General features: G+C 71.0%; 32 protein-coding genes, 1 tRNA gene, 1 rRNA gene and 2 pseudogenes. 26 read left to right on the top strand and 10 right to left on the bottom strand.

What is annotated here, in order from left to right:
• Window positions 1-159 (top strand): annotated as a pseudogene (locus tag EAO71_RS39735) (AAA family ATPase); the annotation flags it as partial.
• 924 nt (window positions 160-1,083) lie between these two features.
• On the opposite strand, the pseudogene EAO71_RS40110 reads toward EAO71_RS39735, so the two are convergent.
• The 3 genes and pseudogenes from EAO71_RS40110 to eccE all read right to left on the bottom strand — a co-directional run.
• Window positions 1,084-1,161: pseudogene (locus tag EAO71_RS40110) on the bottom strand (SCO5717 family growth-regulating ATPase); the annotation flags it as partial.
• A gap of 227 nt (window positions 1,162-1,388) precedes the next feature.
• The gene (locus EAO71_RS24555; RefSeq protein WP_261992321.1) at window positions 1,389-2,219 is read right to left on the bottom strand and encodes a hypothetical protein; all 831 of its coding nucleotides are present in this window, start codon (window positions 2,217-2,219) and stop codon (window positions 1,389-1,391) included.
• Window positions 2,219-3,544 (bottom strand): type VII secretion protein EccE, encoded by a 1,326-nt coding sequence (eccE, locus tag EAO71_RS24560; RefSeq protein WP_147980045.1) that lies wholly within the window; start codon window positions 3,542-3,544, stop codon window positions 2,219-2,221. The genes EAO71_RS24555 and eccE overlap by 1 nt, the downstream gene beginning before the upstream one ends.
• A gap of 191 nt (window positions 3,545-3,735) precedes the next feature.
• Here eccE and eccB point away from each other — a divergent pair, with 191 nt between their 5' ends.
• The 4 genes from eccB to EAO71_RS24580 all read left to right on the top strand — a co-directional run bounded on the left by eccB (window position 3,736) and on the right by EAO71_RS24580 (window position 7,465).
• Window positions 3,736-5,301 carry a type VII secretion protein EccB gene (gene eccB, locus EAO71_RS24565; protein ID WP_147979970.1) on the top strand — a complete coding sequence of 522 codons (1,566 nt, stop codon included), beginning with the start codon at window positions 3,736-3,738 and terminating at the stop codon, window positions 5,299-5,301.
• 73 nt (window positions 5,302-5,374) lie between these two features.
• A complete protein-coding gene (gene mycP / locus EAO71_RS24570) occupies window positions 5,375-6,580 on the top strand; it encodes a type VII secretion-associated serine protease mycosin (RefSeq protein ID WP_147980046.1) in 1,206 nt (401 codons plus the stop codon).
• A 193-nt stretch (window positions 6,581-6,773) separates the two neighbouring features.
• A complete protein-coding gene (locus EAO71_RS24575; protein WP_147979971.1) occupies window positions 6,774-7,112 on the top strand; it encodes a WXG100 family type VII secretion target in 339 nt (112 codons plus the stop codon).
• Window positions 7,113-7,168: 56 nt separating this feature from the next.
• Window positions 7,169-7,465, top strand: a complete 297-nt coding sequence (locus tag EAO71_RS24580; RefSeq protein ID WP_147979972.1) for a WXG100 family type VII secretion target — start codon at window positions 7,169-7,171, stop codon at window positions 7,463-7,465.
• Window positions 7,466-7,579: 114 nt separating this feature from the next.
• Here EAO71_RS24580 and EAO71_RS24585 read toward each other — a convergent pair whose 3' ends face one another.
• Window positions 7,580-7,825 (bottom strand): DUF397 domain-containing protein, encoded by a 246-nt coding sequence (locus EAO71_RS24585; protein WP_147979973.1) that lies wholly within the window; start codon window positions 7,823-7,825, stop codon window positions 7,580-7,582.
• Between the two features lie 321 nt (window positions 7,826-8,146).
• Window positions 8,147-12,103: a type VII secretion protein EccCa gene (gene eccCa / locus EAO71_RS24590; protein WP_147979974.1), complete on the bottom strand. Its 3,957-nt coding sequence runs from the start codon at window positions 12,101-12,103 to the stop codon at window positions 8,147-8,149.
• Between the two features lie 175 nt (window positions 12,104-12,278).
• On the opposite strand from eccCa, the gene eccD reads away from it, so the two are divergent.
• The 6 genes from eccD to EAO71_RS24620 all read left to right on the top strand — a co-directional run bounded on the left by eccD (window position 12,279) and on the right by EAO71_RS24620 (window position 19,364).
• Entirely contained in the window at window positions 12,279-13,757 is a 1,479-nt protein-coding gene (gene eccD / locus EAO71_RS24595) for a type VII secretion integral membrane protein EccD (RefSeq protein ID WP_147979975.1), read from the top strand.
• A 207-nt stretch (window positions 13,758-13,964) separates the two neighbouring features.
• Complete coding sequence (gene rpsO, locus EAO71_RS24600) at window positions 13,965-14,255, top strand: 30S ribosomal protein S15 (protein WP_147979976.1); 291 nt, start codon at window positions 13,965-13,967, stop codon at window positions 14,253-14,255.
• Between the two features lie 275 nt (window positions 14,256-14,530).
• The gene (locus EAO71_RS24605) at window positions 14,531-16,750 is read left to right on the top strand and encodes a polyribonucleotide nucleotidyltransferase (protein ID WP_147979977.1); all 2,220 of its coding nucleotides are present in this window, start codon (window positions 14,531-14,533) and stop codon (window positions 16,748-16,750) included.
• Window positions 16,747-18,126, top strand: coding sequence for a M16 family metallopeptidase (locus EAO71_RS24610; RefSeq protein ID WP_147979978.1), 1,380 nt, complete (start codon window positions 16,747-16,749; stop codon window positions 18,124-18,126). The genes EAO71_RS24605 and EAO71_RS24610 overlap by 4 nt, the downstream gene beginning before the upstream one ends.
• A 15-nt stretch (window positions 18,127-18,141) precedes the next feature.
• On the top strand, window positions 18,142-18,894 hold the full coding sequence (gene dapB, locus EAO71_RS24615) for a 4-hydroxy-tetrahydrodipicolinate reductase (protein WP_147979979.1): 753 nt from the start codon (window positions 18,142-18,144) through the stop codon (window positions 18,892-18,894).
• A 5-nt stretch (window positions 18,895-18,899) separates the two neighbouring features.
• Window positions 18,900-19,364, top strand: a complete 465-nt coding sequence (locus EAO71_RS24620) for a tetratricopeptide repeat protein (protein ID WP_147979980.1) — start codon at window positions 18,900-18,902, stop codon at window positions 19,362-19,364.
• Here EAO71_RS24620 and EAO71_RS24625 read toward each other — a convergent pair.
• Together EAO71_RS24625 and EAO71_RS24630 are read right to left on the bottom strand one after the other, a co-directional pair.
• The gene (locus tag EAO71_RS24625; RefSeq protein ID WP_147979981.1) at window positions 19,354-19,908 is read right to left on the bottom strand and encodes a hypothetical protein; all 555 of its coding nucleotides are present in this window, start codon (window positions 19,906-19,908) and stop codon (window positions 19,354-19,356) included. The two genes, EAO71_RS24620 and EAO71_RS24625, sit on opposite strands and share 11 nt — an antisense overlap.
• A gap of 95 nt (window positions 19,909-20,003) precedes the next feature.
• Window positions 20,004-20,243, bottom strand: a complete 240-nt coding sequence (locus EAO71_RS24630; protein ID WP_147979982.1) for a hypothetical protein — start codon at window positions 20,241-20,243, stop codon at window positions 20,004-20,006.
• Window positions 20,244-20,441: 198 nt separating this feature from the next.
• On the opposite strand from EAO71_RS24630, the gene thyX reads away from it, so the two are divergent.
• The 5 genes from thyX (at window position 20,442) to EAO71_RS24660 (ending at window position 25,436) form a co-directional block, all read left to right on the top strand.
• The gene (thyX, locus tag EAO71_RS24635; RefSeq protein ID WP_147979983.1) at window positions 20,442-21,182 is read left to right on the top strand and encodes an FAD-dependent thymidylate synthase; all 741 of its coding nucleotides are present in this window, start codon (window positions 20,442-20,444) and stop codon (window positions 21,180-21,182) included.
• Between the two features lie 177 nt (window positions 21,183-21,359).
• On the top strand, window positions 21,360-22,259 hold the full coding sequence (gene dapA / locus EAO71_RS24640; RefSeq protein WP_147979984.1) for a 4-hydroxy-tetrahydrodipicolinate synthase: 900 nt from the start codon (window positions 21,360-21,362) through the stop codon (window positions 22,257-22,259).
• Window positions 22,260-22,422: 163 nt separating this feature from the next.
• Window positions 22,423-24,108, top strand: a complete 1,686-nt coding sequence (locus EAO71_RS24645) for a ribonuclease J (protein WP_147979985.1) — start codon at window positions 22,423-22,425, stop codon at window positions 24,106-24,108.
• Window positions 24,109-24,790: 682 nt separating this feature from the next.
• Window positions 24,791-24,907, top strand: a 5S ribosomal RNA gene (gene rrf / locus EAO71_RS24655).
• 456 nt (window positions 24,908-25,363) lie between these two features.
• Window positions 25,364-25,436: transfer RNA gene (locus EAO71_RS24660), tRNA-Thr, on the top strand.
• Between the two features lie 49 nt (window positions 25,437-25,485).
• Here EAO71_RS24660 and EAO71_RS24665 read toward each other — a convergent pair.
• On the bottom strand, window positions 25,486-28,134 hold the full coding sequence (locus EAO71_RS24665) for a SpoIIE family protein phosphatase (protein ID WP_147979987.1): 2,649 nt from the start codon (window positions 28,132-28,134) through the stop codon (window positions 25,486-25,488).
• A gap of 285 nt (window positions 28,135-28,419) precedes the next feature.
• On the opposite strand from EAO71_RS24665, the gene EAO71_RS24675 reads away from it, so the two are divergent.
• The 10 genes from EAO71_RS24675 (at window position 28,420) to EAO71_RS39120 (ending at window position 43,219) form a co-directional block, all read left to right on the top strand.
• Window positions 28,420-33,924: a HAMP domain-containing protein gene (locus EAO71_RS24675; protein WP_187282805.1), complete on the top strand. Its 5,505-nt coding sequence runs from the start codon at window positions 28,420-28,422 to the stop codon at window positions 33,922-33,924.
• A gap of 250 nt (window positions 33,925-34,174) precedes the next feature.
• Entirely contained in the window at window positions 34,175-34,849 is a 675-nt protein-coding gene (locus EAO71_RS24680; protein WP_147979989.1) for a response regulator, read from the top strand.
• A gap of 127 nt (window positions 34,850-34,976) precedes the next feature.
• A complete protein-coding gene (locus EAO71_RS24685) occupies window positions 34,977-37,769 on the top strand; it encodes a DNA translocase FtsK (RefSeq protein WP_147979990.1) in 2,793 nt (930 codons plus the stop codon).
• A gap of 269 nt (window positions 37,770-38,038) precedes the next feature.
• Window positions 38,039-38,863: a helix-turn-helix domain-containing protein gene (locus EAO71_RS24690; RefSeq protein WP_147979991.1), complete on the top strand. Its 825-nt coding sequence runs from the start codon at window positions 38,039-38,041 to the stop codon at window positions 38,861-38,863.
• Between the two features lie 73 nt (window positions 38,864-38,936).
• Entirely contained in the window at window positions 38,937-40,436 is a 1,500-nt protein-coding gene (gene rimO / locus EAO71_RS24695) for a 30S ribosomal protein S12 methylthiotransferase RimO (protein WP_147979992.1), read from the top strand.
• On the top strand, window positions 40,433-41,131 hold the full coding sequence (gene pgsA / locus EAO71_RS24700; protein WP_147979993.1) for a CDP-diacylglycerol--glycerol-3-phosphate 3-phosphatidyltransferase: 699 nt from the start codon (window positions 40,433-40,435) through the stop codon (window positions 41,129-41,131). The genes rimO and pgsA overlap by 4 nt, the downstream gene beginning before the upstream one ends.
• Window positions 41,128-41,637 carry a CinA family protein gene (locus tag EAO71_RS24705; protein WP_147979994.1) on the top strand — a complete coding sequence of 170 codons (510 nt, stop codon included), beginning with the start codon at window positions 41,128-41,130 and terminating at the stop codon, window positions 41,635-41,637. Before pgsA ends, EAO71_RS24705 begins: the two co-directional genes overlap by 4 nt.
• Before the next feature lie 109 nt (window positions 41,638-41,746).
• Complete coding sequence (locus tag EAO71_RS24710; RefSeq protein ID WP_147979995.1) at window positions 41,747-42,130, top strand: helix-turn-helix domain-containing protein; 384 nt, start codon at window positions 41,747-41,749, stop codon at window positions 42,128-42,130.
• A gap of 164 nt (window positions 42,131-42,294) precedes the next feature.
• Complete coding sequence (locus EAO71_RS24715; protein ID WP_147979996.1) at window positions 42,295-42,765, top strand: Dps family protein; 471 nt, start codon at window positions 42,295-42,297, stop codon at window positions 42,763-42,765.
• Between the two features lie 169 nt (window positions 42,766-42,934).
• On the top strand, window positions 42,935-43,219 hold the full coding sequence (locus tag EAO71_RS39120) for a hypothetical protein (RefSeq protein WP_147979997.1): 285 nt from the start codon (window positions 42,935-42,937) through the stop codon (window positions 43,217-43,219).
• Here EAO71_RS39120 and EAO71_RS24725 read toward each other — a convergent pair.
• Both EAO71_RS24725 and EAO71_RS24730 read right to left on the bottom strand, forming a co-directional pair.
• Window positions 43,167-43,931, bottom strand: a complete 765-nt coding sequence (locus EAO71_RS24725) for an SDR family NAD(P)-dependent oxidoreductase (protein WP_147979998.1) — start codon at window positions 43,929-43,931, stop codon at window positions 43,167-43,169. The genes EAO71_RS39120 and EAO71_RS24725 overlap by 53 nt on opposite strands.
• 36 nt (window positions 43,932-43,967) lie before the next feature.
• A complete protein-coding gene (locus EAO71_RS24730; protein WP_147979999.1) occupies window positions 43,968-44,765 on the bottom strand; it encodes an Fpg/Nei family DNA glycosylase in 798 nt (265 codons plus the stop codon).
• Window positions 44,766-44,875 lie beyond the last annotated feature (110 nt).

Genomic DNA, 44,875 nt, shown 5'->3' on the forward strand with positions numbered 1-44,875 from the left:
CTGTCCTGCTACCGGATCGCGGTCATCTCCCTCAAGGGCGGTGTCGGCAAGACCACGACGACGACCGCGCTGGGCTCGACGCTGGCGACCGAGCGGCAGGACAAGATCCTGGCGATCGACGCCAACCCGGACGCCGGCACGCTCGGCCGCCGAGGTCGCGGTCTCGTCCGCGGCCGGCACGACCGGAGCCGCTCCGCCCTGCGGCTCCGCGTCGGTGACCTGGGCGTCCGTGACCTGGGCGTCGGCTACCTGGGCGTCCGCGGGCTCCTGGCCGGGCCCCGCCGGGTCGTCGCCCGCCGGGTCCGCCACGGGAACCTCGGCCGCGTCGTCCGTCGCGCCCACCGGCGTCGGCCGGGGCGCCTCGGGAGCATCCGCGGCCGGGGCGGCCCCGTCGGCGGCATCGGCCCGGGCCTCCGCGGGGGAGCCGGCGTCGTCGGAGGGGGCGGCCACGTCGCCGGAGACGGCCTGGACCGCCGCCGGTTCGGCGTCCGCCGCGCCGTCCGCACCGTCGGCCGGGCCTTCGCCGGAGCCGGTGGCGGCGGGTGCAGCACCGGCCTGCGCGTCGGCCGTGGGTGCGGCGGGAGGCGTCTCGGACCGGGCGTTCTCGGCGCGCTCGGAGATCTCCGCCATCTCGCGCCGGAGCGCGGCGGGGGAGAAGCGCATCGTGGCACCGCTCTCCAGGTCGCCGCCCCCGAGCGAACCGCCGTCGGCGGGCGCGCTCGCGGTGACGGGCTCCGGGGTCACCGGCGCCWGAGGGGCGGGTGCCTGCACGGGAGGAGCGGGGGGCACGGCCGCCGACGGGACGGGCGGCTGCGGCGCGGCAGGCAGCGGTGCCTGGGGTGCCGGTGCCTGGGGCGCGGGCTGCGCCGGCGGAACCGGAGCGGGAGGAACCGGAGCCGGAGCGGGAGCCTGGGGCGCGGGGGCCCAGTTGGGCTCGAAACCGCTGCCCGCGGGGAGCCCCGGCACGGCGACGGGGGCCCCGCTCGGCGGCGGGGCGGTGGCGCCCGCCGTGCCCGAACCTCCGGACGCGTTCTGCGTGTACCAGGCCGGAGGGGTGTAGTCGATGGTGAACTCACCCGTCATCTCGGCGGGATCCGCGTCGGACTGATCGTCGACGGGCGGATTCCAGCCCCCCCGGATCTCGTCCCGATCGCCGTTCACTTTGCCTCCTGGTGTGGTCGCGCACCCTTGTGCCGTCGTGGGCGGGCCCTTCCCACCCTAATCGCCATCCGTGTCGGTGGGGCAGGGCCGTCGGCCCGCCCACGCCCGTCCCCCGGGTCAGGTTCCGCCCCCAAGTGACCTACCCGCGCCGCAGAGTGAACACCCCGGCGATCCCATGGCGATCCAAAACGGTACATAAACGGACGGACTTGAAGGCATCCGCGTCTTCAGTCCATACGGCGCGCGCTGCCCAACAATCCGGTCTCGGCGTCGGTCGCCTGCGTCATCACGAACTGCCGGTCGCTGGGCGTGCACCACAGGGTCACTCCGTCGGCCAGCGTCGACAGCGCCTCCGACTCCCCGCGCGGCAGTCCCATGATCCGGCCGATCTGCGTCGCCTCGTCCGGGGACACCCGCTGGACGCCGACGAGCGAGGACTTCTCCAGGAGGCGGGGCGCCACCGGGCTCAGATACGGCAGCAGCGTCACCACCGACTGCCAGGGACCGGACACGACGCGGCCGCGCGGCGGACGCATGCCGCAGTCGCGCACCACGACCACCGGGCTGCCGGCCGACGCGCCCTGCGGCGGCACCCGGCCGACGTCGTGCAGCGTGATGCACGGCTGGCCGCCCCCGGCGGCCTGCGCGAGGGCGGTCCACGCCTGGGCGCGCCCCGTCTCCACCGCGATACGGGCGCCGGTCGCGGCGGCGCGCAGGGCGATGACCTGGGCCGTCCACAGGCCGCCGATCAGCGTGACCTCGTACGGAGTGGGCCGGTTGATGCCCAGGACCGCCGGCCGGCTCTCGGCGTCCACGCCGATGACCAGGCCGTCGTCGCCGACCGGCAGGGTCAGCGCGCCCAGTTGGTCGAGCGGTACGGCATGACGGTCGCGGCGCGGGCCCACGAGCCCGAAGCCGAGCCGCGGCCGTGCCGACCGCCCCGAACGCCGGCCGGAACCCGAACCCCCGCCCGTACCGCGCGAGGACGGCGCGGGCGCCGGCGGCGGGTAGGAGGAGGACGGATAGGAAGAAGAGGGAGAGGCAGAGGGGTAGGACATCAGCGCGCACCTCCGAGCGGCAGCGAGGCCAGCATTCCCGGGACCTGTTCGCGGTCGAGCCGCACCAGACCCGTCTTCACCCCGCGCGCAGCGCGCTCCAGTTCGTGGCGGGCCGCGACCAGTTCCTCGTCGCTCCGCCCGGTGATGCGTACGTGGCCGGTCACCGTCACCTCCTGGCGGTCGCCGCCGCTCAGGGTCAGGCTGAACGTCGTCGCCAGTGCCGGAAGCGAGGTCAGCAGCGCGATCAGCTGCGGCATCGAGGCGCCGGCACCGCCACCCGCCCCGCCCAACTGGGGCCAGCGCCCGACCCAGTACGTCGTGTGCCGCCGGTCGTCCACCCGCCAGGTCCGCGCGGTCTCCTGGGTGCGGCGCGCCTGCGCCTGCCCCCGGCCCGCCTGGGCGATGGCCATCGGGCTGGCACAGGTCGAGGTCGCGATCGCCGCCGTCAGCTCCTGCTCGGTCAGCACCGTCGCCCGGAAGCCCGCCCCGGCCAGCCGGCTGGCCAACTGGTCCGCCGCGCGCACCACGCACTTCTGCGCGCCCTCCATGCCGCCGCCGCGTGCGGCGACCGCCTCCGGACACAGCTCGGGGTCGAGCTTCAGCGCGATCCAGGTGATGCGCAGCGCCGGCGACCCCGTCTGGGCCTGCAGCGGCGCGTAGTTGCGGGCCGCCATCGACTGCGCGGGCAGGTGCGGAGCGGGCGCGGGCTGGGTGTGCTGGACGATCTGGGCGGACTCCAGCCGGATGCCGTCGACCTCCAGCATGTCCCGTACGAGCGCGACGGGCAGCGGCCGGGCCGAGCGGTCGGGGCGCAGTGCCGTGGCGTCGGACTCGACGCGCACGACCGCGGTGAGGAAGGTGCCGTCGCCGATCATCCCGACCGGACGGCGGTCCCGGTCGCTGTACGCGTAGGTGCGCAGGGCCGGATCGCACTCCACCACCGGTGCCAGGCCCGGCTCGGTGCCCTCCGGCACGACGAGCGAGGCGGCGCGGCGGCTGCGCGCGCGCAGCGCGAGGAAGGTGGTCAGCCACTCCGGCATCGAGCGGCGGTGCCGGCGGACGACGGCCAGCAGGACGAGCAGCGCCGCGACCACACCGGCGGGGACCAGCAGCAACGGCTCCACGACCCAGGCAACGAGCAGCAGCGCGGCCGCGACCTCAATCAGTACGAGTTGTTGCAATCGGAACGATCCGAAGTGTCCCGGCCGTGCCTGCAGTCGCGGAGAGACCGACGCCGGAGCACCGGGACCGTCGGTCGAAGGCCGCGTCCGAGGCGCGGAGGAGGGTGCCCCCGCAGCGGACCGTGTCCGCGTCGCGGATGCCATCATGGAGAATCCCCCCAATTCGTCCCGATCACCCCTGGCCCGCCAGGGCTTTGGCGGCTGGATCACCCTACCCGCCCCACAAGCACCACCGGACAGCAGGCATAGTAGGGGGCCGGTCCGACAGCCGGGGCCCGGGTGCCATGCTCCCCGGGTCCGTCGGTGAAGACTGCGCCTGACGAAAATGGGGACTCATGGCATCACGGCGGGACGAACTCAACGCGTACACCTTTGCGAAGAAGCGCACGGTGGCCGCATTTCTCCAACCCTCTCCCTCGGGTACGGAGGAGGGGGCGCCGAGGCCGCTGCGCGCGGTCGTGCCGGGCCTCGTCGTCGGGGCGCTGGTGCTCGCCGGCTTCGGCGCCTGGGGCATGTTCAGCCCCAAGGCGCCCAAGGGCTGGGACAAGCCCGGCACCAAGGTGATCGTGGGCAAGCAGTCGACGACCCGGTACGTCGTGCTCACCACCGGCAAGGGAAGCGGCAAGAAGACGCTGCTCCACCCCGTCCTCAACCTCGCGTCCGCCCGGCTCCTGCTCACCCCGCAGGAGTTCGCCGTCATCCAGGTCGACGACAAGGTGCTCGACGGGGGCAACCCGCCGCGCGGCCCGATCCTCGGCATCCCCTACGCGCCCGACCGCCTCCCCGGCGCCGACGAGGCCGGCAGGGCGAAGCGCTGGGCGGTGTGCGAACAGCCCGGCGGCGGCAAGGGATCCAGCGTCCAGAAGGCGACCTTCGTCTTCGCCGAACGGGACTTCACGCGCACCGAGGGCAAGGGCGAGAAGCTCGGCGACGGGCAGATCCTGTACGTCAAGGGGCAGAAGGACAACGCCCGCTACCTCGTCGACCACACCGGGACGAAGTACGCGGTGCCCGGCGACCCGGCCCAGTCGGCCGGTCTCACCACCGCGCTCGTCGGCCTCAACAAGGAACCGCAGCAGGTCACCGACGACTGGCTCGCCACCCTGCACACCGGCAGTCCCGTCGAGTTCCCGCAGATCCCCGGCCAGGTCGGCACCGCCGCCGGGATCGGCGGCGCGGGCGGCAGCGGCCTGAGCCAGACCGAGGACCGGGTCGGCATGGTCCTGCTCGCCCAGACCGGTTCCGGACCGCAGCACTACGTCGTCCTGCCGGGCAAGGTGCAGCCGGTGTCCGACTTCACCGCCTGGCTGCTCATCAACTCCCCGCAGACCGACACCCTGGACATGGACGGCAAGGCCACCACGGTCGACGCGGCCTCCTTCACGCCCGACTCCGGCACGTTCGGCGCCGAACGGCGCTGGCCCACGCGCAAGTCGGCCCAGGTCAACGCGGCGACGGGCGACGGCGCCCGCGACACCGTGTGCAGCGTGCTCAACAAGGTCGACGACAAGGGCCGCACCACGCTGACCACGTGGGCCGGCACGAAGTACCCGGCCGAGATCACCGCCGGCGGCACCAGCACCTACGTCACGCCCGGCAGCGGCCTGCTCTACACCCAGGTGCAGGGCAACCAGACCAAGCCGGACGGCTCGCTGTTCCTCGTGACCGACACCGGACTGCGCTACGCGGTCCAGGCGAACGGCGACAGCGACGCCGCGCACTCCGACATCGGCGCCGGAGAGAACAAGCAGACCGACGGCCGCCCGGAACCGAGCGAGGCGCAGAGTCGTCTCGGCTACGAGAAGGTGACGCCGGTCCTCGTCCCGATCACGTGGTCGGAGTTCCTGTCCAAGGGGCCGAGGCTGGACACCAACAGCGCGCGTCAGCCGCAGGGTTCCTGAGGGGGTGGCACGGGTGACGACGTACCGAGGCGCGGCCCTGCTCGCCGCCACGGCCCTGACGGGCCTCCTCGCGATGCCCCAGCCCGCGTACGCCGCCGGCGGCCCGGGTGCCGGCCCGGCCGTGGGCGGGCTCGACGGCAGCGGCGAGTGCACCTTCCCGATGAAGAAGCAGATCGAGGGCATCCCCTGGTCGCTCCAGCGGGTGCTGCTGGACGAGCTCTGGCAGGACACCAAGGGCAAGGGCGTCCGCGTCGCCGTCATCGACACCGGGGTCGACGACGTCAACCCGCAGCTGAAGACCGCGGTGGACGCGAAGGCGGGCAAGGACTACCTCAAGCCCGACAAGGACAACCCGGGGCCGGGTGACGAGAAGCGCGGCAAGACCGACGGCACGGTCGACGAGGTCGGCCACGGCACCAAGGTCGCGGGGATCATCGCCGCCCGCCCGCGGCCGGGCACCGGCTTCGTCGGGCTCGCGCCCGAGGCGACGATCATCCCGATCCGCCAGAACGACGAGAAGAACAGCGGCAAGTCCGACACGATGGCGCAGGCGATCGACCACGCGGTCGCCAAGGGCGCCCAGGTCATCAACATCTCCCAGGACACCACGCAGCCGCTGAGCGTTGACTCCTCGATGGCCAAGGCGGTGGCCCGCGCCCTCGCCAAGGAGGTCGTGGTCGTCGCCTCCGCGGGCAACGACGGCATGGACGGCAAACTCAAGAACACCTACCCCGCGGCCTTCCCCGGGGTGCTCGCCGTCGCGTCCTCCGACCGCAACAACGAACGCGCCGCGTTCTCCCAGTCCGGCACCTTCGTGGGCGTCGCGGCGCCCGGCGTCGACATGGTCTCCACCGTGCCCGGCGGCGGCCAGTGCGTCGACAACGGCACCAGCTTCTCGGCCCCGTACGTCTCCGGTGTCGCCGCCCTGCTGCGCGCCAAGTACAAGGACTGGACGGCCGCCGAGATCGTGGCCCGTATCGAGCAGACCGCGGTGCGGTCCGTCAACGGCCGTGACAACCACGTGGGTTGGGGCGTCGTCGATCCGGTCCGCGCGCTCGCCGACGGAGCCGAGCGGCAGTCGCAGCCCGTCCCCGACCCCGGTCCGCCCAAAGCGCCCGCGCCCGAACCGGCCCATCTGGCCCTGACGGAGACGCCGCAGGAGCGGACCGAACGACTCGCCACCTACGCCCTCGGCATCGGTGGTGTCCTGGTGGCGGTCGTCGCCACGACCGCCATCGTGATCCGCGACAGCAGGCGCCGTCACGGAGTCGCCCGATGAACCGCATCACCAAGTACCGGTTCGGTACTTTGCAGTTGGAACTGTCGTATCAACTGGCTAGAGTGACCGTCGGGTGGTGCACGACAGTGCAGTGACCCAGCACGGGGGCGGCATCAAGAGATTCCCGTCCGAATCAGCATCGGAAGGCCCGACGGCAGCGACCGTCGACGTCACCGAAGGAAGAAGGGGCAAGATGTCGAAAGACCTGAACGTAACCAGTGCCGAACAGACCAAGCTCGCCGGCCGGATCCAGGACTTCCACGACGAGCTGCAGTCTCGCATCACCTCGCTCAACGGCGTCGTGGACCGCATCCAGGCGGGCTGGCAGGGTGCGGCCAGCAAGGAGTACGACCGGGTCCAGAACGACCTCAACCTGCGCCTGAAGAACATGCGCGTCGAGCTCATCAAGCTCGAAGAGGTCATGCGCATGAGCGCCGACGGCTTCACGCGCGAGGAGGAGGACCGCATCCGCGGCTTCCGCAAGATGGACGACACCAGCCAGGGTCAGAGCGCCATCCTCGGCATGGCCTGAGGCTCCGGGCCCGGCCACTCTCCTTTCTCGTCTCTCTCACCTCAGGAGCCAAGAACATGACGACTGCCGTCAATTACGACACCGTGACGCAGGCGGCGGGCGACGTCCGCCTCACCTCCACCCAGCTCACCCAGAAGCTGGAGGACCTCATGACCGAGGTCAACCGCGTCGCCTCCAACTGGGACGGTGAGGCGAAGACCGCGTACCGCGAGAGCCAGGACCGCCTCACCCGTGACATGTCGGGCATGAACCAGGACCTCATGCGCATCGCGCAGCTGCTCGACGAGTCCGTCATCGGTTACCGGGACACCGACAAGGGCAACGCGGCCCGGTTCCGCATGAACATGGGATGAGATCACGCGTCCCCGCGTGAGGGGGTGGCCCGTTCCGGCGGACCACCCCCTCACGCATGTCCGCACCACGCGGGCGGGCCGGGAGCACTCCGCCGGCCGGGCCCGCGACAGCCCTCAGGTGAGGTCGAACTCCCCGTCCCGGGCACCCAGGACGAAGGCGTCCCACTCGGCCTTCGTGTACCGCAGCACGGTCTCCTTGTCGAGCGACGACCGCATGGCCACGGCCCCCTCCGGCAGGTGCGCGATCTCGACGCGCTCCTCGTCCGGACTCGTCCCGGGCGCGCCCAGCCACTCGACCCCGGAGATGTCGAGCGCGTAGAGCGCTTCCTTCTGACGTTCCTTCTCGCCGGCGTCGGCCATGGCGGGTCCCTTCGCGGTCGTACGGACGAGCTGCGTCCGCCAGCCTAGGGCAACGGTCCCACGCCGACAGATCACTCGAACGGGCCCTTCCGCTTATCGTCGGCGGCCGGGCCGGGCGAGCAGTCCGACCCGCCGGCGCCCCGCGGACCCGGGGCGCCAGGGGCCGGAGCCGCCAAGGCCACGGAGACACCGAGGCCCGACGACCCCAGGGCCCGACGCGCCGAGGGCCGGGGGACGGGCCGCCACCCACGGCGCCCCGTCCCCCGGCCCTCGTACGATCCGCCGGGCACCCCTCGGGGGTGCCCGCCCGGCGCGGCCTCGCTACGTCCGGTCCGGCAGCCAGCCCAGCTGCACCAGCGGCGTGCCCCGCTTGCGCGACACGAAGGTGCCACGGCCCGGAGGCATCGGCCGGGCGCGGACGTTGCCCAGGATGTCGCCCTCGCTCGGGTCGCCGGAGAGGAGCACGCCCTGTGCGCCCAGCTCCTTCGCGCGCTGCATGAAGGGCTCGTACATCGCCCGCGACGCGCCCGCCGCGCTGCGCGCCACGATGAAGCGGATGCCCACGTCACGCGCGAACGGCAGGTTCTCCACCAGCACCTGGAGCGGGTTCCCCGAGTTCGTCGCGACCAGCTCGAAGTCGTCGACCAGTACGAACAGCTGAGGGCCCGTCCACCAGCTGCGGMKCCGCAGCTGCTGCGGGGTGATGTCGGGCTTCGGAGCCCGCTTCGTCATCACCGTGTTGATCGCGTCCATGTGCATCTGCATGGCGGACGCCATCGGCGCGTACTCGAGCAGGTGCGAGGGCGCGACCGCCTCCAGCATCGTGCGCCGGTAGTCGCCGACCACGATCCGCGCCTGCTCCGGCGTGTACCGCTCGCACAGCTGCTTCGCGATCAGTCGGAGCAGCGCCGTCTTCCCGGACTCGCTCTCGCCGAAGATCAGGAAGAACGGATCCGTCTCGAAGTCGACGAACACCGGCTCCAGGTTCGTCTCGTCGATGCCGATCGCGACGCCGTGCTGCGGGTACTCGAAGCCCTTCGGCAGCTGCTCCGCCGGCAGCCGCCGCGGCAGCAGCCGCACGGCCGGGGCCGGGGCGCCCGCCCAGGAGCTCTTCGCCGCCTGCACGAACGCCGCCGTGCCGTCCGACAGGTCGCCCGCCGAACTCGACCCGTCGATCCGCGGCAGCGCGCCCATGAAGTGCAGCTTCTCCGGCACCTGGCCGCGACCCGGGACACCCGCCGGCACGTTGGCCGCCACCTTGCGGTCGAACTCGGAGTCCATGACGTCGCCGAGCCGCAGCTCCAGCCGGCCGAGCATCTGGTCCTTCAGCGCGGCCCGCACCTCCATGTACCGGGCCGCGGTGATCACCACGTGGATGCCGTAACCGAGACCCCGCGCCGCGATGTCCGAGACGACCGGCTCCAGCATGTCGTAGTCGTTGCGGAAGCCACCCCAGCCGTCGACGACCAGGAAGACGTCTCCCCAGGCCTCGCCCGGCAGCTCACCCGCGGCCCGCTTGCGCCGGTAGGTCGCGATCGAGTCGATGTTGTTCGACCGGAAGAACTCCTCGCGCCGGTTCAGCACGCCGAGCACCTCGGCGACCGTCCGCCGCACCCGCTCCGGGTCCAGCCGGGACGCGACCCCGCCGACGTGCGGCAGGTCGGCCAGCGACACCATGCCGCCGCCACCGAAGTCCAGCACGTAGAACTGCACCTCGGCCGGGGTGTGGGTCAGCGCGAACGACGAGATCAGCGTGCGCATCAGCGTCGACTTGCCCGACTGCGGACCGCCGACCACCATCATGTGGCCCGCCGCACCGGAGAAGTCCCGGTACAGCACCTCGCGCCGCTGCTCGAAGGGCTTGTCGATCAGGCCCAGCGGCACCGTCAGACCGCCCGGCCGCGTGTACTCCGTCGCCGTCAGACCCCGGTCCGCGGTCTGCGCGAGCCCCGGCAGCAGCTGGTCCAGCGAGGGCGCCTGGTCCAGCGGCGGCAGCCACACCTGGTGGGCCGGTACTCCCTGCCCCTCCAGCCGGCGCACGATCACGTCGAGGACGGTGTCCGCGAGCGCCTCGTCCTCCTCCTCGCGCTGAGCCGTCAGGTAGGCCGGGTCGGGCGCCGCGTACACCACCGGCACCGGCGAGGCCGTGAAGAGCGCCGGCCGCCGCTCGATCGGCAGCTGCCCGGCCGCGAGCCGCGGCCCGCCCGTCCGGTACGTGCCCGAGACGTACGCCGCCTTGAAGCGGGTCATCTCGTCCGTGCCGAACTTCAGATAGCCCGAACCCGGCACCGACGGCAGGTGGTAGGCGTCCGGGACGCCGATCGCCGTACGCGACTCGGCCGCGGAGAACGTCCGCAGACCGATCCGGTACGACAGGTACGTGTCGAGACCACGGAGCTTGCCCTCCTCCAGGCGCTGCGAGGCCAGCAGCAGATGGACACCCAGCGACCGGCCGATACGGCCGATCTGGATGAACATGTCGATGAAGTCGGGCTTGGCGGTGAGGAGTTCGGAGAACTCGTCGATGACCAGGACCAGCGAGGCCAGCGGCTCCAGCGGAGCGCCCGCCGCCCGCGCCTTCTCGTAGTCGTGGATGTTGGCGTAGTTGCCCGCCGAGCGCAGCAGCTCCTGACGGCGCTGCAGCTCACCGCGGATCGCGTCGCCCATGCGGTCGACCAGCGTCAGGTCGTCGGACAGGTTGGTGATGACCGCGGCGACGTGCGGCATCTGGGACATGCCCGCGAACGTCGCACCGCCCTTGAAGTCCGCGAGGACGAAGTTCAGCGTCTCCGAGGAGTGCGTCACCGCCAGGCCCAGGACCAGCGTGCGCAGCAGCTCCGACTTGCCGGAACCCGTCGCGCCCACGCACAGGCCGTGCGGGCCCATGCCCTCCTGCGCGGCCTCCTTGAGGTCCAGCATGACCGGCTGGCCGTCCTCGCCGACACCGATCGGCACCCGCAGCCGCTCGGCCACCGAGCGGGGCCGCCAGGTCCGGGCCACGTCCACCGAACCCGCGTCGCCGAGGTTCAGCAGGTCCGTGAAGTCCAGGTTGGCGAGCAGGGGTTCGTCGTCGTCCCCGCCGCCCATCCGCAGCGGCGCGAGCTGACGCGCGAGCGCCTCGGCGGCCGGCAGCGAGATCCCGTCCGGCACCCCCTCGTACGCGTAGCCGCCGCCCGACTCCAGGCGCAGCCGGCCCGGCCGCACCACGACGGACAGCCCGCCGCGCGGTTCGTCGAGCTCACCGGAGACCACCTCGACGATGGTCACGCCCTGCAGGCCCTCCGGGGCCGCCAGCAGCGAGTCCGGAGGCACCATCCCGCCGTCGAGGACGACGACGACATGCGGCTGGTCCAGCACCGGCTGGTTGTCGCGGCTGAACCGCGGACGCCCGTCCAGGCGCGAACGGACCATCTGCTCCAGCTCGCCGAGGTCGTCGCCGAACAGCCGCTTCGTGCCCGCCCCGTCGACGTGCGCGGCGACCTGCGTGTGCGGCAGCCACTTCGTCCAGTCCCAGCGCTCCTGCGCGTTCCGCGCGGCCACCACCGCGAGCATCAGGTCGTCGGGGGAGTGCAGGGTCACCAGCTGGGAGACCAGACCGCGCGCCGCGGCCTGCGCCGCCTCCGGGTCACCGGAGACCGTCACGTGGTAGAAGGCCCGCATGGAGACGGCCATCGGCAGTCCGTCCAACGAGCCGTGCACGGCCAGGAACTGCTGCATCGCGCCCGCGCACAGCGGCTCCAGCTCGTCCACCGGCGCGGTGTCCGGCGCCACCAGCGGCGTCGCCAGCTGCTGCGTGCCGAGGCCGATCCGCACCTGCCCGAAGTCGTTGTCGCCCACCCGGCGTTCCCACACCCGCGAGCCCTCGGCCACCACGGACCACAACTGCTCGGGGGAGGGGTGCAGATAGAGCTGGGCGTCCCGCTGCCGACGCGCCGTGCGCCGCACCGTGCGCCGCGTCTGGGCGAGGTATTTGAGGTAGTCGCGCCGGACATCGGCAATTTGCCCCTGCGTACCCTTCCGGAACCGCACGAGCTGGGCGATGACCATGCCGACCGTGGAGACCAGCATCAGGATGCCCATGATGCGCATGAACGGATGCGCCCCCGGCATGAAGAAGAACACCACCGAGGAGCCCATGCCGAGCATCGGAAGGAGCTGCATCAGCATGCCTTCCTGCTGCCCCCGCGGGAGTTCGGGCGGCGACTCCAGGACCAGTTCCTCACCGGGCACTTCCGGAGGAAGGGACCTCGGCGGTCGTTTGACGACGATCTGGCTCACCGGAGCATCAATCCCTCGTTGCGGGCGGACCTCTTGAGGGGAGCTTCCGCACCGGCGCCCCCATCAACGACGGCCTCCCCCGCGAGAGTGGCGATCCTACTTGCAGCGACCGGGGGTTGTGCCCGGTAGGGTGGCGCCGCAGTGTGCGCAACCGCGAATCAGGGGGTCCAGACACGTGAGTACGACCGCAGCGACCGGCTTCTGCCGCGTCACCGTCGTGGCGCCGGACAGCCGCATCGACGTCGCACTCCCCGAGGACATCGCGGTCGCCGACGTCTACCCGGAGATCCTGCGGCTCACGGGGCAGACCCAGGCCGCCGGCACCCCGACCGGCTACCACCTCGTCCGGCGCGACGGCTCGGTCCTCGACGGGGCCCGCACGCTCGCCGCCCAGCAGGTGCTCGACGGCGAGGTCCTCTCGCTGCGCCCCTTCTCCCAGTCGCTGCCGCCCGCGGTCTTCGACGACGTCTCCGACGCGGTCGCCTCCGCCGTCACCCGTGACCGGCACCTGTGGAGCGACGACCTGCTGCGCGGCGCCGGACTGGTCGCCGGAGTGCTGCTCCTCGTCCTGATGGGCTTCGTGCTCTGGTTCGCCGACCCGGTGCACCACGACATGCACAGCCTGCCCGGCGTCGTCGCCGGCGCCGTCGGCGCGCTGCTCACCGCCTTCGCCGGGGTCCGCGCCCGCGTCTACAAGGACCGCGGCACCGCCGTCGCCCTCGGGCTCGGCGCCCTCCCGCTGCTGCTGATCGCCGGCTCCGGGATCGTCGGACCCGACGCCGGCGACGGACCCGGCCGCCTGCAGTTCCTGCTCGGCTGCGTGACCGTCCTGGTCGCCGCCGTCACCCTGGTCGCGCTCACCCCCAGCGGTGACGCCCCCTTCGTGGCCGCGACCTTCCTGGCCACCGTCGGCACCCTCGCCACCTTCCTCGCGATCCTGTCCGAGTCGTCCGCCACCGAGACCGRCGCCGTCTGCGCTCCCGTCGCCATCGGACTGGTCGCCTTCCTGCCCGGCCTGTCGGCCCGCTTCGCCCGCCTCCCCATCGGCTACGCCTCCCCGCGCAGCGCCACCGACGAGGAGTTCCACGCCGAACCCGGCCAGTCCCTCCCCGACGAGGTCCAGCCGGTCGACGGCGAGCGCATCGCGCTCCAGGCCCGCCGCGGCCACGAGATGCTCCTCGGCCTCGTCGGCGGCTGCGCGGCCGTCGTCGTCGGCTCCGCCGCCGTCCTCGGCTTCGCCGGCAACGTCTGGGGCCAGCTGCTGGCCTTCGCCGCCGGCCTCGCGATGCTGCTGCGCGCCCGCCTCTTCCGCTACACCTCCCAGGTCGCCTGCGTCCTGGTGGCCGGCATCGCCGCGATCGCGCTGCTGATCCTCGGCCTCTCCCTGAACCCGCCGGCCGACCTGGTCAAGGACCTCCTGATGTACGGGGACCGCGGCGGCCTGGACATCCGCACGATCTGGCTCACCGCGGCCGTCGCCGCCGGTGCCGCCCTGGTCACCGCGATCGGCCTGATCATCCCGCGGAAGGGCCTCTCGCCCTTCTGGGGCCGGCTCCTCGACCTCGCCGAGGGCTTCGTGCTGCTCGCCCTCGTGCCGCTCTGCCTGGCGGTCCTGGACGTCTTCATGGCGGCCCGCTCGCTCACCGGCAAGTAACCGCGCTCCGGCGAGCTGGTACGCTGTGTGACGGCCGTTTGTGTACGCGCTCCCGGAACCCACCGGAATCCACCCGATCCTCGGATCCCAGGATCCCGGATCCTCTGGAAGCTGCGCTCATCGGACCTTCGCCTCCGAGTCACGGAAGCTCCCCTGAGACCAAGACCAGGGGCACTCGTGGGCGCACGAACACCAGAGGAGTACCGAGTGTCTCTCGACGCCGCTACGAAGAAGCAGATTTTCGCCGAGTTCGGCCAGAAGGAGGGCGACACCGGCTCCCCCGAGGTCCAGGTCGCGATGCTCTCCCGCCGTATCTCGGACCTCACCGAGCACCTCAAGCAGCACAAGCACGACCACCACTCCCGTCGTGGTCTGCTGATCCTGGTCGGCCAGCGTCGCCGCCTGCTGCAGTACCTGGCCAAGAAGGACATCCAGCGCTTCCGTGCGCTGGTCGACCGCCTGGGCATCCGCCGCGGTGCGGCCGGCGGTGCCAAGTAAGACGCCGTGAAGGGAGCGGTTCCCACGAATAGGGGGCCGCTCCCTTTGCTGTACGTGCGCAATGTGCCGACCGGCACTTAGTCTGGTCGCACAACGCCACATTCACGAGCGAGAAGCCGCCGGCCCGCCGCCGGTCCTCGGTAGTGGCTCCCGGACCCCTCATTCCCGGGTGCTTCGATCGAAGACCGGCCCGCACCCGAGGCGGGCTTCTCCTCACACCGTCCCCGGCCACACGGGCCCCGGACGCAAAGACGAACACGTAGGAGAAACCGCTAGTGGAGAACGAGACCCACTACGCCGAGGCCGTCATCGACAACGGCACCTTCGGCACCCGCACCATCCGCTTCGAGACGGGCCGCCTGGCCAAGCAGGCCGCCGGTTCCGCCGTGGCCTACCTGGACGACGACACGATGGTCCTCTCGGCCACCACCGCGTCCAAGCGCCCCAAGGACCAGCTCGACTTCTTCCCCCTGACGGTGGACGTCGAAGAGCGGATGTACGCGGCCGGCAAGATCCCCGGCTCCTTCTTCCGCCGGGAAGGCCGCCCCTCCGAGGACGCGATCCTCACCTGTCGCCTGATCGACCGGCCGCTGCGCCCGTCCTTCGCCAAGGGCCTGCGCAACGAGATCCAGATCGTCGAGACGATCATGGCGCTCAACCCCGATCACCTCTACGACGTGATCGCGATCAACGCCGCCTCCTGCTCCACGCAGCTGGCCGGCCTGCCCTTCTCCGGCCCGATCGGCGGCACCCGTGTCGCGCTGATCAAGGGCCAGTGGGTCGCCTTCCCGACGCACACCGAGCTCGAGGACGCCGTCTTCGACATGGTCGTCGCCGGTCGCGTCCTGGAGGACGGCGACGTCGCGATCATGATGGTCGAGGCCGAGGCCACCGAGAAGACGATCGAGCTCGTCAAGGGCGGCGCCGAGGCGCCGACCGAGGAGGTCGTCGCCGCCGGTCTCGAGGCCGCGAAGCCGTTCATCAAGGTCCTGTGCAAGGCCCAGTCGGACCTCGCCGCCAAGGCCGCCAAGCCGACCGGCGAGTTCCCGGTCTTCCTCGACTACCAGGACGACGTCCTGGAGGCGCTCTCCGCCGCGGTCAAGAGCGAGCTCGCCCAGGCGCTCACCATCGCCGGCAAGCAGGAGCGCGAGACCGAGCTCGACCGCATCAAGGAGCTCGCCGCCGAGAAGCTCCTCCCGGCCTTCGAAGGCCGCGAGAAGGAGATCTCGGGCGCCTACCGCGCGCTGACCAAGAAGCTGGTCCGCGAGCGGATCATCAAGGACAAGGTCCGCATCGACGGCCGCGGCATCACGGACATCCGTACGCTCGCCGCCGAGGTCGAGGCCATCCCGCGCGTGCACGGCTCGGCGCTGTTCGAGCGTGGCGAGACCCAGATCCTGGGCGTCACCACCCTCAACATGCTCCGCATGGAGCAGCAGCTGGACACCCTCTCCCCGGTGACCCGCAAGCGCTACATGCACAACTACAACTTCCCGCCGTACTCCGTCGGTGAGACCGGCCGCGTGGGCTCGCCCAAGCGCCGCGAGATCGGCCACGGCGCGCTCGCCGAGCGCGCCATCGTGCCGGTGCTGCCGACGCGCGAGGAGTTCCCCTACGCGATCCGCCAGGTGTCCGAGGCCCTCGGCTCCAACGGCTCGACGTCCATGGGCTCGGTCTGCGCCTCCACCATGTCGCTGCTGAACGCCGGTGTGCCGCTCAAGGCCCCCGTCGCCGGTATCGCCATGGGCCTGATCTCCGAGGAGATCGACGGCAAGACGCACTACGTCGCCCTCACCGACATCCTCGGCGCCGAGGACGCGTTCGGCGACATGGACTTCAAGGTCGCCGGCACGAAGACCTTCGTCACCGCGCTCCAGCTCGACACCAAGCTCGACGGCATCCCCGCCTCGGTCCTGGCCGCCGCGCTGAAGCAGGCCCGTGACGCGCGTCTGCACATCCTCGACGTGATGAACGAGGCGATCGACGTTCCGGACGAGATGTCCCCGAACGCGCCGCGCATCATCACCGTCAAGATCCCGGTGGACAAGATCGGTGAGGTCATCGGCCCCAAGGGCAAGATGATCAACCAGATCCAGGAGGACACCGGCGCCGACATCACGATCGAGGACGACGGCACCATCTACATCGGTGCCGCCCAGGGCTCGCAGGCCGAGGCCGCCCGCGCCACGATCAACGGCATCGCCAACCCGACCATGCCGGAGGTCGGCGAGCGCTACCTGGGTACGGTCGTCAAGACCACCACCTTCGGTGCCTTCGTCTCCCTGATGCCCGGCAAGGACGGCCTGCTGCACATCTCGCAGATCCGCAAGCTCGCCGGTGGCAAGCGCGTGGAGAACGTCGAGGACGTGCTCGCGGTGGGCGCCAAGGTCCAGGTCGAGATCGCCGAGATCGACCAGCGCGGCAAGCTCTCCCTCGTGCCCGTCATGGCGGACGAGGACGCTGCTGAGGACAAGAAGGACGACGCCGACCAGTGACGTCCCGTAGTTCCGTGACGACGGCCCGCACCTCTTCGGAGGGGCGGGCCGTCGCCCGTACCCAAACGCTTCTCCCGGGCAAGGACGGCATCGGCACGGTCCGGCGCACGACCCTCCCCGGCGGCCTGCGGATCGTCACCGAGACCCTGCCCTCCGTGCGCTCCGCCACCTTCGGCATCTGGGCGCACGTCGGCTCGCGTGACGAGACCCCCGCCCTCAACGGCGCCACGCACTACCTGGAGCACCTCCTCTTCAAGGGCACCGGCCGGCGCAGCGCACTCGACATCTCCGCCGCGCTCGACGCCGTCGGCGGCGAGATGAACGCCTTCACCGCGAAGGAGTTCACCTGCTACTACGCGCGGGTCCTCGACACGGACCTGCCGCTGGCGATCGACGTCGTCTGCGACATGCTCACCGGCTCACTGATCCTGGAGAGCGACGTCGACGCGGAACGCGGCGTCATCCTCGAAGAGATCGCCATGACCGAGGACGACCCGGGCGACGTCGTGCACGACCTGTTCGCGCACACGATGTTCGGCGACACCCCGCTGGGCCGCCCGGTCCTCGGCACCGTCGACACGATCAACGCCCTGGACCGCGGTCGGATCGCCCGCTTCTACAAGAAGCACTACGACCCGACCCACCTGGTCGTCGCCGCCGCGGGCAACATCGACCACGCCACGGTCGTACGCCAGGTCCGCGGCGCCTTCGAGAAGGCCGGCGCCCTCGGCCGCACCGACGCCCGCCCGGTCGCCCCCCGCGACGGCCTGCGCACCATCCGCACCGCGGGCCGGGTCGAGGTCCTCGGCCGCAAGAGCGAGCAGGCCCACGTGGTCCTCGGCATGCCGGGACTGGCCCGCACGGACGAGCGCCGCTGGGCGCTGGGCGTCCTGAACACCGCGCTCGGCGGCGGCATGTCCTCCCGCCTGTTCCAGGAGGTGCGCGAGAAGCGCGGCCTGGCGTACAGCGTGTACTCGTACACGTCCGGCTTCGCCGACTGCGGCCTCTTCGGCGTGTACGCGGGCTGCCGCCCCAACCAGATCCACGACGTGCTCGGGATCTGCCGGGACGAGCTGGACAAGGTGGCCGCCGACGGACTGTCCGACGACGAGATCGCCCGCGCCATCGGGCAGCTCTCCGGCTCGACCGTCCTCGGCCTGGAGGACACCGGCGCCCTGATGAACCGCATCGGCAAGAGCGAGCTGTGCTGGGGCACGCAGATGTCGGTCGACGACATGCTCGCCCGGATCGCCGCGGTCACCCCGGACGAGGTCCGGGAGGTCGCCCGCGACGTGCTCGGACAGCGCCCCTCGCTGTCGGTCATCGGGCCGCTGAAGGACAAGCAGGCGGCACGCCTGCACGAATCCGTCTCCTAGAGAGAGTTCAGAGCAATGAGCAAGCTGCGTGTGGCGGTCCTCGGAGCCCAGGGCCGCATCGGATCCGAGGCGGTACGCGCCGTCGAGGCCGCCGAGGACATGGAACTGGTCGCGGCGCTGGGCCGCGGCGACAAGCTGGAGACGCTCGCCGAGACGGGCGCCCAGGTCGCGGTCGAGCTGACCACCCCCGCCTCGGTGATGGGCAACCTCGACTTCTGCGTGCGCCACGGCATCCACGCGGTCGTCGGCACCACCGGCTGGACCGAGGACCGCCTCGCGCAGCTGCGGACGTGGCTCGACGGCTCGCCGCGGACCGGCGTCCTGATCGCCCCGAACTTCTCCATCGGCGCGGTCCTGACCATGAGGTTCGCCCAGCTCGCGGCTCCGTACTTCGAGTCCGTCGAGGTCGTGGAACTGCACCACCCGAACAAGGTCGACGCCCCCAGCGGCACGGCGACCCGCACCGCGCAGCTGATCGCGGCGGCACGCGCCGAGGCCGGCCTCGGCGCCCAGCCGGACGCGACCCAGACCGCGCTGGACGGCGCGCGCGGAGCGGACGTGGACGGCGTCCCCGTGCACGCCGTACGGCTCCGCGGCCTGCTGGCCCACCAGGAGGTGCTGCTCGGCGGCGAGGGCGAGACGCTCACCGTCCGCCACGACTCCCTGCACCACTCCAGCTTCATGCCGGGCATCCTGCTGGGCGCCCGCCGTGTCGTCGACGTTCCCGGCCTCACCTTCGGCCTGGAACACTTCCTGGACCTGGGCTGACGGCCATGGGCGGAAAGATCACGTACTTCTTCCTCGCCACCGTGCTGGTGCTCGTCTTCGGCGTGGTGGCGATGGAGGGGGTCCTGCTCCTGCTCACCGGCGAGCCGCTCGCCATGGGCATGGGCGCCATAGCGTTCCTGCTGCCCTGCGTCGGCGGCTGGTTCCTCTGGAAGAACACCCGCTTCGCCCGCCGGGCCCAGCACCTCGCCCGGGAACTGGAGGCCGAGGGCGGCCTGCCGGTGGACGAGCTCAGGCGCACCGCCGGCGGCCGGATCGACCGGGACTCCGCCGACGAGGTGTTCGCGCGGCGGCGCGCGGAGACCGAGGACTCGCCCGACGACTGGCGCTGCTGGTTCCGGCTCGCGGTCGCGTACCACGACGCCCGCGACACCCCTCGCGCACGCAAGGCGATGCAGCGGGCGATCGCGCTCCACGAGGGCCGCCCGGCGGCCCCCTCGGTCAGCGCGTAGCGGGGACGCCGTACTCGGCGTTCCACGCCTCGACGGTGTCGGCGGCGCGGTCGAAGGCCTCGATACGGGACAGGAAGTCCGCGTTGTGGTCGGTGAGCAGGGCGACCTGCTCACCGCCACGCCAGTCGAGCAGCAGGGCCTGGCCCTGCACGGTGCGGGGGAGGCCCAGCCAGCGCACCGGCTGCTGCGCCGTGCGCACGGCCGTCACCTGCGGCCAGGCGACCGTCGTCGTGGAGAAGAACCCCACGCGGCGCACGCCGTGCCGGCTGACCCAGGCGCCCACGCGCAGCATCCGCAGCGAGGCGGCGATGATCAGCGCGGCCAGCCCGAAGGTGACGATCGAGCCGGACATCGCCCCCGCGGCGGCGATGATGACCGCGGCGAAGAGCACGAAGGACGCGAGCAGCAGGGCCAGCGCCGCGGCGCCGACCCGCCACGGGCCCGGTCGGTAGGGACGTCGCCACTGGTCGTGGTCGTCGAAGGGCAGCGCGACATCGTCTGTCGCGTCGAAAGCGCGGTCTGCCGTCAGGAAGGGCAGGGGCACGACTGATCCTCACTCACAAGCACGCTCGAAGGGGCTGTGCCCGGTGAGGCTACCCAGACGGTCCCGACCGGGCCACCCCAGGGTGGCCGTACAGATCAACGGCCGTCGGACGCCTCGGACTGCTGCCGATGCCCCTCCGCCGCGCCCGACTGGAGGGACGGCATGCCGAAGAGCAGCGACCCGACGAGCCCGGCCACGACGGTCAGCCCGACCAGCGTACGGCCCACGACCTCGGAGGCCGCGAGGCGCTCCCTGGGCGGGGGAGTGACGTTACTGCGGAAACGGTCGGCCTCGGCGACGAAGGAGAACGGGACGGGCTCTCGCCGGCGGAACATCGGAAACACTCCTCAGGGCTGTGCGTGGTGTGCGGTGTCACGGAGACAGACGAACAAAGTCGCCGTTCGGTGCCGTTTTCCCTGACTTTTCCCCGAAACGGCCAAGGAAACGTCGTCCGGGCGGGTGCGTCCCGGCGCTGTCGGTGGGTCCCCGTAGAGTGGGCGCCGCCCGTGCGATGCCATCGGAAGGACCCGTCGGTGACCGACACCCCCACCGCAGACCTCAAGCCCGCTTTCCGCAGCGATGTGACCGTCGAGCTGGTGAAGCACAGCGCGGCCGACTCCGACGTGCTGTGGGCGGCCCGCGTCTCCACCGCGGGTGAGCAGTCGCTCGAAGAGCTGCAGAAGGACCCCGAGCGGTCCAAGGGGCTCATCAACTACCTGATGCGGGACCGGCACGGCAGCCCCTTCGAGCACAACTCGATGACCTTCTTCATCAGCGCCCCGATCTTCGTCTTCCGCGAGTTCATGCGCCACCGCGTGGGCTGGTCGTACAACGAGGAGTCGGGCCGCTACAGGGAGCTGGAGCCGGTCTTCTACGTGCCGGACGCCTCCCGCAAGCTGGTCCAGGAGGGCCGCCCGGGCAAGTACGTCTTCGTCGAGGGCAGCCAGGCCCAGCAGGAGCTGGTCGGCCGCACGATGGAGGACTCATACGTCCGGGCGTACGAGTCGTACCAGGAGATGCTGGCCGCCGGCGTCGCCCGCGAGGTGGCCCGCGCGGTCCTGCCCGTCGGTCTCTTCTCCTCGATGTACGCCACCTGCAACGCCCGCTCGCTCATGCACTTCCTCGGCCTGCGCACCCAGCACGAGCTGGCCAAGGTGCCGTCGTTCCCGCAGCGGGAGATCGAGATGGTCGGCGAGAAGATGGAGCGGCACTGGGCCGAGCTCATGCCGCTGACCTACGCGGCCTTCAACCAGAACGGCCGCGTGGCCCCGTAAGGCACACCAGTACGAACCCTCACACGAAGTGTCCGTATTGCGGCGTTTCACGAAGTTCATCTAGGCTGATCAAACGGACCCGGCACTGCTTGAACCCCCGAGCAGGCAGTGCCGGGCTCCTCTTCACACGTCCCCCGAGGGGGGACCGGGCGCTGAGCAGCGAGTAGCGTGTTACCCATGGCTCCGATCTCCACTCCGCAGACCCCCTTCGGGCGGGTCCTCACCGCCATGGTCACGCCCTTCACGGCGGACGGCGCACTCGACCTCGACGGCGCGCAGCGACTGGCGGCCCATCTGGTGGACGCAGGCAACGACGGTCTCGTCGTCAACGGCACCACCGGCGAGTCCCCGACCACCACCGACGCGGAGAAATCTGAGCTCGTACGGGCCGTACTGGAGGCGGTGGGCGACCGCGCCCACGTCGTCGCCGGCATCGGCACCAACGACACCCACCACTCCCTCGAGCTCGCCCGCACCGCCGAACGCGACGGCGCGCACGGCCTGCTCGCGGTCACGCCGTACTACAACAAGCCCCCGCAGGAGGGCCTGTACCGGCACTTCTCGGCCATCGCCGACTCCACCGGCCTCCCGGTGATGCTGTACGACATCCCGGGCCGCAGCGGCGTCCCGATCGCCACCGAGACGATCGTCCGGCTGGCCGAGCACCCCCGGATCGTCGCGAACAAGGACGCCAAGGGCGACCTGGGCCGCGCGAGCTGGGCCATCGCCCGGTCCGGCCTGGCCTGGTACTCCGGCGACGACATGCTCAACCTGCCGCTGCTCTCCGTGGGCGCCTGCGGCTTCGTCTCCGTCGTCGGCCACGTCGTGAGCCCCGAGCTCCGCGCCCTGCTCGACGCCCACCTCAACGGCGACGTGCAGAAGGCCACCGAGATCCACCAGAAGCTGCTCCCGGTGTTCACCGGGATGTTCCGCACCCAGGGCGTCATCACCACCAAGGCCGCCCTCGCCCTCCAGGGACTCCCGGCCGGCCCCCTGCGGCTGCCGCTCGTGGAGCTCTCTCCCGAGGAAACCGCCCAGCTCAAGCTCGATCTCGCCGCCGGCGGGGTAGATCTCTGACATCAGACTTCACAAGTGAATACCGGCCTGCGGACGCACCACGCAGCACGTACCGCGTATCCCCGCGTCCGACGAGGCCGACCGACAGACAACAGCAAGTGCACGAATGTCATGCGCGCCACGTGCCCAAGCGGTACGTGGCGCGTGTGGTGAGGAGAGTCTTTTGAGTCATCCGCATCCCGAACTCGGCGCCCCGCCGAAGCTCCCCAAGGGTGGCCTGCGCGTCACCCCGCTCGGCGGGCTCGGCGAGATCGGCCGCAACATGACGGTCTTCGAGTACGAAGGCCGCCTGCTCATCGTCGACTGCGGCGTCCTCTTCCCCGAGGAGGAGCAGCCGGGCATCGATCTGATCCTGCCCGACTTCACCACCATCAGGGACCGCCTCGACGAGGTCGAGGGCATCGTGCTCACGCACGGCCACGAGGACCACATCGGCGCCGTCCCGTACCTGCTCCGGCTCAAGCCGGACATCCCGCTGATCGGCTCCAAGCTGACCCTCGCCCTCATCGAGGCCAAGCTCCAGGAGCACCGCATCCGCCCCTACACCCTCGAGGTGGTCGAGGGGCAGCGCGAGCAGCTCGGACCCTTCGACTGCGAGTTCATCGCGGTCAACCACTCCATCCCCGACGCGCTGGCCGTCGCCATCCGCACCCCCGCGGGCATGGCGGTGCACACCGGCGACTTCAAGATGGACCAGCTCCCGATGGACGGCCGGCTCACCGACCTCCACGCGTTCGCGCGGCTCAGCGAGGAGGGCATCGACCTCCTGCTGACCGACTCGACGAACGCCGAGGTCCCCGGTTTCGTCCCGCCGGAGAAGGACATCTCCAACGTCCTGCGGAACGTCTTCGCGAACGCCCAGAAGCGCATCATCGTGGCCAGCTTCGCCAGCCACGTGCACCGCATCCAGCAGATCCTGGACGCCGCCCACGAGTACGGCCGCCGGGTCGCCTTCGTCGGCCGCTCCATGGTCCGCAACATGGGCATCGCCCGTGACCTGGGCTACCTGCGGGTGCCGGCCGGCCTGGTCGTCGACGTCAAGACCCTCGACGACCTCCCGGACGACGAGGTCGTGCTCGTCTGCACCGGCTCCCAGGGCGAGCCGATGGCGGCGCTGTCCCGCATGGCGAACCGCGACCACCAGATCCGGATCGTCCAGGGCGACACCGTGATCCTGGCGTCGTCGCTGATCCCCGGCAACGAGAACGCGGTCTACCGCGTGATCAACGGCCTGACCCGCTGGGGTGCGAACGTCATCCACAAGGGCAACGCCAAGGTCCACGTCTCGGGCCACGCCTCGGCCGGCGAGCTGCTGTACTTCTACAACATCTGCAAGCCGAAGAACCTGATGCCGGTCCACGGCGAATGGCGCCACCTGCGTGCCAACGCCGAACTGGGCGCGATGACGGGTGTCCCCAAGGACCACATCGTCATCGCCGAGGACGGCGTGGTCGTCGACCTGGTCGACGGCAAGGCCCGGATCGTCGGCAAGGTCCAGGCGGGTTACGTGTACGTCGACGGCCTCTCGGTCGGCGACGTCACCGACGTCCACCTCAAGGACCGCCGGATCCTCGGCGACGAGGGCATCATCTCGGTCTTCGTGGTGGTCGACTCCTCGACCGGCAAGATCGTCAGTGGCCCGAACATCCACGCCCGCGGTTCCGGCATCGAGGACTCGGCGTTCGACGCCGTCATCCCGAAGGTCGACCAGGCGCTGAACAAGTCGGCCCAGGACGGTGTGGTCGAACCGCACCAGCTCCAGCAGCTGATCCGGCGTGTGATCGGCAAGTGGGTCTCGGACACCTACCGCCGGCGTCCGATGATCCTTCCGGTGGTCGTCGAGGTCTGATCCTCCGGCACCACCACGCGCACGACCTGGAGCGGGGCCCCTCGATTTGCATCGGGGCGCCCCGCTCCAGTACGTTTACGTCTCCGCCTGAACGTGAGCCCGGCACCGTCGTGTGCCAGAACGGCTGAACGGGAGGGGCGGGAAATCCGACTCAGAATCTCTGATAAAGTCGGATCCGCCGGAAAGGAAAGCGCGAAAGCGAATTCCCGAAAGGCAGCCCGCTCCAGCGGGTGGCAGAAACGGAAATCGGATCTGCTAAGCTGGAAACACGAAAGACCGAAGGGAAAAGCCCGGAGGAAAGCCCGAGAGGGTGAGTACGAAGGAAGCGTCCGTTCCTTGAGAACTCAACAGCGTGCCAAAAATCAACGCCAGATTAGTTGATACCCCGTCCATCTTCGGATGGTCGAGGTTCCTTTGAAGTCCTACTGGCCCTTGTGGCAGGTAGGCAAAAAACACAGCGAGGACGCTGTGAACGACCGGTCCTATTCCGACTGGTCGTTCCGCTCTCGTGATGTGTGCACCCGATTACGGGTAAACATTCACGGAGAGTTTGATCCTAATGGGTGGAGCTGACCGGTACTAATAGGCCGAGGGCTTGTCCTCAGTTGCTCGCGTCCACTGTGTTAGTTCTGAAGTAACGAACTCGCCCTTTGTCGGCTGGAGTTTGTTTATTTCATAGAGTTTCGGTGGTCATAGCGTTAGGGAAACGCCCGGTTACATTCCGAACCCGGAAGCTAAGCCTTTCAGCGCCGATGGTACTGCAGGGGGGACCCTGTGGGAGAGTAGGACGCCGCCGAACAATTTTTAGCCTCAACCCCCGGACCATGTCCGGGGGTTGAGGCATTTTTGCGTTCAGGACCCTCCCTCGCGGATCCTCCCGGCTCGGAGGAGTCGGAGGGCGCGGGGATCCGACACCACGTCAGGACCGGCCCCCGAAGCCCGCGTCCGCGCACGACGGCCTCAACGACCCCCGGGGAAGAGGCCGGACGCCGCCCTGGCCGCCGGGCCGCTCCGCCCCCCGACCGACCACGCGGGGGCCGGCCTCCCCCGTGCCGGACCGAGGCGTGCCGGACGGGAGCCCCCCACCCTTCCCCGGCCAACTGACCTGGGAGAAGAGGAAGTTGACGCCTCCCGGGACCCGCCCGGGCGACGCACGGTCGAGGCCCCGAGGAAGGCCCGGGGAGCGATTCGGAGATCCGCTCGGTTCGGGGTATGATTCTTTTCGTTGCCGCAGGGGAAACCCCGCGAACAACAGGCCCCTATAGCTCAGTCGGTAGAGCGTCTCCATGGTAAGGAGAAGGTCTGCGGTTCGATTCCGCATGGGGGCTCAGAAACAAAGAAGGCCCCCCGCCCAACGGCGGGGGGCCTTCTTGCTGTTCAGCGGTGGTCGGGCTCCGGGATACGCATGGCCAGGATCGCCATGTCGTCCGACGCCGGCTCCTGGGCGAAGCGCTCCACGGCGCGCAGGATGCGCGCGGAGACCGCACCGGCCGTCAGCCCCGTACAGGTCTTGAGGACTTCCGCCAGCCCGTCGTCACCGAGCATGCGCGTGCCCTCGCGGCGCTCCGTCACGCCGTCGGTCACGCACAGCAGGACGTCACCCGGATCGAGCGTGATCGTCTGCTCGTAGAGCTCCAGGTCCTCCAGGACGCCCAGCAGCGGCTGCGGGTCGGCGGCCGGGACGACCGTGCCGTCCTGGCTCAGCCGCAACGGCAGCGGATGCCCCGCGCACACCACCTTCAGCAGGGCCGAACCGTCCTCCTGCGGCCACAGCTCGCCGTAGAGCAGGGTGAGGAAGCGGCTGCGGGCCCCCTCGTCGAGGATGGCGGCGTTCAGGCGCTCCAGGACCGCGGGGCCGCCGAAGCCCTCCCGGGCCAGCAGGCGGAGGGCGTGGCGGGCCAGTCCCGTGACCGCCGCGGCCTCCGGGCCCGTACCGCAGACGTCGCCGATGGCGAAGCCGTAGGCGTTGTCGCGGATCGGGAAGAGGTCGTAGAAGTCGCCGCCGACCTCGTTGCCCTCGCCGGCCGCGCGGTAGATGACGTCGACCTCGACGCCCGGTACGTCGGGGAGACCGGGCGGCAGCAGGCTCCGCTGGAGGGACTGGCTGATGGCCACGCGCTCGGAGTAGAGGCGGGCGTTGTCGAGGGCGAGCGCCGCCCGGCGCGACAGGTCCTCGGCGAGCTCCAGGATCTCCTGGCGGAAGTGGTCGTCCGAGGGCTTGCCCAGGGTCAGCATGCCGATGACGCGGTTGCGGGCCACGAGCGGCAGCACCACCGTCTCGCCGCCGACGGCCGCGGCCGTGGCGAGCGTCGCGTCGATACCGGAGGACAGCGGACCGCCGATGCCGCCCAGTTCGCGCATCGAGGTGTTCACGGCGGCCCGCTGGGCCGCGTAGCCCGGGGCGGCCCAGACCCGGGCACCCGGCGTCGGCACCGGGTCCGGCGGGGCGATCGAGGACAGCAGGTCCTTGAGCCCGTCGATGCGGTCCTCGTCCTCGTGGAGGACATAGGAGAGGTACGGGTCCGACGCCTGGTCGGCGATCGTGTAGACGGCGCACCAGGTCGCCAGCGTCGGCACGGTCATCTGCGCCATGAGGGCCAGGGTCTGGTCCCGGTCCAGGGTGCCGGCGAGCAGGTCCGAGGCCTCGACGAGGAAGCTGAGCGATCCGCGGCGGAGGCGTTCGAGCTCACCCAGGCGGGCCGACTCGACGGCGAGGGCGATCCGGTCCGCCGCGAACTGCAGACGGAGGGCCTCCTCGTTGGAGTAGCGGTGCGAGCCCTCGGCGGCGACTCCCAGGGAGCCGGTGAGGCGGCCCTCGACCTTGAGCGGCACCGTGACGACCGAGCGCATGCCGGTGCCCTCGAGGAGCGGGACGGCACCGGGTACGGCCGCCAGGTCCTCGTGGACGGCCGGCATGCGTGCGGAGCCGTAGCGGCTGGCGCCGGTCTCGACGGGGACGCGGGCGAAGCGCTGGCGGGCCGAGGGGAGGCCGGTGGTGGCCCGGACCTCCAGTTCCGTCTCGTCGTCCGTGGCGAGCAGCAGGAAGGCGGAGTCGCCGTCCAGCATGTCGCGGGCGCGCTCCACGGTCCGCTGGAGCAGTCCGTCGAGGTCGTCGGGCGCCGGAGAGCCGATGAAGACCTCGAAGGGGTCGGTCGAGCGGCTCTCGGCGCCGGAGTCGGAGACCGCGGGGCGCTGCGGGGTCTGCAGGATCGCGCGCTCGTACTCGCGCACGAGGAGGCAGACCGTGGACGGCTCTCCCTGGCTGTCGCGGACGCGCAGATGGGAGGCGTAGACGGGGATCACCCGGCCGTCGGCGCAGCGGATGCCGTAGCTGCCCTCCCAGCGGGACAGGCGCAGCGCCTCGGCGAGGCCGGTGCCGATGCCGGGGGTGTGGGGCCAGGCGGCGAGGTCGCCCAGCGGCTTGCCGGTGACCTGCTCCGCGCTGTACCCGAAGAGCTCCTCGGCGTCCTCGTTCCATGCGCTGATGGTGCCGCCGCGGTCGATCTGGGCGACGGCCACGCGGATGCGGCTGTCGGCGACCGGGAGGAGCGCGTCGGGCAGGACAGGTCCCGCGGCGCGGGTTCCGATCGGCCGTTCGGGCAGATCGAGTTGGAACCAGACGTGCTTCTGGGTGGGGGTGTACTCCACGCCCCAGCGGGTGGCGAGGGCGGCGCACAGGAGCAGGCCCCGGCCGTTCTCCCGGTCGGGGTGGGCGACGGTGCGCCCGCCCTGGACCGGGATCTCGCGTTCGGGATAGCGGTCGGCGACCTCGACCCGTACGCCGTCGTCGCTGCGCAGGCAGAGCACGTCGGCGGAGGTGCCGGCGTGGACGACCGCGTTGGTGACGAGCTCGCTGGTGAGGACGACGGCGTCGTCGACGACCTCGCCGTACCCCCATCCCTGGAGGGTGTCGCGGACAAAGGCGCGGGCGGTCGCGACGGACCGCCCGACAGGGTCGAAGCTGGCAGCCGCCCGCGCGGTGATCACAGAACTCCTCGTACGCGTCTCGACGCCCGGCTGTGCCATGGTCGGTCTGCCCCCTCCTGCCGCCCGGTGGTCGTCTGCGCGCCACCCTGCCCCCCGCCGGGCGGATGGGGACGGTTGGACAGCCGGATGCCAGGTTACTTACCTTCGCTGTCCGGGCGGATGCCGGTCATCGCTGTTTCCGTCCCCCGGGGGTGGGGACGTTATGCGAAGCTGCCGAACTGTTATGGCCGGGTTCGGCTGCGGTGAAACACTGGGAAGGCTTGCGACGACAGCCGCGAGCGGTACGGCCCGAGCAGTACGGTCAACCCCTTCGGGAGGGACACGGTGGAGTCTGGCACGGCGGCGCGGCGCGGCGGCGGAAGCGGCAGCGGTACGCGCGCGAGAGGCGGACGGTCCCGGAGCGTGGGGACGGTGCAGGTGGACGCGGCGGCCATGGAGCGGCTGCTGGCCGCTCTCGTCTCGATGCGGGACGGGAACTTCCGCAAGCGGCTGACCGTGTCCGGCGACGGCGTGATGGCGGAGATCTCCGCCGTGTTCAACGAGGTCGCGGACCGGCAGATGCACCTGACGGGTGAGCTGTCGCGGGTGCGCCGGACGGTGGGGCGCGAGGGCAAGCTGTCGGAGCGGCTGGAGGCCGGGGCCAGCGAGGGCGCCTGGGCTGCGGCGATCGAGGCCGCGAACGCGCTGGTCGACGACATGACGCGGCCGGTGTCCGAGGTCGGGCGGGTGCTGTCGGCGGTGGCCGAGGGCGACCTCGACCAGCGGATGGACCTGCGGTCGGACGGTCCGGACGGGGCGGCCAGGCCGCTGCGCGGCGAGTTCCTGAAGGTCGCGCGGACCGTGAACAACCTGGTCGACCAGCTGTCGGCGTTCACGGACGAGGTGACGCGGGTCGCCCTCGAGGTGGGTACCGAGGGCAAGCTGGGCGGTCAGGCCCAGGTGCGCGGTATGTCCGGTTCGTGGAAGGACCTCACGGATTCGGTCAACACGATGGCGTACCGGCTGACGGCGCAGGTGCGTGACATTGCTCTCGTCACCACGGCGGTGGCCAACGGCGATCTGTCGCAGAAGGTCACCGCGCACGTCGACGGCGAGATGCTGGAACTCAAGAACACCGTCAACACGATGGTGGACCAGCTGTCCTCGTTCTCCTCGGAGGTGACCCGGGTCGCCCGCGAGGTGGGCACCGAGGGGGAGCTGGGCGGCCAGGCCGAGGTGGCCGGCGTCGCGGGCGTGTGGAAGGACCTCACGGACTCCGTCAACACCATGGCGGGAAACCTCACCAATCAGGTGAGGGGTATCGCCGAGGTGACGACGGCCGTCGCCAACGGCGACCTGTCCCAGAAGGTCACGGTGAGCGCGCGCGGGGAGATCGCGCAACTCGCCGACACGATCAACCAGATGACGGAGACGCTGCGGACCTTCGCCGACGAGGTGACCCGTGTCTCCGGCGAGGTCGGCGCGCAGGGACTGCTCGGCGGTCAGGCGCAGGTGCCCGGCGCGGCCGGCACCTGGAAGGACCTCACCGACTCGGTCAACACCGTCTTCCGGAACATCACCACGCAGGTGCGTGACATCGCGCAGGTGACGACGGCGGTGGCGAACGGCGACCTGTCGCAGAAGGTCACCGTCAACGTGGCCGGCGAGATGCTGGAGCTGAAGAACACCGTCAACACGATGGTCGACCAGCTCTCCGCCTTCGGTTCCGAGGTGACCCGCGTCGCGCGCGAGGTCGGTGTCGAGGGTCTGCTCGGCGGCCAGGCCGAGGTGCCCGGTGCGGCGGGGAAGTGGAAGGACCTCACCGACTCGGTGAACACGGCGTTCCGCAACCTCACCGGCCAGGTGCGTGACATCGCGCAGGTGACGACGGCGGTGGCCAACGGCGACCTGTCGCAGAAGGTCACCGTGGACGTCGCGGGCGAGATGCTGGAGCTGAAGAACACCGTCAACACGATGGTGTCCCAGCTGTCGTCGTTCGCCGACCAGGTGACGCGGATGGCCAGGGACGTGGGCACCGAGGGGCGCCTCGGCGGTCAGGCCCGCGTCGACGGTGTCTCCGGCACGTGGAAGGAGCTCACCGACTCCGTCAACTTCATGGCCGGCAACCTCACGTCCCAGGTGCGGCAGATCGCCCAGGTGACCACGGCGGTGGCGCGGGGCGACCTGTCGCAGAAGATCGACGTGGACGCGCGCGGCGAGATCCTGGAGCTGAAGAACACCATCAACACGATGGTCGACCAGCTCTCCGCCTTCGCGGAGCAGGTGACCCGGGTCGCCCGCGAGGTGGGTACGGACGGCCGGCTCGGCGGCCAGGCGCAGGTGCCGGGCGTCGCCGGCGTGTGGCGTGACCTGACGGACTCGGTGAACGGCATGGCCGGGAACCTCACCGCCCAGGTCCGCAACATCGCCCAGGTCGCCACGGCGGTGGCGCGGGGTGACCTGTCGCAGAAGATCGACGTGGACGCCCGGGGCGAGATCCTGGAGCTGAAGAACACCCTCAACACGATGGTCGACCAGCTCTCCAGCTTCGCGGAGCAGGTGACCCGGGTGGCCCGCGAGGTGGGTACCGAGGGCATCCTGGGCGGTCAGGCCGAGGTGCAGGGAGTCTCCGGCACCTGGAAGGACCTCACCCAGTCGGTGAACTTCATGGCGAACAACCTGACGTCGCAGGTGCGCAACATCGCCGAGGTCACCACGGCGGTCGCCAAGGGCGACCTGTCGAAGAAGATCACCGTCGACGCCAAGGGCGAGATCCTGGAGCTGGTGACGACCGTCAACACGATGGTCGACCAGCTGTCCAACTTCGCGGACGAGGTGACCCGGGTGGCCCGCGAGGTGGGCACCGAGGGCATCCTCGGCGGCCAGGCCCGGGTGCGCGGGGTCACCGGCACCTGGAAGGACCTCAGCGACAACGTCAACCTGATGGCCAACAACCTGACCAACCAGGTGCGGAACATCTCCCGGGTCTCCGCGGCCGTCGCCAACGGCGACCTGACGAAGAAGGTGACGGTCGAGGCGCGCGGCGAGGTCGCCGAGCTCGCCGACACCGTCAACACCATGGTGACGACCCTGTCGTCGTTCGCCGACGAGGTGACCCGGGTGGCCCGCGAGGTGGGTACCGAGGGCGAGCTGGGCGGCCAGGCGCGGGTGCCGGGCGTCTCGGGCACCTGGAAGGACCTCACCGAGTCGGTGAACTCGATGGCCTCCAACCTGACCGGTCAGGTGCGCCAGATCGCCACGGTCACCACCGCGATCGCCAAGGGCGACCTGACCCGGAAGATCGACATCGACGCCCGGGGCGAGATCCAGGAGCTGAAGAACACCATCAACACGATGGTCGACCAGCTGTCCAACTTCGCCGAGGAGGTCACCCGGGTGGCCCGCGAGGTGGGCACCGACGGCCAGCTCGGCGGCCAGGCGCGCGTCCGGGACGTCGACGGCACCTGGCGCGACCTGACCGAGTCCGTGAACGAGATGGCCGGGAACCTGACCCGGCAGGTGCGCGCCATCGCGGCCGTCGCCACCGCGGTGACCCGCGGCGATCTCAACCTGAAGATCGACGGCGTGGACGCGGCGGGCGAGATCCAGGCGCTCCAGGACAACATCAACACCATGATCGCCAACCTGCGCGACACCACCCTCGCCAACGAGGAGCAGGACTGGCTGAAGGGCAACCTGGCCCGTATCTCCGGCCTGATGCAGGGCCGGCGCGACCTCGACGACGTCGCCTCGCTCATCATGAGCGAGCTGACCCCGGTCGTCTCGGCCCAGCACGGCGCCTTCTTCGTCGCGATGCCGACCGGCCCCGGGGCGGGCGGCGCCGAACCGGTCGGGCCGGGCGAGGGCCCGTACGAGCTGAGGATGCGCGGCAGTTACGGATACTCCTCCGGCTCCATGCCCACCTCCTTCCGTCCGGGCGAGACGCTGATCGGTACGGCGGCCGAGGAGAAGCGGACGATCCAGGTCAACGTGCCGCCGGGCTATCTCAAGATCTCCTCGGGGCTCGGCGAGGCCGCCCCGGCGCACGTGATCGTGCTGCCGGTCCTCTTCGAGGGGAAGGTCCTCGGCGTGATCGAGCTGGCCTCCTTCCAGCCCTTCACCCAGATCCAGCGGGACTTCCTCAACCAGCTCGCCGAGCTGATCGCGACGACCGTCAACACGATCAGCGTCAACACCAAGACCGAGGTGCTGCTCAAGCAGTCCCAGGAGCTGACCGAGCAGCTGCGCGAGCGCTCGGCCGAGCTGGAGCACCGGCAGAAGGAGCTCCAGGGCTCCAACGCCGAGCTGGAGGAGAAGGCCGAGTTGCTCGCCCAGCAGAACCGCGACATCGAGGTGAAGAACACCGAGATCGAGGAGGCCCGGCAGGTCCTGGAGGAGCGGGCCGAGCAGCTCGCCGTCTCCATGCGCTACAAGTCCGAGTTCCTGGCCAACATGTCGCACGAGCTGCGCACCCCGCTCAACTCGCTGCTGATCCTGGCCAAGCTGCTCGCCGACAACGCGGACGCCAACCTCTCGCCCAAGCAGGTCGAGTTCGCCGAGACCATCCACGGTGCCGGTTCCGACCTGCTGCAGCTGATCAACGACATCCTCGACCTGTCCAAGGTCGAGGCGGGCAAGATGGACGTCTCCCCGACCCGGATCGCGCTGGTGCAGCTCGTCGACTACGTCGAGGCGACCTTCCGGCCGCTCACCGCGGAGAAGGGGCTCGACTTCTCCGTCCGGGTCTCGCCGGAGCTGCCCGCCACGCTGCACACCGACGAGCAGCGGCTGCTCCAGGTGCTGCGCAACCTGTTGTCCAACGCGGTGAAGTTCACCGACACCGGTGCGGTGGAGCTGGTGATCCGGCCCGCCGCCGCGGACGTGCCGCAGTCGATCCGCGAGCAGCTCCTGGAGGCCGGTTCGCTGCGCGACCCGGAGGCCGGCCTGATCGCCTTCTCGGTGACGGACACCGGCATCGGCATCGCGGCCGGCAAGATGCGGGTGATCTTCGAGGCGTTCAAGCAGGCGGACGGGACGACCAGCCGCAAGTACGGCGGTACGGGCCTCGGCCTGTCCATCAGCCGGGAGATCGCGCGCCTGCTGGGCGGCGAGATCTACGCGGCGAGCGAGCCGGGCCGCGGCTCGACGTTCACGCTGTACCTGCCGCTGAACCCGAGCGAGCTGCCCCCGAGCGGATTCGGGCAGGGGGAGCCGGACGCGACGGACCCGCAGGAGGGCTTCGAGGACGGCCGGAGCGGGGCCGTGGACGCCGGCCTGCACTTCGCCACGCCCGCCGCGCCGGGCGAACGCTCCGGCGCCGGGGCGCTGTTCCGGCACCGGCGCAAGGCGGCCCAGGCCGGCACGGACGTGCGGCCGGCGCTGCCCGGACAGCCGGGCGGGCAGGGGGAGCGGCCCGCGGCGGCCGAGGACGACCAGGTGGAGAGCGCCCCGCGCCGGGTCTTCACCTTCGGCGGCGAGAAGGTCCTCATCGTCGACGACGACATCCGCAACGTCTTCGCCCTCACCAGCGTCCTGGAGCAGCACGGGCTGGCGGTGCTGTACGCGGAGAACGGCCGCGAGGGCATCGAAGTCCTGGAGCAGCACGACGATGTGACGGTGGTGCTGATGGACATCATGATGCCCGAGATGGACGGGTACGCGACGACGACCGCGATCCGGCGCATGCCGCAGTTCGCGGGACTCCCGATCATCGCGCTCACCGCCAAGGCGATGAAGGGCGACCGGGAGAAGGCGATCGAGTCCGGCGCCTCGGACTACGTCACCAAGCCGGTCGACCCGGACCACCTGCTGTCCGTGATGGAGGACTGGATGCGCGGAAACGGAAGGTGAGCTTGCTGACGGACTGTCGCCGAAAGCGTGTGAGAGGGCGGGATACGGGGAACCTTCTGGTCTCTCACCACGTTTCTGCTACGTGCACAGTGACATCTCGGTGACAGGGTGTGGCGACGGGCGGGGTGCGGCTACCATGACCGGCACAAGGACGGACGGCGCAAGGGAGTCGTCTTCTGGGGCGGCACCCGGTGCTACCTCCGGCTCGATGAGCCGGGGAGAGCCGTCGCCGGGGCGAGGAGGACGGGGCATGGTGCAAAAGGCCAAGATCCTCCTGGTCGATGACCGGCCGGAGAATCTGCTGGCGCTGGAGGCCATTCTCTCCGCGCTCGATCAGACGCTGGTGCGGGCATCGTCCGGGGAGGAAGCGCTCAAGGCGCTGCTGACCGACGATTTCGCGGTCATCCTGCTGGATGTCCAGATGCCGGGTATGGACGGATTCGAGACCGCCGCGCACATCAAGCGGCGCGAGCGGACGCGGGACATCCCGATCATCTTCCTGACCGCCATCAACCACGGCCCGCACCACACCTTCCGGGGTTACGCGGCCGGCGCGGTGGACTACATCTCCAAGCCCTTCGACCCGTGGGTGCTGCGCGCCAAGGTCTCGGTCTTCGTCGAGCTGTACATGAAGAACTGTCAGCTGCGTGAGCAGGCCGCACTGCTGCGACTGCAGCTGGAGGGCGGCGGCAGCGGCGGTCAGGCCAAGGAGTCCGCGGGGCTGCTGGCCGAACTCTCCGCCCGCCTCGCCGCGGTGGAGGAGCAGGCCGAGGCGCTGTCCAAGCAGCTCGACGACGACTCCGCCGACGCGGCCGCCGTCGCCACCGCCGCGCACCTGGAGCGCAAGCTCACCGGGCTGCGGCGAGCTCTCGACGCCCTGGAGCCGGGCACGGGCGCCGCGCCCACGCTGCCCTCGCAGAACTGACGTCTCGTCACGGTGCCGTCGCCCGCCGTGAGCGGGCGTCAGTTCCGCGCCCCGTCCACGGCGACACGAACGGGTGAGGCCGGACGCGCACGTGTCCGAGGCCGCTCACACCGGTAACCTCAGCATCATGGCCTCACGTACGTCCGGCAAGGGTTCCCAGGGCACGGCGGGCACCGCAAAGCCGCGCGCCGGYCGTACGRCCGGCGCCGCCAGGAAAGCGGCGCCCGCCCGATCCCCCGCCAAGCCTCCCGCGAAGAAGGCCGCGGCGAGGAAGGCACCCGCGAAGCGCGCACCCGTCAAGAAGGCGGCCCCCAGGCCCGCCCCGTCACCGACCGGCGGGATCTACCGGCTCGCCCGCGGGCTCTGGCTCGGCCTCGCCCACGCCGTGGGGGCGATGTTCCGGGGCATAGGGCGGGGGGCCAAGGGACTCGACCCGGCCCATCGCAAGGACGGCATGGCGCTGCTGCTCCTCGGCCTCGCCCTGATCGTCGCCGCGGGCACCTGGTCCAACCTCCGCGGCCCGGTCGGYGACCTCGTCGAGATGCTGGTCACCGGCGCCTTCGGCCGCCTCGACCTGCTCGTCCCCCTGCTGCTCGGCGCCATCGGCGTCCGGCTCATCCTCTATCCGGAGAAGCCCGAGGCCAACGGACGGATCGTCATCGGCCTGTCCGCCCTGGTCGTCGGAGTCCTCGGACAGGTCCACATCGCCTGCGGCTCCCCGGGGCGCGGCGACGGCACCAAGGCCATGCAGGACGCCGGCGGGCTGATCGGCTGGGCCTCCTCCAAGCCGCTGATCTTCATGATGGGCGAGGTCCTCGCCGTCCCGATGCTGGTGCTGCTCACCGTCTTCGGCCTGCTCGTCGTCACCGCCACCCCCGTCAACGCCATCCCGCAGCGGCTGCGCGCGCTCGGGGCCAAGCTCGGCATCGTCGAACCGGCCTACGACCCCGAGGCGCCGGCCGGAGCCGCGTCGGACGAGGACTACGACGGCTCCTGGCGCGAGGGCGAGCGCACCGCGCGCCCCCGGCGCGGCGGTCCGTCGTCGGGGCAGGTGTACGACGCGGACCGGGCCGAGGAGGAGGCGCTGACCCGGCGCAAGCGGCCCCGCAGGTCCGCCGCCTCCCACGACGGGCGGATGGACGCCGTGGACGTCGCCGCCGCGGCGGCGGCCGCCCTCGACGGCGCCGTGCTCAACGGCATGCCGCCCTCGCCGCTGGTCGCCGACCTGACCCGGGACGTCACCGCGGAGCGGGCCGCCGCGGTGGCCGCCGCCAAGGCCGCGGGGGAGAAGCCTCCCGCCTCCCCGGCCGCCCCGGTGCCGACGGCCCGTGGCGGGCAGCCCGGCCGCGTCCCCGGAGCCGTACCGGACCTGACCAAGCCCGCGCCGGAGCCCACCGAGCTGCCGGCCCGCGCCGAGCAGCTGCAGCTCTCCGGTGACATCACCTACGGTCTGCCGGCGCTCGACCTGCTGCAGCGCGGCGGCCCGGGGAAGACCCGCAGCGCCGCCAACGACGCCGTCGTCGACTCGCTGTCCAACGTCTTCAGCGAGTTCAAGGTCGACGCGGCCGTCACCGGCTTCACCCGCGGCCCGACGGTCACGCGCTACGAGGTCGAGCTGGGTCCCGCCGTGAAGGTCGAGAAGATCACGGCGCTGACCAAGAACATCGCGTACGCCGTGGCCAGCCCGGACGTGCGGATCATCTCGCCGATCCCGGGCAAGTCCGCGGTCGGCATCGAGATCCCGAACAGCGACCGCGAGATGGTCAACCTGGGCGACGTGCTGCGGCTCGCCGACGCGGCCGGCGACGACCACCCGATGCTGGTGGCTCTCGGCAAGGACGTCGAGGGCGGCTACGTGATGGCCAACCTCGCCAAGATGCCGCACATCCTGGTCGCCGGTGCCACGGGCTCCGGAAAGTCCTCGTGCATCAACTGCCTGATCACTTCGATCATGATAAGGGCGACCCCCGAGGACGTCCGGATGGTGCTCGTCGACCCCAAGCGGGTGGAGCTCACCGCCTACGAGGGCATCCCGCACCTGATCACCCCGATCATCACCAACCCGAAGCGGGCGGCGGAGGCCCTGCAGTGGGTCGTCCGCGAGATGGACCTCCGCTACGACGACCTGGCGGCCTTCGGCTTCCGGCACATCGACGACTTCAACGAGGCCATCCGGGCCGGCAAGGTCAAGCTGCCGGAGGGCAGCGAGCGCGAGCTCCAGCCCTACCCGTACCTGCTGGTGATCGTGGACGAGCTCGCCGACCTGATGATGGTCGCGCCCCGGGACGTCGAGGACGCCATCGTCCGCATCACCCAGCTGGCGCGAGCGGCCGGCATCCACCTCGTGCTCGCGACCCAGCGGCCCTCGGTCGACGTCGTCACCGGCCTCATCAAGGCGAACGTGCCTTCCCGCCTCGCCTTCGCGACCTCCTCGCTGGCCGACAGCCGGGTCATCCTCGACCAGCCGGGAGCCGAGAAGCTCATCGGAAAGGGTGACGGTCTGTTCCTGCCGATGGGTGCGAACAAGCCCACCCGTATGCAGGGCGCCTTCGTCACCGAGGTCGAGGTCGCGGCCGTCGTCCAGCACTGCAAGGACCAGATGGCGCCGGTCTTCCGGGACGACGTCACCGTCGGCACCAAGCAGAAGAAGGAGATCGACGAGGACATCGGCGACGACCTCGACCTGCTGTGCCAGGCCGCCGAGCTCGTCGTCTCGACGCAGTTCGGGTCCACCTCGATGCTCCAGCGCAAGCTGCGCGTCGGCTTCGCCAAGGCCGGCCGGCTCATGGACTTGATGGAGTCGCGCGGCATCGTGGGGCCGAGCGAGGGGTCCAAGGCGCGCGACGTCATGGTCAAGCCGGACGAGCTGGACGGGGTCCTGGCAGTCATCCGCGGCGAGTCGGGGGAGCCGGGCGAGTAACGGGGTAGGCGAGTGGTGGGACCGGACCTCGGTCCGGACCCGCCGGGCCGCTCGGAGGGCCGCGGAGCCGTACCGAGACCTGGCCGAGACTCACTCGTAAGGGAAGGGTGGGCAACCGTTTCCCACGGGCGTACGTCAAGTTGGAGGAAGGGAACGGACGATGTCCCAGCCTCATGGCGTACAAATGTGCCCGCCCGGTTGCCCCACCCTTTCGTACCACCCATAGACTGAACCTCCAGCAGGTGGTTACACGCTCGAAAGGCGCTCTCGTGTCCATCGGCAACTCCCCCGAAGACGACCGGAACTTCCCGGCAGACGACCGGGATTCGATCGGTCGCGCTCTCCAGCAGGCCCGGATCTCAGCGGGTCTCACCGTCGACGAGGTCAGTGCTTCCACTCGGGTCCGGATCCCGATCGTGCACGCGATCGAGGAGGACGACTTCTCGCGCTGTGGCGGCGACGTGTACGCCCGCGGTCACATCCGCACGCTCGCGCGCGCCGTCGGACTCGATCCCGCGGTCCTGATCGAGCAGTACGACGCCGACCACGGCGGCCGGCCCGCGCCCACGCCCGCCGCGCCGCTGTTCGAGGCGGAACGTATCCGTCCCGAGCCGCGCCGACCCAACTGGACCGCCGCCATGGTCGCGGCGATCGTCGCCGTCGTCGGCTTCGCCGGCTTCACGATGTTCAACGGCGAGGACGGCAAGACCACCGGCGCCGTGGCGGAGGGCCCGGCCCCCGAGAAGAAGCCCACGACCCCCAAGCCGACGCCGACCAAGCCGGCCGATCCCAAGCCCGTGCCCTCCGAGAGCGCCATCGCGGCGGTCCCGAAAGACAAGGTCACGGTGAAGATGACCGCCGTCGACGACAAGAGCTGGATCTCGGCCAAGGCCCACGACGGCAAGCTCCTCTTCGACGGGCTGCTGCTCAAGGGCGAGTCCAAGACCTTCCAGGACGACGAGCGCATCGACCTGATCCTCGGCAACGCCGGACCGATCGAGCTCTTCGTGAACGGCAAGAAGATCGAGGACACCTTCGAGTCCGGCCAGGTCGAGCGGCTCTCGTACACCAAGGGAGACCCCGAGGCCGGGTGACGCCAGGGGCCCGCGTCGCGCAGGTGAACCCTGCGCGGCGGGGACACGGCTGGGACAAAGTAGTCTTGAGTCCATGCCCGAACGCCGTACCGTCGCCCTTGTCACTCTTGGCTGCGCCCGTAACGAGGTGGACTCGGAGGAGCTCGCAGGCCGCTTGGCAGCGGACGGCTGGGAGCTCGTCGAGGACGCCTCGGACGCGGACGTCGCCGTCGTCAACACCTGTGGGTTCGTCGAAGCCGCCAAGAAGGACTCCGTCGACGCCCTCCTCGAAGCCAACGATCTGAAGGACCACGGCCGCACCCAGGCCGTCGTGGCCGTCGGCTGCATGGCCGAGCGCTACGGCAAGGAGCTGGCGGACGCCCTCCCCGAAGCCGACGGCGTGCTCGGCTTCGACGACTACGCCGACATCTCCACCCGCCTCCAGACGATCCTCAACGGGGGCAGTGTCGAGGCTCACACCCCCCGCGACCGGCGCAAGCTGCTGCCGCTGTCGCCGGTCGAGCGCCAGCAGGCCGCCGCCGAGGTGGCGCTGCCCGGACACGGCACCGTCGAGACCCCGCAGAACGTGCCGAGCGACCTCCCCGACGGCGTGGCCCCGGCCTCCGGCCCGCGCGCCCCGCTGCGCCGCCGGCTGGACACCAGCCCCGTCGCCTCCGTCAAGCTGGCCTCCGGCTGTGACCGCCGCTGCTCCTTCTGCGCCATCCCGTCCTTCCGCGGCTCCTTCGTCTCCCGCCGTCCCTCGGACGTGCTCGGCGAGACGCGCTGGCTCGCCGAGCAGGGGGTGAAGGAGGTCATGCTGGTCTCCGAGAACAACACCTCCTACGGCAAGGACCTCGGCGACATCCGCCTCCTCGAGACGCTGCTGCCCGAGCTGGCGGCCGTCGACGGGATCGAGCGCGTCCGGGTCAGCTACCTGCAGCCCGCCGAGATGCGCCCGGGCCTCATCGACGTGCTGACCTCGACCGAGAAGGTCGTGCCGTACTTCGACCTGTCCTTCCAGCACAGCGCCCCGGACGTGCTGCGGGCGATGCGCCGCTTCGGCGACACCGACCGCTTCCTGGACCTGCTGGAGACGATCCGTTCCAAGGCCCCCACCGCCGGTGCCCGCTCGAACTTCATCGTCGGCTTCCCCGGCGAGACCGAGGCGGACTTCGCCGAGCTGGAACGCTTCGTCACCCACGCCCGCCTCGACGCCATCGGCGTCTTCGGCTACTCCGACGAGGACGGCACGGAGGCGGCCGGCTACGAGCACAAGCTCGACCAGGAGCTGGTGGACGAGCGCCTCGCCCACCTCTCCCGCCTCGCCGAGGAGCTCACCTCGCAGCGCGCGGAGGAGCGGCTCGGAGAGACCCTGGAGGTACTGATCGAGTCGGTGGACTCCGTCGAGGAGGACGGCGGCGTGATCGGCCGTGCCGCCCACCAGGCGCCCGAGACGGACGGCCAGGTGATCGTCACCGCCGACGCCGAAGGACTCCGGGAACTCGTTCCCGGCCGTATGGTCAGGGCGAAGGTCGTGGATACGGAAGGCGTCGACCTCGTGGCCGAGTGTCTTTTCGAGGAGGCGGGCAGATGACCGGAGTCCCGGCATCCGCGACGGGCGGAACCGGCAGGCCGGCGCCCGGTGGCAAGCTGGGCGCGGCGGCCGTGAACCAGGCCAGCCTCTGGAACATCGCCAACATCCTCACCATGATCCGGCTGGTGCTCGTCCCCGGCTTCGTGGTGCTGCTGCTCCAGGACGGCGGGCACGACCCGGTCTGGCGTGCCTGGGCGTGGGCCGCGTTCGCCGTCGCGATGATCACGGACGTCTTCGACGGCCACCTGGCCCGGGCGTACAACCTGGTCACCGACTTCGGGAAGATCGCCGACCCGATCGCTGACAAGGCGATCATGGCCGCCGGTCTGGTCTGTCTCTCCTCGCTGGGGGACCTGCCCTGGTGGGTGACGATCGTGATCCTGGCGCGGGAACTGGGGATCACGCTGATGCGCTTCTGGGTGATCCGGCACGGGATCATCCCGGCCAGCCGCGGCGGGAAGATGAAGACCCTGGCCCAGGGCACCGCGGTCGGGATGTACGTGCTCGTGCTGACCGGTCCACTCGCCACCCTGCGCTTCTGGGTGATGGCGGTGGCCGTCGTGCTGACGGTCGTCACCGGTCTGGACTACGTCCGCCAGGCGGTCGTGCTGAGGCGCCGGGGGCTGGCCGAGGAACGGGCGGCCCGGGCCGCCGAGGCCGAGGCCGCGGCGGCGGAGGCGGGGCCGGCACGATGACGGCCGCCGCCCGGGTGCTGGAACTGCTCGCGGAGCGTGGTCACACGCTGGCCGCCGCGGAGTCCCTCACGGGCGGTCTGGTGGCCGCGGAGCTCACCTCCGTGCCCGGAGCCTCCCGGGCCTTCCGCGGGTCCGTGACGGCCTACGCGACGGCCCTCAAGCACGATCTGCTCGACGTGGACGGGACCCTGTTGGGCGAGCGCGGCGCGGTGGATCCCGAGGTCGCGCTGCAGATGGCGGCGGGTGTACGCCATCGCCTCGGTGCCGACTGGGGCGTCTCGACGACCGGGGTCGCCGGGCCCGACCCGCAGGACGGCCAGGCCGTCGGAACGGTGTACGTCGCGGTCGCGGGGCCGGTCGGCGCCGGCAAAGTGGCCGCATTGCGGTTGAACGGCGACCGTGCGGAAATCCGTAGAGAGAGTGTACGGAGCGTGCTGGAACTGCTCCGCGACGAACTCTCGGGAAATGCGCGGGCACAGGATACGGAACAGAACGGGGGGAATTGATGTTTGCAGCCCTGAGTGAACACGACATCGCTCCCCGCACGGCCGCAGCGCGAGGCGGTACGGTGGGGCGTGAAGGATGCGGCTACGCGGTCCGAGGAGGGAGCCACCGATGATTCTGCTCCGTCGCCTGCTGGGTGACGTGCTGCGTCGGCAGCGCCAGCGCCAGGGCCGTACTCTGCGCGAAGTCTCCTCGTCCGCCCGGGTTTCTCTCGGCTATCTCTCCGAGGTGGAGCGGGGGCAGAAGGAGGCTTCCTCCGAGCTGCTCTCCGCGATCTGCGACGCGCTTGACGTACGGATGTCCGAGCTCATGCGCGAAGTGAGCGACGAGCTGTCGCTGGCCGAACTGGCCGAGTCGGCAGCGGCGAGCGAACCGGTGTCCGCGCCGGTCCGCCCGAGGCTCAATTCGGTGTCGGTGACGTCGGTGGCAGGTGTGCCCACCGAGCGGGTGACCATCAAGGCGCCCGCGGAAGCGGTCGACGTCGTCGCTGCCTGAACCGAAGTGGGCGAAAGCCCCGGTGCGGTGCCCAACAGGGCGCCTACCGGGGCTTTCGTCATTTTTCAAACACATTCGAGCGTGTTCGGCGGCCGAGTTTGAGATGCCCGATTCGGGTGATGCGTGCCATGGTGAGGAAACCTCCTAGTGGTTGGAGAACAGGCATGTCCGTGGTGAAGAGCTCGCTGTCCGACGCCGACCTGAAGACGGTCGGCAACGCGCTGCAGGGAGCACTCGTCGACCTCGTCGATCTCTCCCTGGTCGCCAAGCAGGTCCACTGGAACGTGGTGGGACCGCGCTTCCGCTCCGTGCACCTCCAGCTCGACGAGGTCGTCGCCACGGCCCGCCAGCACTCCGACGTGGTGGCCGAGCGTGCCTCGGCGGTGGGCGTGAACCCCGACGGCCGGGCCGCCTCGGTGGCCTCCGGCAGCGCCATCGGCGACACCCCCGCGGGCTGGATCAAGGACGTCGACGCGGTGAAGATCCTCGTGGACGCCCTGGGCGCGGTGATCGCGCGGATGCGGGAGCGGATCGAGGCCACCGACGCACCGGACCCGGTCACGCAGGACATCCTGATCGGCCTGACGGCCGACCTCGAGAAGCACGCCTGGATGTTCCAGGCGGAAAGCGCCTGACGGTGTCCGAGGGGCGCACCGCGCGCCGGGGGTCCCGGCCACGGTGGCCGTGGCACCGGAGGCGGCGTCCTGGCCGGGCGGTCCGTGGGGGCCGTGCGCCCGGTCTGCCCCCCATGCGCCCTGCCGCCGGGTGATACGGCCGGTCTAGCGTCGACCGCAGGAGGCGGCCATGGTACGGCGACGGGTTCCCGCGGTGACGCGCGCGCGTGTGGCGGGCGCACTGCTGGCCGGCGGGCTGTGGTGGTGGGCGGTGCTGCGACTGGCGCTGGTTCCGGAGCAGTCCGGGCTGGTCGAGGGGGCGGTCGCGGCCGGCGGCTGGGGGTTGAGTCTGCTGCCGGTGCACGTGACGGCGTCCGCCGCCGCGGGCGGCCGGGGTGGGCGGGGCGTGTCGGACGCCCGGTTCACCACGGCATCGCCACCCCGCCGTTCGGACGGAGTATCTGACCCGTCGTGAACGACGAGGCGTCGGAGGCGAGGTGGAGGACGGCGTGCGCGATGTCCTCCGGTTCGCCGACCCGGCCCAGGGGGGAGTACCGCACCATGGCCGCCTCCGCCTGCAGCTGTTCGGCCGGCTCGTGCCGGTCGGTCATGGGAGTGCGGATCCAGCCGGGCGCGACCGCGTTGACGCGGATGCCGTGCCGGCCGACCTCGGTGGCCAGGGTCTTCGTCAGCTGCACCACGGCCGCCTTCGCGGCGCTGTAGCAGAGCAGGCCGGTGCCGGCCGAGTCCACCGCTCCCGAGGCCATCGTCACGATCGAGCCCCGCGTCCCGGACGCGATCATCGAGCGGGCCGCCTCCTGGCAGGCGTACAGGACTCCCTTGAAGTTGACCGCGAGGACGCGGTCCAGATCCTCGTCGCGGGTCTCCAGGACGGTGCTCGTGTGCATGATCCCGGCGACGGCGGCCATGACGTCGAGCGGGCCCGCGCTCGCGACGGCGGCCGCGAGCGCGGCGCGGTCGGTGACGTCCAGCGGGTGGAGGCGGGCCCTGCCGCCGTGCCGTGAGACGAGCGCACCGGTCTCCGCCAGGCCGTCGGCGTCACGGTCGGCGCAGTGGACGGTGGCACCCGCCTGGGCGAGGAGCAGGGCGGTGGCGCGGCCGATGCCGCTGGCCGCGCCGGTGACGAAGGCCGTGCGGCCGGTGAGGTCGTACGCCATGAGGGGCATGACGGGACCGTACGACCGGATCTGACGGACCGTCAATCAGTGGGAGGGGCCCTTCTGGCAGCCGGGGCACCAGTAGCTGATCCGGTCCAGCTGCCCCGGGGGCTCCGCTTTGCGGACGAGAGTGCCGCAGCGCGGACAGGGGCGGTTCTCGCGGCCGTAGACGTGCAGGCGCTCCCGGCTCCGGGCGGTCGTCGTCGTCCGGCGGTCGGGCCGGTCCTTGTTCGCCTCCAGCAGGCGGTGGGCCGTGGCCACCAGCCGCTCGGGCACACCCGGCGGGAGTTCGCCGACGGGGAGCCAGGGCGTGACGCCCGCGAGGAACGCCAGTTCCACCTTGTAGACATTGCCGATGCCGGCGAGGTTGCGCTGGTCCAGGAGGGCTTCGCCGAGCGGGCGGGCCGGGTCCGCACCGAGCCTGCGGACCGCCTCCGCGGGATCCCAGTCCGGGCCGAGGAGGTCGGGACCGAGATGACCGACGACCTCGGCCTCGTCCGCGGTGCGGAGCAGTTCGAGGACCGGGAGGCGGTAGCCGACGGCGGTGTGCTCGGCGTTGCCGAGGATCGCCCGGATCTGGTGGGCGGGGCCCCCGCGCCAGCGCTCACCGGTGGCGAACACCCGCCACGACCCGTCCATGCGCAGATGGGAGTGGAGGGTCAGACCGCCCTCCACGCGGGTCAGGAGGTGCTTGCCGCGCGGGGTGACGTCCAGGACCGTGCGGCCGGTGAGATCGGCGGTGGCGAACCTGGGGACCCGCAGATCGGACCGGGTCAGGACCCGCCCGGCCAGCGCGGAGTCGAGCCGGTGCGCGGCCTTCCAGACGCTGTCTCCCTCGGGCATGGCACCCATGATGCGCGACCGGGCGCGGGTGTGGTGCCCGGAGCGGACGGCGGGGCGGCGGGGCGTTGGGACCAAGGGCGGCCCGGGACCTCCGGTGGACGGGAGCGGGG

It is taken from the genome of Streptomyces sp. MS191 (genome assembly GCF_008042125.1).
Lineage (GTDB): Bacteria > Actinomycetota > Actinomycetes > Streptomycetales > Streptomycetaceae > Streptomyces.

Bases quoted from the DNA above. Each gene is read 5' to 3' on its own strand.
- EAO71_RS24555 (WP_261992321.1), bottom strand. From the start codon at position 2,219: ATGTCCTACCCCTCTGCCTCTCCCTCTTCTTCCTATCCGTCCTCCTCC.
- eccE (WP_147980045.1), bottom strand. From the start codon at position 3,544: ATGGCATCCGCGACGCGGACACGGTCCGCTGCGGGGGCACCCTCCTCC.
- eccB (WP_147979970.1), top strand. From the start codon at position 3,736: ATGGCATCACGGCGGGACGAACTCAACGCGTACACCTTTGCGAAGAAG.
- mycP (WP_147980046.1), top strand. From the start codon at position 5,375: ATGCCCCAGCCCGCGTACGCCGCCGGCGGCCCGGGTGCCGGCCCGGCC.
- EAO71_RS24575 (WP_147979971.1), top strand. From the start codon at position 6,774: ATGTCGAAAGACCTGAACGTAACCAGTGCCGAACAGACCAAGCTCGCC.
- EAO71_RS24580 (WP_147979972.1), top strand. From the start codon at position 7,169: ATGACGACTGCCGTCAATTACGACACCGTGACGCAGGCGGCGGGCGAC.
- EAO71_RS24585 (WP_147979973.1), bottom strand. From the start codon at position 7,825: ATGGCCGACGCCGGCGAGAAGGAACGTCAGAAGGAAGCGCTCTACGCG.
- dapB (WP_147979979.1), top strand. From the start codon at position 18,142: ATGAGCAAGCTGCGTGTGGCGGTCCTCGGAGCCCAGGGCCGCATCGGA.
- EAO71_RS24620 (WP_147979980.1), top strand. From the start codon at position 18,900: ATGGGCGGAAAGATCACGTACTTCTTCCTCGCCACCGTGCTGGTGCTC.
- EAO71_RS24630 (WP_147979982.1), bottom strand. From the start codon at position 20,243: ATGTTCCGCCGGCGAGAGCCCGTCCCGTTCTCCTTCGTCGCCGAGGCC.
- dapA (WP_147979984.1), top strand. From the start codon at position 21,360: ATGGCTCCGATCTCCACTCCGCAGACCCCCTTCGGGCGGGTCCTCACC.
- EAO71_RS24665 (WP_147979987.1), bottom strand. From the start codon at position 28,134: ATGGCACAGCCGGGCGTCGAGACGCGTACGAGGAGTTCTGTGATCACC.
- EAO71_RS24680 (WP_147979989.1), top strand. From the start codon at position 34,175: ATGGTGCAAAAGGCCAAGATCCTCCTGGTCGATGACCGGCCGGAGAAT.
- rimO (WP_147979992.1), top strand. From the start codon at position 38,937: ATGCCCGAACGCCGTACCGTCGCCCTTGTCACTCTTGGCTGCGCCCGT.
- pgsA (WP_147979993.1), top strand. From the start codon at position 40,433: ATGACCGGAGTCCCGGCATCCGCGACGGGCGGAACCGGCAGGCCGGCG.
- EAO71_RS24705 (WP_147979994.1), top strand. From the start codon at position 41,128: ATGACGGCCGCCGCCCGGGTGCTGGAACTGCTCGCGGAGCGTGGTCAC.
- EAO71_RS24710 (WP_147979995.1), top strand. From the start codon at position 41,747: ATGATTCTGCTCCGTCGCCTGCTGGGTGACGTGCTGCGTCGGCAGCGC.
- EAO71_RS24715 (WP_147979996.1), top strand. From the start codon at position 42,295: ATGTCCGTGGTGAAGAGCTCGCTGTCCGACGCCGACCTGAAGACGGTC.
- EAO71_RS39120 (WP_147979997.1), top strand. From the start codon at position 42,935: ATGGTACGGCGACGGGTTCCCGCGGTGACGCGCGCGCGTGTGGCGGGC.
- EAO71_RS24725 (WP_147979998.1), bottom strand. From the start codon at position 43,931: ATGCCCCTCATGGCGTACGACCTCACCGGCCGCACGGCCTTCGTCACC.
- EAO71_RS24730 (WP_147979999.1), bottom strand. From the start codon at position 44,765: ATGCCCGAGGGAGACAGCGTCTGGAAGGCCGCGCACCGGCTCGACTCC.